Source organism: Rhodanobacter aciditrophus, assembly GCF_050026795.1.
In the GTDB taxonomy this organism is placed as follows: domain Bacteria; phylum Pseudomonadota; class Gammaproteobacteria; order Xanthomonadales; family Rhodanobacteraceae; genus Rhodanobacter_A.
Genome location: NZ_JALBWP010000012.1, coordinates 286427 through 340922 on the forward strand (window position 1 = coordinate 286427; position 54496 = coordinate 340922).

The 54496-nt window shown below is 70.9% G+C and carries 56 protein-coding genes (2 of these 56 cut by a window edge); 23 read left to right on the top strand and 33 right to left on the bottom strand.

All coding sequences use genetic code 11. The annotated features are described in order from the left end of the window. The 4 genes from ACQGNW_RS14305 to ACQGNW_RS14320 form a co-directional block, all read right to left on the bottom strand. On the bottom strand, positions 1 to 523 hold the 5' end (the start) of the coding sequence (locus ACQGNW_RS14305) for an erythromycin esterase family protein (protein ID WP_426663887.1). Its footprint begins 782 nt before the window's first position; only the first 523 of its 1305 coding nucleotides appear in the window; the start codon lies at positions 521 to 523; its stop codon lies off the left edge, out of view. Between the two features lie 206 nt (positions 524 to 729). Further along, positions 730 to 1185, bottom strand: a complete 456-nt coding sequence (locus ACQGNW_RS14310) for an Hsp20/alpha crystallin family protein (RefSeq protein ID WP_426663888.1) — start codon at positions 1183 to 1185, stop codon at positions 730 to 732. Positions 1186 to 1310: 125 nt separating this feature from the next. Then, complete coding sequence (locus ACQGNW_RS14315) at positions 1311 to 2639, bottom strand: phosphoribosyltransferase family protein (protein ID WP_426663889.1); 1329 nt, start codon at positions 2637 to 2639, stop codon at positions 1311 to 1313. A gap of 6 nt (positions 2640 to 2645) precedes the next feature. Continuing rightward, a complete protein-coding gene (locus tag ACQGNW_RS14320) occupies positions 2646 to 3242 on the bottom strand; it encodes an OmpA family protein (RefSeq protein WP_426663890.1) in 597 nt (198 codons plus the stop codon). A gap of 257 nt (positions 3243 to 3499) precedes the next feature. Here ACQGNW_RS14320 and ACQGNW_RS14325 point away from each other — a divergent pair, with 257 nt between their 5' ends. Further along, the gene (locus tag ACQGNW_RS14325; RefSeq protein WP_426663891.1) at positions 3500 to 3931 is read left to right on the top strand and encodes a host attachment protein; all 432 of its coding nucleotides are present in this window, start codon (positions 3500 to 3502) and stop codon (positions 3929 to 3931) included. An 8-nt stretch (positions 3932 to 3939) separates the two neighbouring features. Beyond that, a complete protein-coding gene (gene polX / locus ACQGNW_RS14330; protein ID WP_426663892.1) occupies positions 3940 to 5667 on the top strand; it encodes a DNA polymerase/3'-5' exonuclease PolX in 1728 nt (575 codons plus the stop codon). Between the two features lie 274 nt (positions 5668 to 5941). Here polX and ACQGNW_RS14335 read toward each other — a convergent pair whose 3' ends face one another. Together ACQGNW_RS14335 and ACQGNW_RS14340 are read right to left on the bottom strand one after the other, a co-directional pair. Next, complete coding sequence (locus ACQGNW_RS14335) at positions 5942 to 6493, bottom strand: DUF3175 domain-containing protein (protein WP_426663893.1); 552 nt, start codon at positions 6491 to 6493, stop codon at positions 5942 to 5944. Positions 6494 to 6584: 91 nt separating this feature from the next. Further along, positions 6585 to 9287, bottom strand: a complete 2703-nt coding sequence (locus ACQGNW_RS14340; protein ID WP_426663894.1) for a plasma-membrane proton-efflux P-type ATPase — start codon at positions 9285 to 9287, stop codon at positions 6585 to 6587. A 332-nt stretch (positions 9288 to 9619) separates the two neighbouring features. On the opposite strand from ACQGNW_RS14340, the gene ACQGNW_RS14345 reads away from it, so the two are divergent. After that, entirely contained in the window at positions 9620 to 10909 is a 1290-nt protein-coding gene (locus ACQGNW_RS14345) for an NAD(P)/FAD-dependent oxidoreductase (RefSeq protein ID WP_426663895.1), read from the top strand. A gap of 28 nt (positions 10910 to 10937) precedes the next feature. Further along, the gene (locus ACQGNW_RS14350) at positions 10938 to 11246 is read left to right on the top strand and encodes a YgaP family membrane protein (RefSeq protein WP_426663896.1); all 309 of its coding nucleotides are present in this window, start codon (positions 10938 to 10940) and stop codon (positions 11244 to 11246) included. Positions 11247 to 11267: 21 nt separating this feature from the next. Here ACQGNW_RS14350 and ACQGNW_RS14355 read toward each other — a convergent pair whose 3' ends face one another. After that, positions 11268 to 11459, bottom strand: coding sequence for a hypothetical protein (locus tag ACQGNW_RS14355; protein WP_426663898.1), 192 nt, complete (start codon positions 11457 to 11459; stop codon positions 11268 to 11270). A gap of 258 nt (positions 11460 to 11717) precedes the next feature. Between ACQGNW_RS14355 and ftsH the strand changes: the two genes are divergently transcribed. After that, positions 11718 to 13559 (top strand): ATP-dependent zinc metalloprotease FtsH, encoded by a 1842-nt coding sequence (gene ftsH, locus ACQGNW_RS14360; protein WP_426663900.1) that lies wholly within the window; start codon positions 11718 to 11720, stop codon positions 13557 to 13559. A 64-nt stretch (positions 13560 to 13623) separates the two neighbouring features. Here the strand turns inward: ftsH and ACQGNW_RS14365 are convergent, their stop codons facing one another. After that, positions 13624 to 14334, bottom strand: a complete 711-nt coding sequence (locus ACQGNW_RS14365; RefSeq protein ID WP_426663901.1) for a CBS domain-containing protein — start codon at positions 14332 to 14334, stop codon at positions 13624 to 13626. A 181-nt stretch (positions 14335 to 14515) separates the two neighbouring features. Here ACQGNW_RS14365 and ACQGNW_RS14370 point away from each other — a divergent pair, with 181 nt between their 5' ends. Genes ACQGNW_RS14370 through ACQGNW_RS14390 form a run of 5 tightly spaced genes read left to right on the top strand, consistent with a single transcriptional unit; the run spans position 14516 to position 18257 of the window. Further along, on the top strand, positions 14516 to 14722 hold the full coding sequence (locus tag ACQGNW_RS14370; RefSeq protein ID WP_426663902.1) for a dodecin family protein: 207 nt from the start codon (positions 14516 to 14518) through the stop codon (positions 14720 to 14722). A gap of 28 nt (positions 14723 to 14750) precedes the next feature. Continuing rightward, positions 14751 to 15587, top strand: coding sequence for a universal stress protein (locus ACQGNW_RS14375; RefSeq protein ID WP_426663903.1), 837 nt, complete (start codon positions 14751 to 14753; stop codon positions 15585 to 15587). Positions 15588 to 15627: 40 nt separating this feature from the next. After that, on the top strand, positions 15628 to 16389 hold the full coding sequence (locus ACQGNW_RS14380; RefSeq protein ID WP_426663905.1) for a glucose 1-dehydrogenase: 762 nt from the start codon (positions 15628 to 15630) through the stop codon (positions 16387 to 16389). Positions 16390 to 16413: 24 nt separating this feature from the next. Next, positions 16414 to 16851, top strand: coding sequence for a universal stress protein (locus ACQGNW_RS14385; RefSeq protein ID WP_426663906.1), 438 nt, complete (start codon positions 16414 to 16416; stop codon positions 16849 to 16851). 5 nt (positions 16852 to 16856) lie between these two features. Continuing rightward, entirely contained in the window at positions 16857 to 18257 is a 1401-nt protein-coding gene (locus ACQGNW_RS14390; protein WP_426663907.1) for an MBL fold metallo-hydrolase RNA specificity domain-containing protein, read from the top strand. Positions 18258 to 18347: 90 nt separating this feature from the next. Here the strand turns inward: ACQGNW_RS14390 and ACQGNW_RS14395 are convergent, their stop codons facing one another. After that, positions 18348 to 19238, bottom strand: coding sequence for a universal stress protein (locus tag ACQGNW_RS14395; RefSeq protein WP_426663908.1), 891 nt, complete (start codon positions 19236 to 19238; stop codon positions 18348 to 18350). 12 nt (positions 19239 to 19250) lie between these two features. Further along, a complete protein-coding gene (locus ACQGNW_RS14400) occupies positions 19251 to 19826 on the bottom strand; it encodes a GNAT family N-acetyltransferase (RefSeq protein ID WP_426663909.1) in 576 nt (191 codons plus the stop codon). Positions 19827 to 20042: 216 nt separating this feature from the next. On the opposite strand from ACQGNW_RS14400, the gene ACQGNW_RS14405 reads away from it, so the two are divergent. Next, positions 20043 to 20465: a universal stress protein gene (locus tag ACQGNW_RS14405; RefSeq protein ID WP_426663910.1), complete on the top strand. Its 423-nt coding sequence runs from the start codon at positions 20043 to 20045 to the stop codon at positions 20463 to 20465. Positions 20466 to 20522: 57 nt separating this feature from the next. Here the strand turns inward: ACQGNW_RS14405 and ACQGNW_RS14410 are convergent, their stop codons facing one another. From ACQGNW_RS14410 to ACQGNW_RS14430, 5 genes are all read right to left on the bottom strand, one after another. Then, positions 20523 to 21785, bottom strand: coding sequence for an NRAMP family divalent metal transporter (locus ACQGNW_RS14410; protein WP_426663912.1), 1263 nt, complete (start codon positions 21783 to 21785; stop codon positions 20523 to 20525). A gap of 178 nt (positions 21786 to 21963) precedes the next feature. Next, entirely contained in the window at positions 21964 to 22410 is a 447-nt protein-coding gene (locus tag ACQGNW_RS14415) for a CBS domain-containing protein (protein ID WP_426663913.1), read from the bottom strand. Positions 22411 to 22441: 31 nt separating this feature from the next. Next, positions 22442 to 23092 carry a BON domain-containing protein gene (locus ACQGNW_RS14420; protein WP_426663914.1) on the bottom strand — a complete coding sequence of 217 codons (651 nt, stop codon included), beginning with the start codon at positions 23090 to 23092 and terminating at the stop codon, positions 22442 to 22444. A gap of 100 nt (positions 23093 to 23192) precedes the next feature. Then, complete coding sequence (locus tag ACQGNW_RS14425) at positions 23193 to 24179, bottom strand: zinc-dependent alcohol dehydrogenase family protein (protein WP_426663915.1); 987 nt, start codon at positions 24177 to 24179, stop codon at positions 23193 to 23195. 77 nt (positions 24180 to 24256) lie between these two features. Next, the gene (locus tag ACQGNW_RS14430) at positions 24257 to 25081 is read right to left on the bottom strand and encodes a universal stress protein (RefSeq protein ID WP_426663916.1); all 825 of its coding nucleotides are present in this window, start codon (positions 25079 to 25081) and stop codon (positions 24257 to 24259) included. A gap of 208 nt (positions 25082 to 25289) precedes the next feature. Here ACQGNW_RS14430 and ACQGNW_RS14435 point away from each other — a divergent pair, with 208 nt between their 5' ends. Next, positions 25290 to 25640, top strand: a complete 351-nt coding sequence (locus ACQGNW_RS14435) for an HPF/RaiA family ribosome-associated protein (RefSeq protein WP_426663917.1) — start codon at positions 25290 to 25292, stop codon at positions 25638 to 25640. A gap of 134 nt (positions 25641 to 25774) precedes the next feature. Then, complete coding sequence (locus tag ACQGNW_RS14440; RefSeq protein WP_426663918.1) at positions 25775 to 26425, top strand: BON domain-containing protein; 651 nt, start codon at positions 25775 to 25777, stop codon at positions 26423 to 26425. Positions 26426 to 26497: 72 nt separating this feature from the next. Here the strand turns inward: ACQGNW_RS14440 and cydX are convergent, their stop codons facing one another. Further along, a complete protein-coding gene (cydX, locus tag ACQGNW_RS14445) occupies positions 26498 to 26623 on the bottom strand; it encodes a cytochrome bd-I oxidase subunit CydX (RefSeq protein WP_426663919.1) in 126 nt (41 codons plus the stop codon). A gap of 28 nt (positions 26624 to 26651) precedes the next feature. Next, positions 26652 to 28199, bottom strand: a complete 1548-nt coding sequence (locus ACQGNW_RS14450; RefSeq protein ID WP_426663920.1) for a cytochrome ubiquinol oxidase subunit I — start codon at positions 28197 to 28199, stop codon at positions 26652 to 26654. A 421-nt stretch (positions 28200 to 28620) separates the two neighbouring features. Here ACQGNW_RS14450 and ACQGNW_RS14455 point away from each other — a divergent pair, with 421 nt between their 5' ends. Both ACQGNW_RS14455 and ACQGNW_RS14460 read left to right on the top strand, forming a co-directional pair. Then, the gene (locus ACQGNW_RS14455; RefSeq protein ID WP_426664776.1) at positions 28621 to 29316 is read left to right on the top strand and encodes a winged helix-turn-helix domain-containing protein; all 696 of its coding nucleotides are present in this window, start codon (positions 28621 to 28623) and stop codon (positions 29314 to 29316) included. Further along, positions 29317 to 31368, top strand: coding sequence for a PAS domain S-box protein (locus ACQGNW_RS14460; RefSeq protein WP_426663921.1), 2052 nt, complete (start codon positions 29317 to 29319; stop codon positions 31366 to 31368). Positions 31369 to 31374: 6 nt separating this feature from the next. On the opposite strand, the gene ACQGNW_RS14465 is transcribed toward ACQGNW_RS14460, so the two are convergent. Continuing rightward, positions 31375 to 32097: a Crp/Fnr family transcriptional regulator gene (locus tag ACQGNW_RS14465; protein WP_426663922.1), complete on the bottom strand. Its 723-nt coding sequence runs from the start codon at positions 32095 to 32097 to the stop codon at positions 31375 to 31377. Positions 32098 to 32242: 145 nt separating this feature from the next. After that, entirely contained in the window at positions 32243 to 34639 is a 2397-nt protein-coding gene (locus tag ACQGNW_RS14470; protein ID WP_426663923.1) for a phosphoketolase family protein, read from the bottom strand. A 214-nt stretch (positions 34640 to 34853) separates the two neighbouring features. On the opposite strand from ACQGNW_RS14470, the gene ACQGNW_RS14475 reads away from it, so the two are divergent. From ACQGNW_RS14475 to ACQGNW_RS14505, 7 genes are all read left to right on the top strand, one after another. Beyond that, positions 34854 to 35801 (top strand): bifunctional enoyl-CoA hydratase/phosphate acetyltransferase, encoded by a 948-nt coding sequence (locus ACQGNW_RS14475; RefSeq protein WP_426663924.1) that lies wholly within the window; start codon positions 34854 to 34856, stop codon positions 35799 to 35801. Next, complete coding sequence (locus ACQGNW_RS14480; RefSeq protein WP_426663925.1) at positions 35798 to 36967, top strand: acetate/propionate family kinase; 1170 nt, start codon at positions 35798 to 35800, stop codon at positions 36965 to 36967. The genes ACQGNW_RS14475 and ACQGNW_RS14480 overlap by 4 nt, the downstream gene beginning before the upstream one ends. A 129-nt stretch (positions 36968 to 37096) precedes the next feature. Then, positions 37097 to 37543: an azurin gene (gene azu / locus ACQGNW_RS14485; RefSeq protein WP_426663926.1), complete on the top strand. Its 447-nt coding sequence runs from the start codon at positions 37097 to 37099 to the stop codon at positions 37541 to 37543. A 75-nt stretch (positions 37544 to 37618) separates the two neighbouring features. Beyond that, positions 37619 to 38728 carry a PLP-dependent cysteine synthase family protein gene (locus tag ACQGNW_RS14490; RefSeq protein WP_426663927.1) on the top strand — a complete coding sequence of 370 codons (1110 nt, stop codon included), beginning with the start codon at positions 37619 to 37621 and terminating at the stop codon, positions 38726 to 38728. Between the two features lie 64 nt (positions 38729 to 38792). Beyond that, a complete protein-coding gene (locus tag ACQGNW_RS14495; protein ID WP_426663929.1) occupies positions 38793 to 40298 on the top strand; it encodes a UbiD family decarboxylase in 1506 nt (501 codons plus the stop codon). Continuing rightward, positions 40295 to 41122: a prephenate dehydrogenase/arogenate dehydrogenase family protein gene (locus tag ACQGNW_RS14500; RefSeq protein WP_426663930.1), complete on the top strand. Its 828-nt coding sequence runs from the start codon at positions 40295 to 40297 to the stop codon at positions 41120 to 41122. Before ACQGNW_RS14495 ends, ACQGNW_RS14500 begins: the two co-directional genes overlap by 4 nt. A gap of 27 nt (positions 41123 to 41149) precedes the next feature. Further along, positions 41150 to 42199 carry a tellurite resistance/C4-dicarboxylate transporter family protein gene (locus tag ACQGNW_RS14505; protein WP_426663931.1) on the top strand — a complete coding sequence of 350 codons (1050 nt, stop codon included), beginning with the start codon at positions 41150 to 41152 and terminating at the stop codon, positions 42197 to 42199. Positions 42200 to 42211: 12 nt separating this feature from the next. On the opposite strand, the gene ACQGNW_RS14510 is transcribed toward ACQGNW_RS14505, so the two are convergent. The 7 genes from ACQGNW_RS14510 to ACQGNW_RS14540 all read right to left on the bottom strand — a co-directional run bounded on the left by ACQGNW_RS14510 (position 42212) and on the right by ACQGNW_RS14540 (position 47698). Then, complete coding sequence (locus tag ACQGNW_RS14510; protein ID WP_426663932.1) at positions 42212 to 43108, bottom strand: UbiA family prenyltransferase; 897 nt, start codon at positions 43106 to 43108, stop codon at positions 42212 to 42214. A 4-nt stretch (positions 43109 to 43112) separates the two neighbouring features. Continuing rightward, entirely contained in the window at positions 43113 to 43823 is a 711-nt protein-coding gene (gene ubiG, locus ACQGNW_RS14515) for a bifunctional 2-polyprenyl-6-hydroxyphenol methylase/3-demethylubiquinol 3-O-methyltransferase UbiG (protein WP_426663933.1), read from the bottom strand. Then, on the bottom strand, positions 43801 to 44946 hold the full coding sequence (locus ACQGNW_RS14520) for a sedoheptulose 7-phosphate cyclase (RefSeq protein ID WP_426663934.1): 1146 nt from the start codon (positions 44944 to 44946) through the stop codon (positions 43801 to 43803). The genes ubiG and ACQGNW_RS14520 overlap by 23 nt, the downstream gene beginning before the upstream one ends. Continuing rightward, positions 44943 to 45440: an S-ribosylhomocysteine lyase gene (locus ACQGNW_RS14525; RefSeq protein WP_426663935.1), complete on the bottom strand. Its 498-nt coding sequence runs from the start codon at positions 45438 to 45440 to the stop codon at positions 44943 to 44945. The genes ACQGNW_RS14520 and ACQGNW_RS14525 overlap by 4 nt, the downstream gene beginning before the upstream one ends. Positions 45441 to 45447: 7 nt before the next feature. Beyond that, entirely contained in the window at positions 45448 to 46695 is a 1248-nt protein-coding gene (locus ACQGNW_RS14530; protein ID WP_426663936.1) for a sugar phosphate isomerase/epimerase family protein, read from the bottom strand. Between the two features lie 117 nt (positions 46696 to 46812). Beyond that, complete coding sequence (locus ACQGNW_RS14535; protein ID WP_426663937.1) at positions 46813 to 47115, bottom strand: hypothetical protein; 303 nt, start codon at positions 47113 to 47115, stop codon at positions 46813 to 46815. A 106-nt stretch (positions 47116 to 47221) separates the two neighbouring features. Further along, positions 47222 to 47698 (bottom strand): DnrO protein, encoded by a 477-nt coding sequence (locus tag ACQGNW_RS14540; RefSeq protein ID WP_426663938.1) that lies wholly within the window; start codon positions 47696 to 47698, stop codon positions 47222 to 47224. A gap of 156 nt (positions 47699 to 47854) precedes the next feature. On the opposite strand from ACQGNW_RS14540, the gene ACQGNW_RS14545 reads away from it, so the two are divergent. Next, positions 47855 to 48736, top strand: coding sequence for a U32 family peptidase (locus tag ACQGNW_RS14545; protein WP_426663939.1), 882 nt, complete (start codon positions 47855 to 47857; stop codon positions 48734 to 48736). A gap of 21 nt (positions 48737 to 48757) precedes the next feature. On the opposite strand, the gene fabB is transcribed toward ACQGNW_RS14545, so the two are convergent. The 7 genes from fabB to ACQGNW_RS14580 form a co-directional block, all read right to left on the bottom strand. Continuing rightward, complete coding sequence (gene fabB / locus ACQGNW_RS14550) at positions 48758 to 49966, bottom strand: beta-ketoacyl-ACP synthase I (protein WP_426663940.1); 1209 nt, start codon at positions 49964 to 49966, stop codon at positions 48758 to 48760. Position 49967: 1 nt separating this feature from the next. Beyond that, on the bottom strand, positions 49968 to 50483 hold the full coding sequence (fabA, locus tag ACQGNW_RS14555; RefSeq protein ID WP_426663941.1) for a 3-hydroxyacyl-[acyl-carrier-protein] dehydratase FabA: 516 nt from the start codon (positions 50481 to 50483) through the stop codon (positions 49968 to 49970). A 162-nt stretch (positions 50484 to 50645) separates the two neighbouring features. Continuing rightward, entirely contained in the window at positions 50646 to 52091 is a 1446-nt protein-coding gene (locus ACQGNW_RS14560) for an L-aspartate oxidase (RefSeq protein WP_426663942.1), read from the bottom strand. Next, positions 52088 to 53113 (bottom strand): quinolinate synthase NadA, encoded by a 1026-nt coding sequence (gene nadA / locus ACQGNW_RS14565; protein WP_426663943.1) that lies wholly within the window; start codon positions 53111 to 53113, stop codon positions 52088 to 52090. The genes ACQGNW_RS14560 and nadA overlap by 4 nt, the downstream gene beginning before the upstream one ends. Positions 53114 to 53133: 20 nt before the next feature. Then, positions 53134 to 53646 (bottom strand): ubiquinone anaerobic biosynthesis accessory factor UbiT, encoded by a 513-nt coding sequence (ubiT, locus tag ACQGNW_RS14570; protein ID WP_426663944.1) that lies wholly within the window; start codon positions 53644 to 53646, stop codon positions 53134 to 53136. A gap of 197 nt (positions 53647 to 53843) precedes the next feature. Then, positions 53844 to 54233 carry a putative zinc-binding protein gene (locus ACQGNW_RS14575; protein WP_426663945.1) on the bottom strand — a complete coding sequence of 130 codons (390 nt, stop codon included), beginning with the start codon at positions 54231 to 54233 and terminating at the stop codon, positions 53844 to 53846. A 10-nt stretch (positions 54234 to 54243) separates the two neighbouring features. Further along, on the bottom strand, positions 54244 to 54496 hold the end of the coding sequence (locus ACQGNW_RS14580; RefSeq protein ID WP_426663946.1) for a hypothetical protein. The gene runs 992 nt beyond the window's last position; 253 of the gene's 1245 nt are visible here — the last part of the coding sequence; its start codon lies beyond the right edge, outside the window; it ends in the stop codon at positions 54244 to 54246.

Genomic DNA, 54496 nt, shown 5'->3' on the forward strand with positions numbered 1-54496 from the left:
GTGCCGCATATTGCCGCCGGGCGATGGCCGCCTGCTCCTCGTCGACGGTCGACAGGTAGTCCACCACCGCCTCCGCCGAGCGATACAGGCTGTACATGTCCAGGCCGTAGAAGCCGACGCGCCGCTCCGGCGGCCTTTCGAGATTGAGCGCGTGCAGGGCCTCGGCGAAGCGCAGCACCTCCTCGTTGCGCCACATCCAGCGCGGGAAGCGCCGGAAATCGTCGAAGGCGGAGGCCGCGTCGGCGTCCTGGCCCTCGCCGCGCACGAACAGGTTGATCCGGTAGGCGTCCGGCCAGTCCGCCTCCACCGCCACCGCATCGAAGCCGTGCTCGGCGATCAGGCGCAAGGTGATCTCGGCGCGCATGCGATAGAACTCCTGCGTGCCGTGGGTGGCTTCGCCGAGCAGCACCAGGCTGCGCCCGCCCACGCTTTCCAGCAGCGCGTCGTAGTCGTGCGGGCTGTCGCCCAGCCGCAGCGCTTCGCCGCGAAGCACTTCAAGCGTGCGGTGATGGAGGTTCGACATGGCTGTCCCTTCCTTGCCTGCCGGCCACTCCCTGGCCGGCAGGCAGCAGGCCTGCTCCCGGGCTTGCGAAGGATCCCGCATCCCGCGGAATCCTTCCTCCGTATGCCCGACGCGTGTCCGTACGCGCCCCCTCGACTCCGGCCTCCCTGCCCGACCCGCGGCCGGCCATCCGTGACCGGACCGGGAGCCTGAAAACCCGCCAGCCCTCAGCTGATCGTGATCTTGCGGGCGTTGCCGTTCCCCTTCTTCGGAAGCGTCAGCGTGAGCACGCCGTTGTCGTAGTGCGCATTGGCCTTGCCGCTGTCCACTTCGTTGGGCAGGCTGAACGAGCGATAGACCTGTCCGTAGTAGCGCTCCGTGTAGATGTCGCGCTCGTCTTCCTTCTTCTTGTTCTTGCTCTCGCGCTTGACCTCGGCGCTGATGGACACCTGGTTGCCGTCGATCGATATGTCGATGTCGTTCTTGTCGACGCCGGGAATTTCCGCCTTGACCACATAGGCCTGGTCGTTTTCCACCACGTCGATGCGCATGTCCGGCGCTTCCAGTTCCTGCTGCCAGCGCGGGCGCAGGCCGAAATCGCGGAAGAAGTCCTCGAACAGGGGCGAACGGGATTCGAGCCGGGTCAGCGGCTTGAAGGGGTTCCAGTGGGTAAGGTTGGCCATGGCATGGATCCTCATGGAAAAAGACAGGGGAGACTCACGCATCGTGCCTGAGTCATTGCCCAGCCTAGGCGCCGTGCGCCGCGCTCAGGTGATCCAGATCAACGTTGCACGTGATCCCTTCCCGCTCAGCGCGACGCGGCGCCTTCGCCCTGCGCATCGCCGCGCCGCAGCCACCGCGCGAACCAGTCGCCAGCCAGCTCCGCCACCGCTTCCAGCGCACCGGGTTCCTCGAATAAGTGGGTTGCATGGGGGACGAGCACCATTTTCGCGGGACAGGTCAATGCCGCCAGCGCCACGCGGTTGAGCGCGATCACCTCGATGTCGGCACCGCCCACGACCAGCAGCGTGGGGGCCTGCACGCGGGCGAGCACGCCATCGCCGGCCAGATCGGGCCGGCCACCGCGCGAGACCACCGCCTTGACCATCGCCGGGCGGCGCGCCGCCACCGCCAGGGCCGCCGCCGCGCCGGTGCTCGCCCCGAACAGGCCCACCGGCAGGGATGCCGTGCCGGCATGCCCGGCCGCCCATTGCAGGGCGCCATCGAGCCGCGTCGCCAGCCTTGGAATGTCGAAGCGCGCCGCGACATCGCTCGCCTCGTCCTCACTGAGCAGGTCGAACAGCAGCGTGGCAAGCCCCCGCGCATGCAGCGCACGGGCCACGCGGCGATTGCGCGCGCTCATGCGGCTGCTGCCGCTGCCGTGCGCGAAGACCACCAGGCCGGCAGCCTGCTCCGGCATCTCCAGGTCGCCGTCGAGCACCACGCCGTCGGCATCGATCCGCACCGCCTCGGCGCCGACGGCTGCCGGCCTGGGCTGGCGGTGCAGCAAGCGGATCACCTGCGCATCCTCGACGTCAGGGAACTCCAGGTAGAACTGGCCCACGGCGCGGAAATCCTCCGGTGCGGACAGGTACACCAGGTCGTCCGCGAGGTCGGCGATCTCCGGCAGGCTGTGCGGCGAAGCCACCGGCACCGCGCACACCAGCCGCGCCGGCCGCTGCGCACGTACCGCCAGCAGCGCCGCCCGCATGGTCGCGCCGGTGGCCAGGCCGTCGTCCACGACCACCACGACGCGCCCCGCGGGATCGATCGCCGCGTGGCGCGGGCTGTAGAGCTCGCGCCGCACCCGTATCGTCGCCAGTTGCCGGGCCGCCTCCCGCCTTATGTAGCGGTCGTCTGCGCCGACCAGCGCGGCATCCGGCGAAACCTGCATCGCGCCGCTCTCGTCGATGGCGCCGATGGCGAACTCGGCATGGCCGGGGGCGCCGATCTTGCGCACCAGCACCACATCGAGTTCGCCATCAAGGCGATCGGCCACGATCCGTCCGACCGGCACGCCGCCGCGGGGAATGGCCAGCACCAGTGGATGCTGGCCATGCAGGGACGACAGGGCCTCCGCGAGCTGCTTTCCCGCATCGACGCGGTCGCGGAAGCGGTCGATCTGCCGCAGCGTCATGGCCCGTCACCCGTTGCTCGGCGCCGCCTGCGTTCCGGCGAAGTCCACCACCAGCGTGACGCGGCGGTTCGCTTCCGCGCCGTCGCCCCACTTGCCCTTCAGCACCTGGCGGTTCTCCGCCTTGCCGTAGCTGACCACGCGCACGTGATCGGCAGCCAAGCCGCCCGTGTTGACGAGATAGTCGCGCACCGCCTGCGCGCGCGCGCGGCCGAGACGGAGGTTGTACGGCGAGCTGCCCGCCGCGTCGGCAAAGCCCTCCACCGTCACCATCGCCTGCGGATAGTTGCCGGCGATGACTTTCGCGAAGTCGTCCAGCAAGGGTTTGTCCTCGTCGCGCAAGTCGGCCTTGTCGAAGGCGAAATGGGAGATGGCATCGACGCGGACGCGCCCCTGCATCTGGGCGATCTTGGCGTCGTAGGCGGCGAAGCGCTGCTGCATCTGCTGCGAGAGGCTGTCGATCTGCTGCTGCTGCCGCTGGTCGCTGGCGCGCAGCTCGTTCACGGTCGAATCAAAGTCGGCCTTCTTGACGTATCCCTGGCAACCACCGATGGCGACCGCCAAGGCACCCAGTGAAACAACGGCGAAACGGCGATAGGAACGCATGGCTAATCCTCCTGAATGGTCCTCCTGATTGACCCGCGGCGACGGCTGCCCGGGCAGTCGCCTGCCGCGCGGTTTTTTCAATCTAGGTGGCCAGGACGGGGCGGCGTTGATCTATGTCACGCAAACCGTCCGCCCCGGGAGGCCCGGCCATGCAGGGAAACCGTGGCCTCTGTTGATCATCGTCAACAAGCGACTCCCCGCGCGGCGTCTACCCTGCAGGCCACCGTCCCCTCCACGGAATCGCCCCGGAGCCCGCCATGCCGAACACCTGGATTCTGGTTGCCGATGCCGCCAAGGCGCGCCTGTTCGAATTGCCCCGGAAAGGGGCCGATCCGGTCGAGATAGCCTGCTATGCCTATCCCGACGGCCGCACGCCGGGCCGCCATCCCCTGCACGGCAGGTTGCCGCGCACGCAGGAAAGCAACAGCCCCAGCCGCCACGCGATCGAGCCGAAGACCTCGCTGCGCGACAAGCACGCGCAGCGGTTCGCCGACACCCTGGGCGCCATCGTGCGGCAAGGGCGGCAGGAAGGCCGCTACGACAAGCTGATCCTGGTGGCGCCACCGCGTTTCCTCGGCGTGCTGCACGAGAGCCTGGACCAACAGACCGCGGCATGCGTGGTGGGCGAGGTGCGCCACGAGCTGCTGGCCCTCTCGCCGTCGGAACTGCGCACCCACCTGCCCGCCTGACGCCGCGCGTGGCCGCCACCAACGCCACCATCGGCGCGGTCTTCGACGAGATCGCCGACTGGCTCGAACTGGACCAGGCCAACCCCTTCCGCATCCGCGCCTATCGCAACGCAGCGCGCACCGTGGCGGCGTGGCCGAAGCCGCTGGGCGAATCCGGGCAGGACGCCGAGGCGTTCACTGCCCTGCCCGGCATCGGCGAGGACCTCGCGGAGAAGATCGAAGAGATCGTGCGCACCGGCTCCTGCCGGCAGCTGCGCAGCCTGCGCCGGGCGCATCCGCGCGGGCTGCGCGAGCTGCTGCGCATTCCCGGCATCGGCCCGCGACGTGCCGGGCGCCTGTTCCACGAGGCCGGCATCACCACGGCACGCCGCCTGGTCGGCGCGGCGCGCGCCGGCCGCATACGCTCGATGCGGGGATTCGGGGCGCGCAGCGAGTCGGGCCTCATGCGGGCCGCGGAGGCCTACCTGGCCAGCGACCGGCGCTGGAAGGTCTCCGAGGCCACCCAGCAGGCCAATGCCCTGGCTCGCCATCTCGGTGCATCGAAGGACGTCGCCGAACTCTGCGTGGCGGGCAGCTATCGCCGGCAGCGCGACACCGTGGGCGACCTCGACCTGCTCGTCGCCAGCCGCCGCGCCGCGGGCGTGAACCGCCTCTTCCTCGATCACCCCGAGGTGTCGCAGGTGCTCGCGCAGGGGCCGACGCGCACCAGCGTGGTGCTGAAGAGCGGCATGCAGGTCGACCTGCGCGTGGTGCAGCCCGCCTCGTTCGGCGCCGCCATGGTCTACTTCACCGGGTCCAAGGCGCACAACCTGGCCTTGCGGCGCATCGCGCAGAAGCGCGGCCTGAAGATCAACGAATACGGCGTCTACCGCGGCACGCGGCGCATCGCCGGCGACACCGAGGCCTCGGTGTACGCCACGCTCGACCTGCCCTGCATACCGCCCGAGCTGCGCGAGGACCGCGGCGAACTGGCGGCCGCCGCCCGGCACCAGCTGCCCACGCTGATCGAGCTGCGCGACCTGCGCGGCGACCTGCACGTGCACACCGACGCCTCGGACGGCCACGCCAGCCTCGCCGACATGGCCGCCGCGGCCCGCCGTGCCGGGCTGGACTACATCGCCATCACCGACCACTCCCGACACCTCACGGTGGCGCACGGGCTGGACGCCGACGCGCTGGTCCGGCAGATCGACGCGATCGACCGCTTCAACGCGGAGCACCCCGGCATCGTGGCGCTCAAGGGCATCGAGGTGGACATCCTGGAGGACGGCGAGCTCGACCTGCCGCTGTCCGTGCTGCGCCGGCTCGACCTCGTCGTCGGCGCCGTGCACAGCCAGTTCAAGCTGTCGCGCATGCGCCAGACCGAACGCATCCTGCGCGCGATGGACCACCCATGCTTCAGCGTGCTCGCCCACCCCACTGGCCGCCTGATCGGCGAACGCGAAGCCTATGACGTTGACCTCGACCGGCTGGCGCGCCACGCCCGCGAGCGCGGCTGCTTCCTGGAGATCAATGCGCAACCCGAGCGGCTGGACCTGGACGACACCGGCTGCCGCATGGCGATGGACGCGGGCGTGCGCCTGGCGATCTCCAGCGATGCGCACGATGTCCACGGCTTCGGCAACCTGCGCTTCGGCATCGGCCAGGCCCGGCGGGGCTGGCTGGAAGCGAAGGACGTGGTCAACACGCTGCCGCTGCCGCAGCTGAAGGAGACGCTCGCGAAGACCATGGGTTGAGGCGGCCGTGCCCGCCGCTTCGGAGTCCACTGCGAAACCGTCGATCCCCGCCAGCGGCCAAACTCGACCACCATAGCCATGGATCGCCCGCTTAAACGCACGTCATCCATGGTTGAACCATGCATGCATCCGAACATCAGGCATGTGAACCTGGAACCGTTATCGAAATTGCAGGGGAAGCGGCCTGTCGGACTGCCTTGAGCTCCCCAACCGGCACCGCCCTCCAAGCCTGCCCGCGAAGCTGGGACCGGACAAGGGCTTGAAGCCCCGAAGCCTAGACGCCGCGGCGCGGCCGGCCGTACAGCGCGCGCAGTTCGTCCTTGGCGGCCTCCAGGCACGCGCGCCGCTCTTCCGGCAGCGCGTCGCCGGCGCGATTGATGTAAAAGCAGAGCATGGACATCGCCGAGCGGAACGGCGTCGCCCTGCGCTGCCGGCTGGCATCGGCGGAGGCCTTCAGCGAGGCGGCGATCCGGTGGGGATCGTCCAGGGTGAACACACCCGCAGCGAGTTTCAGCGCATGGCTTTCCCGCGTCACCCGCTGCGACCAGCGCCCGGACTCGTTCTCCGGCTGACGTGGTTTGCGCGGACTCACGGTCGCCGCCGCCGCGGCGGCGTGCGCAACGTCTCGGCGCACCGCCGGAATGCCGCGCCACGGCAAGTGGCACGGCAGCCGCCAGGCCCAGCCTGCGATGCCGTCGACAAGCGACGCGGCGATGGAAAGGAACGGCTCCGGCGCCGCCTGCCATCCCTCGGCGAAGAGGCACGCCAGTTGCACAGCCGCGGGCGGAGCACACGGCGTTCCGGCCGTGACCACGTACAGGCGCATGGTGCCTGGAGCTCCGCAGATTCGGACATGAACCATCGGTGTGCATGCCTCCCGTGGCGGAGCAGCCGACAACCGCTGCCGGGACATGCCGTCACGCGCGCCGACGCCGCAGCAGCACGCATTTGAGCGCGTCGTTGATGCCGAGGCAGCTCGCCAGCGCGACACCGACGATCAGCGCGGTGTGCATCGGCGGCAGCGGCCGCAATTCGGCCAGCCCCGTCAGGCCAAGCAGGAGGCCCACCAGCGCATCGGCGAGCAGCGCCGCTGCCAGGATGGCACTCGGCCGCGACGCCCAGAAGCGTCGGCGTTCGCGGATGGACAGCATGGAAAACAGCGAGAAGAACAGCAGCGTCTGGAAAGCGAACGTGCGCAGCTGGCCTGGATGGCCGCCGAGGTCGAACCAGCGCCAGCCGAACGCGAGCAGGCCCAGCGCTTCCAGCAGCATCGCCACGCCCAGCGGCAGCGCCAACCCGACCAGCGCACCGATGTCCCAGGTCTCGGGCACGGCCGAGGCATGCACGCGGTCGGTGGCGAGCGCCACCTTGACGAAGTCCGTCATGAACACCAGCAGCAGCATGCCCAGGGCGGAGATCACGAGCTGCCCCGTCGCCAGCAGGGCGAACACGACGAAACCGGCCTTCAGGACGGCGCTGCTCACCTTGTTGATGATCCAGGTGAGCACCCGCTGGTAGATCGCGCGGCCGTTGCGCACGAGGTCGACGATGCCACCCAGGCCCTCCGTCGTCAGCACCACGCTGGCCGCGCCCTTGGCGACATCGGTGGCGCCGCTCACGGCGACGCCGACCTCGGCCTGGCGCAACGCGGGCGCATCGTTCACGCCGTCGCCGGTCATGCCGACGACGCGCCCGGCGGCCTGCAGCGCTTTCACCGCGAGGAACTTGTCCTCGGGAAACACCTCGGCGATGCCGCCCGAACGCTGCACCAGCTCCGCCGTGCCGCCCATGGCGGCGGCGTGCAGCTCGGCCGCGCCGACGATCCCGCCCAGGCCGAGCCGCGCCGCGAACACGCGCGCCACCGGCAAGGCATCGCCCGTCAGCATCTTCACGGCGACGCCCAGCGCGCGCAGTTCGTCGATGAGCCGGCGCGAATCGGGGCGCAGCGCATCGCGCAGCACGGCAAGGCCGACGAGTTGCCACGGGCTCTCGCCATCGGCCGTCGCCACGGCGAGGATGCGCGCGCCGCCCTGCACGTCCGTCGCCGCCTGCGCCTCGACGGCGGCGATCGCCGCGGCGTCGAGGCCCGCCATTTTCGCCACGGTGCGCAGCGCACCCTTCGTCACCCGCATCCTCGCACCGTTGCGGGCGACGACAGCTTCGGTGCGCCGCGTCGCGGGCGAGAACGGCATGAACGAGACCGGCACGGTGTCGCCGCCGAGCAGGCCGCACGCGCGGGCGCGGCGCAGGAAGGCCTGGTCGATGGGGTCCTGGTCGGCCTCCTGCGAGGCCAGCGCGCCGAGGCGCAGCACGTCGTCCCCGTCGAACCCCGGCTGCGGGAGCGCCCGCCGGAACGCGAGACGGTTGCGGGTGAGCGTGCCGGTCTTGTCCGCGCACACCACGTCCATGTTCGCGGCGTCCTCGGCGGCGCCGAGGCGCGTGACCAGCACGCCCTGCTTGGCCAGCTCCATCGATCCCACTGCCATGCTGACGGTGAACATCACCGGCAGCGCCACCGGGATCGCGCTCATCAGCAGCACCAGCGCAAGCGGCAGGATCTCGGCGAGGCTCAGCCCCTCGACAAGCGATGCCGCGATGGCGATCGCGACCAGCGTGCCGACGATGAGCAGCAGCCAGCGGACGACGCGCGTCACCATCTCTTCGACATGCAGCTTCGGATGCGCGCCCTGCACCAGCTGCGCGGCGTGGCCGAAATAGGTGCCGGGACCGGTCGCCACGACCACCGCCGTCGCCTCTCCTTCCCTGACGACGGAGCCGGAGTACAGCTCATCGTCGTGCTTCCTGGCCACCTCGCGGGATTCCCCGGTCAGCGCGGACTGGTCCACCCGCAGCGATCCCTCGATGACCTGTGCATCCGCCGGCACGAAATCGCCGGAGCGCAGGCGCACGACATCGCCAGGAACGAGCTCCCGTGCGGACACGACCTGCCACGCGCCGCCGCGCAGCACGCGCGCTTTCACCCGCAGCCGCCTGCGCAGCGCCGTCACCGCCGCGGTGGCGCGGTGCTCCTGCAGGAAGCCGAGCATCGCGTTGATGACGAGCAGCGCCAGGGCGACGTACAGGTCTGCCCATTTGTGGAGGAGCAGGGAGACGACGACGATCAGCTCGATCATCCAGGCCGACAGCCCCCAGAATTTCCGCGCCAGCGCGACCAGGGGATGCGCCCTGGCCACCTCCACCGCGTTCGGCCCCTGCTCGGCGAGCCGCCTTTGCGCCTCCTCGCCGGAAAGGCCCGCCGCGCTGGCGGAGAACGCGGCGAACGTTTCGGCAACCGTCTTGCCCACTGGACCGGTGCGTTCGCTCACCCGTATCTCCTCCGCGCTCCGCACCGGGATGGTCAGGACACAGGAACCTTGTCTGCCTGCAGGACCCGGTTCGCGAGTTCGGACAGGTTCGAACGCGCCGCGCCGTCGACCGTGCCCGTTTCCTGCATGCCGCGCGCGTCCAAGCGGGTACCGCACCGGGCGACACTGTCGCGGCGCGGCAGTTTGCCGGGCATGCGTTCGACGTCGTGGCAGCTCTCCGGCGCCCGTTGCCCGTCGCGGCCCGCCGTTGCACCGGCGAGGCGCCACGCGTCGTGGGCGCGCTCGCTGCTGCATGGTGCCGCATCGAGGATGAAGAGCGTGCCTGCCATCGCGTCATCTCCCGGAGTCTGCCCTGCCGCTTCCCGTGCGTGGGTCGACCACGGTTTCCGCGCCTCGTCGCCTTCCGTCCGTGGCACGGGGAAAGGTAACCAGGGCTGCCGTGGCGGCTGTTGATCTCCATCAAGCCGCGGCTGGCGGCGTGGAGCCCATGGCAACGGACCGGCTGCGGTCGATCGGGCAATGGCGTTTCGTTGATCGGCGTCAAGACGCCCGGCTCGTTCCCGCGCGAGCTTTCCGCGTGACATGGCGTGGATGCTCTCCCGTCGCGCCCCATCGAGGTGATGCCTATGACTCGCATCGTGATTCTTGGCGCCGGCCTGGGCGGCATGGCGGCGGCTTACGACCTGAAGGACGCACTGGGCGAGCAGGCCGACATCGTGGTCGTGGGCGACGGACCCTACTTCAATTTCACCCCGTCGAATCCCTGGGTTGCCGTGGGCTGGCGCAAGCCGGAGCAGATCCGCGTGAGCGTGGTCCCTCCGCTGGACAAGCACGGCATCCGCTACAGTGCGATACCGGCGGAGACGATCCTGCCTGGGGAAAACCAGGTCAGGCTGGTCGGCGGGGAAACCCTCGGCTACGACTACCTCGTCATCACCACGGGTCCCCGCCTGGCGTTCGACGAGATCCCCGGCCTGGGGCCGGAAGGCGGCTTCACGCAATCGGTATGCACCGGTCCGCACGCGGAGGCCGCCTGGCTCGCCTACCAGAAGTTCCTGGAGAACCCGGGCCCGGTCGTCGTGGGCGCGGTGCAAGGCGCCAGCTGCTACGGGCCGGCCTACGAGTTCGCCATGATCGTGGATGCCGACCTGCGCCGGCGCAAGCTGCGCGACCGCGTGCCGATGACCTTCGTGACCGCCGAGCCCTACGTCGGCCACATGGGCCTGGGCGGCGTCGGCGACTCGAAGGGGCTGCTGGAAACGGAACTGCGCCAGCGCGACATCCGCTGGATCGCCAACGCGAAGGTGACCTCGGCGGGGCCTGACCGCGTCCTGGTCGACGAGGTGGACGCCGACGGCCATCCGGTGCATTCGCACGACCTGCCCTACGCCTTCGCGATGCTGATTCCGGCGTTCACCGGCGTCGACGCGGTGCGCGGCGTGCCGGGGCTGGCCAACCCGCGCGGCTTCGTGCTGATCGACGCGCACCAGCGCCACCCCACCTTCCGCAACATCTTCGCCGCCGGGGTGTGCGTGGCCATTCCGCCGGTGGAGGCCACGCCGGTCCCGACGGGCGCTCCCAAGACCGGTTTCATGATCGAGTCGATGGTGGGCGCGATCGTCGAGAACATCCGGGCCGACGTCGAAGGCCGCCCCGCCGATGCGCGCGCCACCTGGAACGCGGTCTGCCTGGCGGACATGGGCGATACCGGCGCCGCGTTCGTGGCCTTGCCGCAGATCCCGCCGCGCAACGTCACCTGGGCCAGGAAGGGCAAGTGGGTACATGCGGCGAAGATCGCGTTCGAGAAGTACTACCTGCGCAAGGTGCGCAGCGGCCATACGCATCCGGTGTTCGAGCGCCACGTCCTCAAGCTGCTGGGCATCGAGATCTTGAAGAAGGACAAGGCGTCGCACTGATGCCTTGCCGCGCGGAAGGAGACCAGCGATGAACATCGACCGGATCGTCCTGGCCTTCGCCGGCGACGTGGTGCTGGCCGGCCTGGCGCTCGGCTATTTCGTGTCGCCGTGGTGGTTCCTGCTGGTGCTCGCCGCGGGCGTCGACCTGCTGCAGTCCGCATTCACCGGTTTCTGCCCGCTGGCCAGGCTGCTCGCCCGCCTCGGCGTGGAGCCGGGCTGCGCCTTCCCCACACACGGCGATGCCCGCACACCCGAGGCCCACGCGCACGGCATGCTTTCCGTGCCCCCGGACCCGCCGTACCGGCCGCGGCCTTCCGCACGCCACCGATTCCGCTGAGTCTGGCCGCGCGGGTCGCGATCACCGCGGTCCGCGCGCGTCGCGGACCAGGCTGGCGGCGAGCGCGATCACGCCGATGCCGCACGTCCAGTCGGCGATGAGCCGCACCAGGGGATGCCCCTGCACCAGGCCGAGCAGCGCGCCGGCCATCGCGACCAGCAACAGGCAGGTGGAGCGCGTGGAGATCGCCGGCTGGCTGGGGCGGGGCTTCATGGCGCTCGCTCCGGCGTGCTGCGGCACGCTTTCGCCGTGGCTCGTCCGGCTGCGTTCATGGCTGTACTCCCTCGTCGACGTGACCCGGCCAGCGATCCGCAGCCGCGCATCCGCGCAGCGGCCGACCCGACGGAACCCCCGTTCGTCGGCACAGGTGCGAAAAAGCATGCTGCGCCGGCACCCGGTGACGTTGACGTGCATCAAGATCGCCCTTGCCGCACTTGCCACGATGGGCCGACCGGCGGAAGGGAGACGGCCATGGCCAAGCGCGACGGCTGGCAGCAAACGGCGTACCGCTACGCGATGGTCGTACTGCTCGGCGTACTTGCGCTCCAGGCCTACCTCTGGAACCGCGGCGCGGCGGAGACCATACCCTACAGCGCATTCCTCCACGCGGTGCAGGCCGGGCAGATCGCCGACGTCACGATCACCGGCGATACGGTGCAAGGCAGCTTCAAGCAGCCCGACGCCGCGGGCCGTCCGCGCCGTTTCATGGCCGTGCGCGTGCCCGCCGACCTGGTGTCGACGCTCGCGCCGACGGGCGTGAGCTTCCACGCCGAGCCCGGCCCGAGCCCGTTCTGGCGCGTGCTGGCGTGGCTGTTCCCGCTGCTGGTGTTCGGCGTGGGCTGGCTGTACCTGGCCGGCCGGGGCGCCGGCGCGCGCGGCGACGGCCTGATGGCGATCGGCAAGAGCCGGGTCAAGGTCTACCTGGAGCGCGGCATCGGCACCACCTTCGCGGACGTGGCCGGCGTGGACGAGGCCAAGGACGAGCTGAAGGAGATCATCGCCTTCCTGCGCGACCCGAAGGGCTACGGCCGGCTGGGCGCGCATATCCCCAAGGGCGTGCTGCTGGTGGGTCCGCCCGGCACCGGCAAGACCCTGCTCGCGCGCGCCGTGGCGGGCGAGGCCGGCGTGCCGTTCCTGTCGATCAGCGGCTCGGAGTTCGTGGAGCTGTTCGTGGGCGTCGGTGCGGCGCGGGTGCGCGACCTGTTCGAGCGCGCCCGCTCCAACGCGCCCTGCATCATCTTCATCGACGAGCTGGATGCGCTCGGCCGCGCCCGCGGCATCTCACCGGTGAGCGGCGGGCAGGACGAGAAGGAGCAGACGCTCAACCAGTTGCTCACCGAACTGGACGGCTTCGACCCGAGCAGCGGCGTGGTGCTGCTGGCCGCCACCAATCGCCCGGAGATCCTCGACCCCGCCCTGCTCCGCGCGGGCCGCTTCGACCGGCAGATCCTGGTGGACCGGCCGGACAAGGCCGGGCGCGTGGCGATCCTGCGCGTGCACGTGCGCGGCGTGAAGCTCGACCCCGCGGTCTCGCTGGAGGAAATCGCCGCGCTCACCACCGGCTTCACCGGTGCGGACCTGGCCAACCTGATCAACGAGGCCGCCCTGCTCGCCACGCGCCGGCAGGTGGATGCCGTGCAGCAGCGCGATGTCACCGAGGCGATCGAGCGCATCGTCGCCGGCCTGGAGAAGAAGACGCGCATCCTCAGCCCGGCGGAGCGCCGCGTGGTCGCCTGTCACGAGCTCGGCCACGCACTGGTCTCGCTGAGCCTGCCCGGCGTGGACACCGTGCAGAAGGTGTCGATCATCCCGCGCGGGGTGGCGGCGCTGGGCTACACGATCCAGCGCCCCATCGAGGACCGCTTCCTGATGTCGCGCGGCGAGCTGGCCGACAAGATGGCCGTGCTGATGGGCGGCCGCGCCGCGGAGTCGCTGATGTCCGGCGATATTTCCACCGGCGCGGCGGACGACCTGGCCAAGGCCACCGACATCGCGCGCCACATGGTGCTCAGCTACGGCATGACCACCGAACTCGGTCAGGTGAGCTACCAGGCGGACACGCCCACCATGCTGGACATCAGCCGCGTCGAGCAGTGCCCCCGGCCCTACAGCGACCCGACCGCTGCCGCGGTCGACCGCGCCGTGCGCGACCTCGTCGATGGGGCCTATGTGCGGGCGCGGGCCATCCTTGCCGAGCGGCGCGCCGTGCTGGAGCGCGCCGTCGCGCAGCTGCTGGCGAAGGAATCGCTGTCCGGCGACGAGCTGCGCGCCCTGCTGGCCGAACGTGGCACGGCACCCGTACCGGTGAGCTAACGCCACGCACCTTCCCGAACGCCTGGTCCACGGCCCCGCATGATCATGCGCCGGATGGCCACCATCAGGGCTCCGGCGCACGCACCACCATGCCCATCATGGGCTCCACCGTGGTGAGCTGGTCCTCCACCCGCACGACGCCTGCCGTGTTCTCGGCCAGCACCACCAGCGCCGCGCGGACGGAATCGTCGACGAGCACGCCGCGCAGGGTCACCACACCGTCGTGCACGTCCACGCTCATGGTCTCCCGCGGCGTCCACGGCTTCGCGTCGAGCTCGCTGACGATGCGGCGGGCAATCGCCGCATCGGACAGGTCGTCCGGCGCGGCGTCGGCTGCGGTCGCGACGAACGCGCGCAGCAGGTCGGCGCGGCTGAGGATGCCTTCCAGCCCGCGCTCGCCAAGCACCGGAAGGCGCTTGACGCGATGCTGCTCCATGAGCCGCACGGCGTCGGCCAGCGGCGCATCGGCGCCGATGGCGACCACCTCGCGGGTCATCACTTCGCCGACATGGCGGGCGTGCGAGGCGGTGAACTCCCGCGCCATGCGGCCCGGCCCGAGCAGGAAGCGCAACCAGGCGGGATGCGTGGGCTCGGTGCCGGTTTCGGCGCGGCGCATCAGGTCGCCCTCGGTCAGCACGCCCGCCAGTGCGCCTTGCGCATCCACCACGGGCAAGCCGCTGATGCGTTCGCGCAGCATCGTGCGCATGGCATCGGCCAGCGGCGTGTCGGGCGTCACGGTGACGACGCGGGTGGACATGGCTTCGCGGACTTTCATGGCGGGCTCCCGGCGGCGGCGCATCGGCGCCGGCCTGCTGCATGCTCGCCCCGCCCATCCGGATATCCCTTGATGCATGTCAACAAGCCGGCAGCGGGCCACGCCTACGGTGGCAGCAGCTGCCGCACGGGCACGCGGGCCCGCGCGGAAAGCCGACTTGCCGCGTACCGGAGGGATGCCCATGAATACCATCGCCAAGACCATCGAGATCAACGCCGCTTCCGGCAAGAGCCTGGAGGATGCCGTGCAGTCCGGGCTGCGCAAGGTCGCCACCACCATCGACAAGATCCAGGGCGCCTGGGTCAGCGACATCAAGGTGCGCACGTCGGCGAACGGCGACATCACCGAATGGCGGGCCTGCCTGCGCGTGACCTTCATCGTGGACTGAATCCCCCCATCCTTCAGAAGTCACTCCCATGCGCGACATCCTGGTTTTCTCGGAAAGCTTCAAGCGCTGGGGCGGCAGCGTGGAATACGCCGCGCGTCTCGCCTGCGCCTTCGATGCGCACCTGACCGGCATCTGGGTGTGCGCCTCCCCCATGGCGGCGCTCCCTTCCTTCGAGGAACCGGAATTGTTCGCCGAGCTGCTGGACGCGACGCTCGACCTGGAGAAGGAGGCCGCCGCGTCCGCCGCTGCCTTCGAGGCTCATGTCCTGCAGCTCGGCCAGCGCAAGGCCTCCTGGCAGGTCGCCGAAGGCTACGTCCCCGAGGCGCTTGCCCTCGCCGGAAGCTGGCACGACCTGCTGGTGACCGGACGCTCGGACCATGCGGCGTGGGGTTCCCTGTCGTCGGTGGGCAACATCGTCCTCGGCGCCGGCGACCTGCCGTGCATCGTGGTGCCGGAGCACGCACCCACGCAGCTTCCCGCGCTCGATACCGTGGCGATCGCCTGGAACGGCTCGATCGAGGCGATGCGCGCCGTCCACGCCGCGCTGCCCCTGCTGCAGAGCGCGCGGCGCGTCGTGATCCTGCGCGGCGAGCAGCGGCCGCCCGTCAGGATGACGGCCTGGCTGCCGCCCTTCGATCTCGCCGGCTACCTGCTTCGCCACGGCATGACGGTGGAAAGCCGCACGCTCCGCGGCGGCAGCGAGGACGATGTCGGCGCCGCCCTGCTCGGAGCCGCCGGCGAGGTCGGCGCAGGCCTGCTGGTGATGGGCGCCTACGGCCACACCCGCTTTCGCGAATGGGTGCTCGGCGGGGTGACGCGGCATGTCCTCGCGCATGCCGCGCTGCCGGTGCTGCTGCGCCATTGAGCTTTTCCGACATTTCTTGGCACCGAACGGGAGACATCGCATGGGCAGGCTCGACGGCAAGGTCGCATTGGTCACCGGAGGCGCCCTGGGCATCGGCGCCGCCTGCGCGCGGCGCATGATGGAGGCCGGCGCGCGCGTCGCCATCGTCGACGTGCTCGACGAAGCGGGCCGCACGCTGGCAGACCAGCTGGGCGAGCACGCCTGCTATCTGCACGCCGACGTCTCGGTCGAGGCCGAGGTGGAACGGGCGGTGAAGGACACGGTCGCCCGCTTCGGCCACCTCGACGTGCTGGTCAACAACGCCGGCATCTCCGGCGCCAACAAGCCCACACACGAGCTCTCGGAAGCCGAATGGGACCGGGTGCAGGCGATCAACGTGAAGGGCGTGTTCTTCTGCACCAAGCACGCCATCGGCCCGATGCGCAACGCCGGTGGCGGCAGCATCATCAACCTGTCGTCCATCTATGGACTGGTCGGTGCGCCCGACGTGCCGCCCTACCATGCGTCCAAGGGCGCCGTGCGCCTGATGGCCAAGACCGACGCGCTGCTCTACGCCGCCGACCGCATCCGGGTGAACTCGATCCACCCCGGCTTCATCTGGACGCCGATGGTGGAGCACCACCTCGCCTCGCTCGGCGGCGACGCCGCGGCCCACCGCCACGAGATCGCGGCGCTGCACCCGCTCGGCCACATGGGCGAAGCGGACGACATCGCCTGGGGCGTGGTCTACCTCGCCTCGGACGAAGCGAAGTTCGTCACCGGCAGCGAGCTGGTGATCGACGGCGGCTACAGCTGCCGCTAACGCCACGCCAACGGGGAATCGCCCATGTTCAAGCACATCCTGCTACCCACCGACGGCTCCGAGCTCGCGCTGCATGGCGTGAAGCTGGGCATCGAGCTGGCCAAGTCGTGCGGCGCCAGCGTCTTCGCGCTGCACATCGTCCCGCCCTTCCACTCGATCAGCTACGTGGCGGAGATGATCACCGCCACCCAGGCCGTGTACCTGGAGGGCGCCGTGGAGCACGCCGAGCGCTATCTCGCTGACGTGCGCGACCTGGCGGCCAAGGCCGGCGTCCCGTGCGACAGCGGCCACCTCATCGGCGACACTCCCGGCGAATGGATCGTGCAGGAGGCGCAGCGCCGCCAGTGCGACCTGATCGTGATGGCGTCGCACGGCCGGCGCGGCTTCGACCGGCTGCTGCTGGGCAGCGAGACGCAGAAGGTGCTGCAGACGAGCCCCGTGCCGGTGCTGGTGTGCCACTAGCGGGCATGAACCCGCGCATCACCTACAGCGCCCACGGCGCCGCCAAGCAGGTTACCGGCTCGTGCCACCTGGTGACCTGCGGCGACACCCGCGTACTGGTCGACTGCGGGCTGTTCCAGGGCGGCGGCCTCGACGACCTGAACTTCGAGCCGTTCGGTTTCGAGCCGGCGTCCATCGACGTGCTGCTGCTCACCCATGCGCACCTCGACCACTGCGGCCGCATTCCGCGCCTGGTTCGCCAGGGCTTCCGCGGCCGCATCCTGGCCACCGCCGCCACCCGCGACCTCGCGCGCATCGTGCTGCTGGATGCAGCCGGACTGCAGGAAGAGGATGCCGCCCGCGCGGAACGCAGCGACCGCCGCCGCGGCGAGCGTCCGCGGCCGCCGCTGTTCACCCTCGACGACGCCTTCCACAGCCTGGACTTCTTCGACACGCCGGTGGCCTATGGCCAGACGGTGCCGGTCGCCCCGGGCGTCAGGGCACGGTTCCTCGACGCCGGTCACATCCTGGGCTCGGCCTCCATCCTGCTCACGCTGACGGACGCGGAGCAGGTCCGCACCATCCTGTTCTCCGGCGACCTCGGCAACCCCGGGCGGCCCATCCTGCGCGATCCCGCGCCCGCGCCGGAGGCGGACTACGTGGTGATGGAAACGACCTACGGCGACCGCCCGCACCGCGCCCTGCCCGACTCCGTGGACGAGCTGCATCGCGCCATCCGCGACACCTTCGCGCGCGGCGGCAACGTGATCGTTCCGACGTTCGCGCTCGAGCGCGCGCAGGAGATCCTGTACTACCTGCATGGCGGGGCGGCGGCGGGCAAGCTGCCGCCGCACATGTCGGTATTCCTCGACTCGCCCATGGCGATCTCCGCCACCGAGATCTTCCGGCGGCATCCGGAATGCTTCGACCGGCCGTTCCTCGACCAGCTGCGCGACAGCGATCCCTTTGCCATGCCGGGGCTGCGCTTCACCCGCGACGTCGCGCAGTCGATGGCGATCAACCGCATCGAGCGTGGCGCGGTGATCCTGGCCGGCTCGGGTATGTGCACCGGCGGCCGCGTCCGCCACCACCTCAAGCACAACCTGTGGCGCGAGCGCTGCAGCATCGTCTTCGTCGGCTACGCCGCGGAAGGCACGCTCGCAAGGCGCATCGTCGACGGCGCGAAGTCCGTGCGGCTGCTGGGCGAGGAGATCCAGGTGCGGGCGCAGGTGTGGACCATCAACGGCTTCTCCGCCCATGCCGGCCAGGGCGCGCTGCTGGATTGGCTGGGCACGACGCCCCGGCGCAAGGTGTTCCTGGTGCACGGCGAGTACGAGCGCGGCATGACGGCGATGGCCAGGGTGCTGGAGCAGCGGGGCATCGCCAGCCAGATGCCGGGCATGCACGAGCCGATCCTGCTGGCCTGACCCCGATTTCCCGGGAACGTGCCGCCGACCGCCCGCGGCATGTCCATGCACGCCTGCGCACCGCTCCGCGGCCGCAGACGCACCGTGCTCTCAATGCTGCATCAGCAGCGGCAGTGTCGCCTGCTGCAGGACCCGGCGCGTGGCCCCGCCCAGCACGCGTTCGCGCAGGCGCGAGCGGCCGTAGGCCCCCATCACCAGCAGATCCGCATCCATCCGCTTCGCTTCGTGCAGCAGGGCGTCGCCCGCCTCGTGCGGAGGAACGTGGATGCGTCGCCGCCGGGCGACGATGTCGTGCTGTGTCAGGTAATCGATCGGCTGGAAGTACGACTGGGCCTCGCCTTCGTCCACCGCCGCGGGAGTCGATCCGTCCACCACCACCACCTCGCGCGCACGCGCGAGGAAAGGCAGCGCGACGTGGATCGCGCGCGTGGCCTCCAGGCTGCCGTTCCAGGCCAGCGCCACGCGCTCGAACGCCAGCAGCGCGCCGTCCCATCGCGGCGGCAGCATCAGGCACGGCTTGCGGCAGCCGAGCAGGGCTTCGCCGAGCAGCGCGGAACTGCCGTCGCCCTGCACGATGTCGCGCTCCAGCACGATGAGATCGTGCCAGGCGCCCAGCTGGTGCATCGTGTGCGCCAGCCCGGTTTGCGCGCGCATCCAGGCGGCGCCCTGCACGCCGCTGCGGCGCGCGAGCCTGCCGAAATCCTCGGCGACGCCCTCCGACTCCGGCGGCAGCTCCAGCAACAGCGACAGCACCGAGGGCTCTTCGTCGAGTCCGCGCAGCACGAGCAGCGCCGAATCGATGAAGCACCCGGTGACGTGGCTGTCCCACGGGGCGGCGAGCGCGAACGCGGCCGCGACCGAGGGGCTCCATGGGTTGGTCGAGGTGACGAGCGCGAGGATGTCGGACGGCGCGTGGCCCGCTCCGCGGGCTGCGCTGGCGAACGGGGACGCTTCGCCGGATCGGTGCGGGCGCAAGGCCATGGCGGGCTCCGCTCACAGCTCCAGGATGTGCATCACGCGTGCCGGGTCGTCGGGGACGGGCTCGCGGCGGAAGCCCAGGAAGGCGGCCAGTTCGCGCATCGGCTGGTTCGACGCATCGTCGAGCGACACCATGCGCTTGTAGCCGTTGCTGCGCGCCACGTCGATCAGGTGCCGCATCAGCAGCACGCCGAGGCCGCGATGCTGCCATTCGTCGGCCACCGTCACCGCGCACTCGCATTGCTTCTCGTCGGTTGCGGCGGCGAACCGGCTCACGCCGATCTCGCGCAGCTTCCCGTTGTCGTGCAGCAGCGCCACGAACGCCACCCGGCGTGGGAAATCGACCTCCATCAGCTGGTCGACCAGGGCGGGGCTCGCTTCGCGGAAGCTGCCGAGGAAACGGTACCGGCGCGCCGCGGGCGACAGGCGGCGGATGAACTCCTCCTCCCGCTCGCGGTCTTCGGCGCGCAGCGGGCGGATCAGCACGGCGGTGCCGTCCAGCAGATGGTCGATCCAGTGGGTGCCTGCAAGGAGCTGGGGGTAGTCGCTGAATGCGCCCTTGGCGGGCTGCTGCGATGCGTTGGTCGTCATGGGCTTGCCCTGGTGGTCGGGAGGACGCCGTTGCCGGCGCCGTGGTTCCGGTGGCTTCCTGTGTAAGCCACTCGCGCCCCCCCCGAGTTGATGCTGGTCAACTCCCGTGCGCGGGCGCTGGCGCGGGCCGCCGTGCGGCCGCGGCGCTTGACCGGCATCAACAAGCGCCGGCCGCCGCCGCGCGACGCTGTGGCCGTCGCCCCACCGGTACCGGCCGTGTACACACACATCCTCCTGGCCACCGACGGCTCCATCGCCGCGCGCCATGCGACCGACATGGCCATCGCGCTCGCCGCGCGGCTGGGCGCCCGCGTGCACGCCCTGTACGTGCTGGCGCCGCAGCCGGCGGTGGGTTTCGTGGCGGACGCGATCCAGGGCAGCCCTCATGCGCGCCGCGCCATCCGGCAGGCCGAGCGCGAGCTGGCCGAGGTGCGCCGGAAGGCCGCACGCGCGGGCGTGCCCTGCGAGGTGGAGCACGTGTTCGACCGCCGCCCGCATGCCGCGATCGCAAGCACCGCCACCGGGCTGCATTGCGACCTCGTGGCGATGGGTGCGCACGGCCACGACGGCCCGCCGCCGGGCGACGTCACGCGCCAAGTCATGCTCAACTGCGACGTGCCGGTGTTGGTCTGCCGCTGAGGCGCCGTGCTCCGCGCCGATCCTGTCGGCGACGCCCGCCGCGGCCGTGCCCGACGGTCAAAGCAGCATCCCCAGCACGACGGCCGCCATCACCAGCGTCGAGGCCCAGCCCAGCCAGCGCAGCGATCCGCCGACGCGGAACGCGCCCATGACGGACTCCTGCGTGGCGATCAGCATGATGCCAGCCATCAGCGGCACCGAGATCACGCCGTTGATCACCGCCGCCCAGAACAGCATGTGGATCGGATCGAGCCGCGACACGCTCAGCAGCGCCCCCAGCAGGGTCGAGCCGGCGATGATCAGGTAGAACACGCGCGCATCGCGGGGCTTGTTGCCCAAGCCGGCCCTGACGTCGAACGCCTCGGCCACCGCGTAGGCGGCGGAACCGGCCAGCACCGGCACCGCCAGCAGTCCGGTGCCGACGATGCCCGCCGCGAACAGCGCGGCGGCATACGGCCCCGCCAGCGGCTGCAGCGCGCTGGCCGCATCGGCGGCGTTGCGGATGTCGGTGACGCCATGCGCGTGCAGCACCGCGCCGGCGGTGAGCATGATGAAGAACGCGACGACGTTCGAGTAGACCATCCCCACCCCGGTATCGAAGCGGATGCGCGCGAAGGCCTCCTCCGCCTGCTCCGGCGCCGCCGTCAACGGCGACAGCGTCGTGTCGACCTCTTCCTCCTCCGCTTCCTCGGCGGCCTGCCAGAAGAACAGGTAGGGGCTGATCGTGGTGCCGAACACCGCCACCACCATCACCAGGTAGTCGCGCCACGCCAGCCCCCGCGGCACCAGCGAACGCCACACCTCGCCCCACGGCACGTCGATCACGAACACCGTCGCCACGTAGGCGAGCAGGCTCATCGTCATCGCCTTCAGCAGCGGCGCGTAGCGCGGGAACGGGATCACCACCTCCAGCAGCAGCGAGATCACGGCGAAGCCCAGCGCATACAGCACCGAGGGACCGCCCAGCAGCAGGCGCAGCGCCTCGCCCATGGCCCCGATGTCGGCGGCCAGGTTGATCACGTTGGCCACCAGCAGCAGCGACACCAGTGCGACCAGCACGGGGCGCGGAAAGTGCCGCCGCATGTTCGCCGCCAGGCCGCGCCCGGTGACGCGCCCCACGTGCGCGCTCACCATCTGGATGCCGATCATCAGCGGCAGCGTGAACAGCGTTGTCCACAGCGTGCCGTAGCCGAACTGCGCACCGGCCTGCGAGTAGGTGGCGATGCCGCTGGGGTCGTCGTCCGCCGCGCCGGTGATGAGGCCCGCGCCGAGGCGCCGCGCCCAGCCGCCGCGCGCCGTAGCGCGGCCCGTGAAGCTCATGACCATGGAAGACCTGCCTGCAAGTGTGCAGGCACCGATCTACATGGCGCGGGCGCCTGCCGTGTTGACGCCGGTCAAGCCGCCGGAGCCGGCGACCCCGGCGCCACATCGGCACACCGCCTCCCTCCGCCACCGAACACGCGGCCGTGCAGGCTTCCGGCGGAGGCCCGGCGCATCCTCAGCTGCCGGCGCAACCGGGCGGCGGGTCGAATACCAGCGCGTCGGCGAGGTCTTCCCTCGACTCGGCCATCGCGGCGACCAGATCGTCCGCGGTGACGATGCCGACCAGCGCCCCGGCGGCATCCACCACCGGCAGACGGCACCGCCCGCTGTCGCGCATGATCGCGATCAGCTCCGCGGACGTGTTGTCCTCGCGGCACAACACGGGTGGCTGCGACATGGCGCTGGCGATGGTGGTGGTGTCGGCGTCGCAGCCTTGCAGCCGCGTTGCCGCCGACAGGTCGCCGGCGGTGAGCATGCCGACCGGCACGTGCCGGCCGGCCCGGCTGTCGGTCACCACCAGGCAACGCACCTGGTGGCGGTACATGATCAGGGCTGCCTCGCGCAGGCTCTGCGCGGCATCGGCCTCGATCGCCCGTGTGGTGGCGATATCCCTGGCAAGCATGACGATCTCCTCCGGATGGCCCGGCCCCGCATCAATGCACCTGAAGGTGATCCACGACCGTCTGCACGCCCGGCGCGTTCCACACCGCCTGCTCCACCGCATCGCGCTCGTCCAGCGACCTGACCTCGCCGGACAGGGTCACCGTGCCACGGTCGACGCCGACCGTCACCGCCTTGCTGCGCAGATGGGCCTGGCGCTGCAGGGCCGCCTCGATCTTTCCCTTGATGTCCTGCACCGTGACCGGCGACTTGATCGCGATAAGGTTGACCACGTCCTTGACGCCGAGCAGGCCGCGCACGCACGACGCGGCGGCGGTGCGCGCATAGGCCCAGGGCACTTCCCCGCTGAGCGTGACGCGGCCGTCCTCGACCATCACTTTCACGTGCCCCTTGGGAACGGACGCGTTCCATTCGATGGCGCGGGTGGCCGCGTCCGCGATGTCCGCATCGGTGCGGTGGCTGTCGCCGGGAAGCACCACGTCCAGCTGCACGGCGACGCCGCGCACGCCGGCGACACGCTGCGCCGCACGCTCGGCCGCGTACTTTTCCATGTAGCTGCCGACCGTGCCGTCCAGCGTGACGATGCCGTTGCGCACCTCCACCCCTATGCGGTCGGCCTGGATGGCCGAATCCCAGTGGAGTTCCTCGATGACGTCCTTCTGCAGCTGCCTGTCGGTACGCATGGCTGATCCTCCGTGCTTCGGTGCCCCACGATGGACCGACGGCAAGGCGGGATGTTGATGCAGGTCAATCGTCCCGTGCGCTGCGGCATCCGCCCGGACATCACGCCGGCGGCACCAGCACCGCCGCGCCCTGCACGCGACCCGCACGCAGGTCCGCCAGCGCGCGATTGGCGTCGGCCAGCGGATAGCGGTGCACGTGCGTGCGCACGCCGGCCCGTGCGGCGGCGGCAAGGAAGGCGTGGCCGTCCGCGCGGGTGAGGTTGGCGACCGACAGCAGCCGGCGCTCCCCCCACAGCAGGCGGTACGGAAAACCGGGGATGTCGCTCATGTGGATGCCGCCGCACACCACGGTGCCGCCCTTGCGCACGGCGGCCAGCGCGGTGGGCACCAGCGCGCCGACGGGAGCGAAGATGATCGCGGCATCCAGCGGCCCGGGCGGCGGCTCGTCGGAACCGCCGGCCCAGACGGCTCCCAGCGAGTACGCGAGCGCCTGCGACTCGACGTCGCCCGCGCGGGTGAAGGCATGCACGCGGCGCCCCTCGGCATGCGCCACCTGCGCCAGGATGTGCGCCGCCGCCCCGAAGCCGTACAAGCCCAGCGCCGCGCCCTTCCCTGCCAGCCGCAGCGCGCGGCCGCCGATCAGTCCCGCGCACAGCAGCGGCGCGGCAAGCGCCGCGTCGGGGTAGTCGTGCGCGGGCAGCGGCAGGCAGAACGCGGCATTCGCCAGCACGTGGGTGGCGTAGCCGCCGTCCCGGGTGCAGCCGGTGAACTCCGGCGCGTCGCACAGGTTCTCGCGCCCGTGCACGCAGTAGTCGCAGCTGCCGCAGGTGCCGCCCAGCCACGGCACGCCGACGCGGTCGCCGACCTGCCACATCGAGGTTCCCGCACCGACGGCATCCACCGTGCCCACCACTTCGTGCCCCGGCACGACCGGCAGCCGCGCCTGCGGCAACTCGCCGTCGAGCAGGTGCAGGTCGGTACGGCACACGCCGCACGCCTCCACGCGGATGCGCACCTCGCCCGCGCCGGGCCGGGGGTCGGGCCGCTCCTCCGGCACCAGCGGCGTCATCAGGGAACGAAGGACCATCGCGAACATGCGCAGAATGCCTCTCTGGGTTTCCGGCAACGCCGCGGCAGGGATCGCCGCCTCCGGCCGCGCCGGCGTCAATGCCGGAACAGCACCGGAATATCCGCCCACGTCAGCACGTGCCGCGTGGCGCCGCCCAGCCACCATTCACTGAAACGGTTGCGGCCGTAGGCGCCCATCACGAGCAGGTCGGCGCCGAACTTCGTCGACGCATCCAGCAATACCGTGCCCACGTCGTCGTGCCTCGCGGCGACCATGTGTTCCTCGACCTCGATGCCGTGGCTCTGCAGGTATTGCAGGATGTGGAAGGGCGGATCCCATTCCACCCCGTGGTCGACATCGCGCTCCACCGCTCCCCACAGCAGCAGGACCTGCTTGCCCTGCAGCAGCGGGCGCGCCGCATGGATGGCCCGCATCGCTTCCGGCGACCCGTTCCAGGCCAGTGCGACGCGCTGGATCTGCCGCTCGGGCAGCGTTTCCTCCTGCGGCAGGACGATGCACGGCACGCCGGTGCGGAGGATCAGGCCGGGAATGTCCCACGGCGGCCCCTGGTTGTTCGCCGGATGATCGAGCACCAGCAGATCGTGCCGTGTCGCCGCCTGCATCAGCGCGTCGGAGGCGGCTCCCTGCGCGACCATCCAGTCGGCGTTCGGCACGCCCAGCGATGCCGCCCACGCCTTGAACGACTGCCTGGCCTGGACGGCGTCCTTGACCAGCTCCAGCGCGTTTTCCATGAAGGCGGTCATCAGCGAAGGATCGAAACCGGGCGCGAAATGCATCGGGTGCGGGCAGGCATAGACGGCGGTCACCGAGGCTTGCAGCGTCGCCGCAAGCCGTACGCCGAAGATGGTCGCCGGCGTGCGGTCCTGGAAATCCCTGGCGTGGATGAGGATGTCTTTCATGGCCTTGTTCCCCCCGTGGCATGCGATCCGGGCGCGGACTCCCCGGGCCAGCCACAGGTTGCCGCTGCCTACCGGACCGGTGTTGACGCGGGTCAACAGAACCGCGCCAAAGAAGGTCCGCGCGCGGTTGATCCAGATCACCCCTCGCCGGCGGCACCGCGGCAGCATGCGGTGCGCATGACGCATGCATCGCACGAGGAGTTGCCGCATGGACATTTCCACCTCCATAACCTTCGACGGGATGCCTCCCTCCGAAGCGCTGCGCGAGATGATCCTGGAGCGGGCCCGGCGCCTGAGCCGCTTCGCCGACGACATCATCAGCTGCGACGTCGTGGTCAGCGTCGACGAACGGCGGCACCGGCACGGCAACCGCTACAGCGTGCGCGCCCGGGCCACCCTGCGCGACGACGTGGTGGAGGTCGGCCACGCGCACGAACCCGATGCCGGGAACGAGGATCCCTACGTCGCGGCGAACCAGGCCTTCGACGCCTTGCGCCGCCGCATCGAGGACCACGTGCGCCGTCGCCGCGGCAGCGTCAAGACCCACGCGGACAGGTAGGCAGCGCGCCTGTGCGCGGCGTCCGCCGATTTCGCCCGGCGCGGCCGGAGCGCCGCCTCGATGGTTGTTGACGCGGATCAACCCCGCGGCCGGCGCCTGTTGTGGAATGGTTTCCCCCCTCACGGAGAACACCCATGAGCGACAAAGAACTGCGCCAGCTCGTCATCGACGAACTGGAATACGAACCGAGCATCGACGCCGCCGATATCGGCGTGGCGGCGGAGAACGGCGTCGTCACCCTGAGCGGCCATGTCTCCGACTACGCCCAGAAGACGGCAGCGGAACGCGCGGCGTGGCGGGTCAAGGGCGTCCGCGGCATCGCCCAGGAAATCGAGGTGCGCCTGTCGGGCGACAAGAAGCGCAACGACGACGAGATCGCGCAACGGGCGCTGAGCATCCTCGCGTGGAACACCACGATTCCCAGCGCCGGCATTCGCGTCCAGGTGTCCGGCGGATGGGTCACCCTGTCCGGCAACGTGAGCTGGAACTACCAGCGCCGCGCCGCCGAGAACGAGATCCGCAAGCTCGGCGGCGTCACCGGCGTCACGAACGACATCCGGCTCACCACCGAAGTGCAGGCAAGCGACCTGAAGCGGCGCATCCAGGAGGCGCTGAAGCGGCACGCGGAGATCGAGGCCGGCGCCGTGCACGTGGACGTGCGGGCCGACGGCACGGTCCGCCTCGACGGACACGTCGACAACTGGAGCGAGATGCAGGCCGTGGAGCGTGCTGTCTGGGCGGCTCCGGGCGTCCGCGTCATCGAGGACAACCTGATCTTCAACTGAGGCGCCTTCCGGCGCGCGGTACCCCGCCGCCGGAATGCCGCACCGCGCGCCCGGCCCCGGGGCAGGCGTTCCTCAGTCGTCGTTGGCGACTGCCGCCCAGTCGCGCTCGTCGTCCGCATGCAGCTCGAACCACATCGCGTTCAGGATGCCGAAGGCGCAGGCGAGACCCGTGCCGAGGAACCATGCGAAATACCACATCGTCGTTCTCCATCCCGCTGGGGCGGGATCAGTATTTTTTCGCCGGATTGGAGTCCGCCGGCCAGATCCTCAGCCCGTCCGGGCCACGGCGGACCAGGCGCACCACCAGCGCCGCGCCGGTCGCGAAGAGGCCGGCGATCGCCGTGCAGGCGATCGCGGCGACGATCGTTTCCGATTCCGTCGCCCTGGTCGCGGTGACCGGCAGCAGCCCGTCGACCAACCACGGGCCGCGGCCCGCTTCGCCCACCAGCCAGCCCAGCGCGCCGGCCACCCACGGCAACGGCAGGCTCCAGACCGCGATGCGCAGGAACCCGCGCCGCTCGAACCGGCGTCGCGACGCCAGCCAGAATGCGCAGGCGAACAGGAGGATGCCGCAGGCACCCAGCAACGCCATGCCGCGGAAGGCCCAGAACAGCAGCGGCACATTGGGGATCGTGTCGCGGGCCGCGGCGGCTGTCGCGTCACCACTCCGCTGCGTCGGAGCCCGCACGTGGCGCAAGGTCAGCAACCCGTACCCCAGGTCCGGATTGGCTGCGGCCGAACCGGCATAGGGTCCATCCCCCTGCGGAAAAGCGTCCCTGGCGTCCAGCGCCATGAATTCCGTGAGGCCGCGCCGGATGCGCGACGCGTTCGCCGCCTCCAGATCGTCCAGCCCCGCGACCGGCTTGCGCCACGAGTGCGTCGCGCCCAGTCCCAGCGCCCACGGGATGCGCAGCGCGAACCGCGTCGCGCGCCGTCCCTGGTCGGGCAGCCCGACGATCGCGAGCGACGCCGGCGCCGGCTGCGTGTGCCATTCGGCCGCGATCGCGGCGATCCGCATCTGCTGGCCCGGCGAGCCGGCGTAACCCTCGTGGTCGCCCAGCACGGCAAGCGACAGCGCCGCCGCCAGGCCGAAGGCGGCGGCCACGGTCATCGAGCGGCGCGCGATCTGCACGTTGCGTCCGCGCAGCAGGTACCACGCCGACACCGAGAGCACCAGCGTCGCCGCCGTGAGATAGCAGGAGCCGATGAGGTGCAGGAACCAGGCCTGCGCGGCGGGATTGAGCAGCGCCGACGGCACGTCGCCGATCCGCACCCGCATGCTGGCGGGATCGAGGAAGGCGCCGGCCGGGTTGTCCATCAGGCCGTACCCCAGCGCGATCTTCAGTACCGCCAGCGCCGACAGCGGCATCCAGAGCCAGGTGACCAGCAGATGCGGCAGCCGGCCCAGGTTCCGCCAGTCGCTGAACAGGCGCCAGAGATATAGCCCGCCGGCGAGGACGACCGGCGTGAGGAGCAGGATCGGCGCCACCCCCGGGATGCCCTGGAAATACCTGCCGAACCTGCCGGGGTCCACGGCGTACAGGACGATCAGCACCATCGCGCCGATCGCCCACATCAGCAGCGCGATGCCGAACAGCTTGCCCCAGAAGCGGGCGATCCCCCTCCATATCTCCCGCCCGGTCATCACGTGGACGCTTTCGGCAATCGCGATGACGGGCGGCAGGCCGGCGACCAGCGGCAACAGGGTCGCGCAGTAGAAGGCGACGATGTGCGGCCACGATGCCGAGGCATGGAATGAGGAGAGATCGATCATGATGGCCTCCTTCGCCCCGTGGCCACGCTTGCGCCCGTTTCGCCAAGGCGCCCCGGTTCCGCTGCGCGCCGGAGCCCGCCGCACCCGATGGCTGGCGCGCATACGTCGCGCCGCGCGACGCCAACTTACGGCGCACGGCCCGTGTCGCGTATTGACTGAAATCAACCCCGCCGGACCGCCGGCATCGCCCGGCGCCTCGCCGCCGGACGCCTGCAACCGCCGCCCCGGCCCCGCGCCGGGGCGGCGGAGGTTCCGGGATCGCCGAAGGCGAGCGGCGGAATGCCCTGACGCCGGTCAGCTGCGCCGCATGTCCGGTCCGGACCATGGTCGTGCTGCCGCGGCATCCGGCTTGATATAAGATCAGGCAACCACCCCCGCATAGTGCTCGAACGCCATGCCGGATCCCGCACACTTGCTGGTCGTGGATGACGATACCGGTGTGCAGGAACTGCTGCACCGCTATTTCACCGGCCACGGCTTCAAGGTCAGCATCGTCGCCAACGGCGCCGGCATGCGCAGCGTGCTGGCGCGCGAATCCGTCGACCTGGTGCTGCTGGACCTCGGCCTGCCGGGCGAAGACGGCCTCGAACTGACCCGCGTGCTGCGCACGGACTGGGACGGCGCGCTCATCATCATCACCGGGCGCGGCGAGTCGGTGGATCGCGTGGTCGGCCTGGAGCTGGGCGCCGACGACTACGTCACCAAGCCGTTCGAATTGCGGGAACTGCTTGCGCGCGTGCGCAGCGTGCTGCGCCGCAGCCTGCCGGCCAACGCGACCACCGGCAATTCCGGCGAGGCGGCGTTCCATTTCGCCGACTACTCCCTCGACCCGCTGGGGCGCGCGCTGCGCAACGCCCGCGGCGAGGCGATCCCGCTGACCACCGGTGAATACGAGCTGCTGCACGTGCTGGTCGAACACCCGAATCGGGTGCTGTCGCGCGACGACCTGATGGAGCACATACACGGCCGCGACGCCGGCCCGTTCGATCGGGCCATCGACGTGCAGATTGCGCGGCTGCGCCGCAAGATCGAGCCCGATGCGGCGAACCCCGAACTGATCAAGTCGGTGCGGGGCGTCGGCTACATCTTCACTGCCCGCGTGCAGAGGGAGCGGTAGATGGACACGCCGTTGCCCGCTTCCACCAGCCTCGCCATGCTGCGCACCTGGTTCGACATCTCCCCCGACGCGATGATCGCCGTGAACCAGGACGGCGCCATCGTGCTTTCCAACGAGCAGGCCGAGCGCATGTTCGGCTACGAAGACGAGACCCTGCTCGGGCTGCCCCTCGAATCGCTGCTGCCGGAGCCCCTGCGCAACGCCCATCGCACGCACCGCCGCAATTTCATGACCAACCCGCGCGTGCGCCCGATGGGAATCGGCTACGAGCTGATGGGCGTGAGGCGCGACGGCAAATCGTTCCCGGTCGAGATCGGCCTGAGCCCGATCGCCACCGAGGTCGGCGACATCGCGATCGCCTCGGTGCGCGACATCTCCGAGACCCGCAGGGTGCGGCAGGCGCTCGCGCGCTCGCGGCGCGACAACTTCCTCGCGCAGATCGGCCGGCTCGCGCTGGAATCGCCGGACTACGAGCTCGCGATCCGCCGGATTCCCGAGCTCGTCGCGACGGCCCTGGAGGTGCAGGCCGTCGCCATCCTCTCCACCGAATGGCACGGCAGCGACCTTCATGTCCGCGCCGCCACGGGGCTGCACGCGGACGCCGCGAAGACGATCGCGACCGTTTTCAGCCAGGCCGACATCGTCCGCAGCGCGTTCGGAACCGGGAGCCGCCACGCCGTCACTACCCACATGCTGCACGAAGGGGGCTTTGCCGGGATTCTCGCCGGGCTGGCCAAGGCCGGCTTCCCCGATGTCGCGATCGTCCCGCTGTTCGGACGCTACGGCTACGAGTCGCTGGGCGTCCTGGTGGCGCTGGCCACGACGGAGGCCGGTTTCGACCGCGACAGGCTCGGCTTCCTGCAGTCGGTCGCCAACCTGCTGACGGCAGCCGTGCAGCGCAGCCGCAGCGAGGAACAGCTGGCGCACGTGCAGCGGCTCGACGCGATCGGCCAGCTCACCGGCGGCGTCGCGCACGACTTCAACAATCTGTTGACGGTGATTTCGGGCAACCTCCAGCTGCTCGAATCCAGGCTGCCCGAGAACCCGGAGCTGTCGGAAATCATCGGCAGCGCCTTGCGCGCGGTGGACCGGGGAGCCGACCTGACCCGGAGGCTGCTGACGTTCGCGCGCAAGCAGCCGCTGCAACCCCGCCCGGTGGTGCCCAAGCCGCTGCTGGAGGAACTCGGGCACATGCTCAGGCGCACGCTGGGCGAGGCCATCACGGTCGAGGTCGAGTGCGGCGGCGACGTGCCGGACGTATACGCGGACGCCAACGAGCTGGATACGGCGCTGGTCAATCTCGCGCTGAATGCGCGGGACGCCATGCCGCGCGGCGGCCTGCTGCGCATCGCCGCATGCGAGATCGCGATCCAGGATGCGACCAACCGGTGGAAGCTCCCGCCGGGCCGCTACGTGGCATTCGGCGTCAACGACACCGGCACCGGGATGACGCCGGACGTGCTGGCGCACGCGCTCGAACCCTTCTTCACCACCAAGGGCACCGGCAAGGGCAGCGGCCTCGGCCTCAGCATGGTGTACGGCTTCGTGACCCAGTCCGGTGGCGGCATGTCGATCGACAGCCGGCCCGGTTACGGTACCAGCGTGGATTTCCTGCTGCCGATCGCACACGCATCGACCGCCCGGGCGGCCGAGACGGAAAAGACCCATCGCGCCAGTCCCGGACGGCAACGGACCATCCTGGTCGTCGAGGACGAGGTCGACGTCCGCACCGTGGCGGCCCGCTTCCTCGGCGCGAATGGCTACGAGGTCGTCGCCGTGGGATGCGCGCAGGATGCGCTGGACCTGCTCGCCGGGGATTCGGCGGTGGACCTGCTTTTTTCCGACCTGGTGCTGGGCAGCGGCATGAATGGCGTGGAGCTTGCGCACGAGGCTCGCCGCGTCAGGCCGGGGCTCGCGGTGCTCCTCACTTCCGGCTATCAGGGCAAACACACCGGCGTGGGCGGCCCGACCGCCCCCTTCAAACTGCTGCGCAAGCCCTACAAGCGGGAGCAGCTGATGGATGCGGTACGGCGGGTGCTGGAGACCGGCTGAACCCGCTCACGGGCTCGTGCAGGGCGTGCCGACGCAGGCGCGCAGCTTCGCGACATCCAGCAGCTTCACTTCGCGGCGAAGCACCGAGATGTAGTGCAGCCGCTCCAGGTGCGACAGCGCCCGGCTCACGGTCTCGTGCTTGAGCGCGAGGAAACTGGCGATGTCCGCACGCCCCATCCGCAGGATGAAGTGGCGGGCGCTGAAGCCGAGGCGCGCCAGGCGGGCGGCGATGTCCAGCAGGAAGGCAGCCACGCGCTGCTCGGCCGGCAAGGTGCCGATGGCCAGCATCCAGACGCGGTCGCGCCGGATCTCCTCGGCCAGCGCGGTCGCCAGCCGCATCTGCAGTTCGGGGATATGGCGCAGGGCATCGAGCACCGGCGGATAGGGAAGCTCCCACACCTCGGCATCGTCCAGCGCGACGGCATCGCAGGTGTGCACCGCGAGGCCGATGGATTCGACGCCGAGCAGGTCGCCGCGCATCCGGAACCCCGTCACCTGTTCGCGCCCGTCCTCGGACAGCTCGCAGGTCTTCAGGAACCCCGCATGCACGAAATGCAACGCGCGGAACGGTTGGCCGTTGCGGTACAGGTACTGGCCAGCCCGCACCTTCCGGCGCGTCACGACCATGTGCTTCTGCAGCTGCTCGATGTCCAGCCCGGACAGCGTCTCGCCCTGGAACTGTTGCGGACGCGGCTCTTCCAGCGCGAATGGTGCGAACGCGGTGTCCATGTCGTACTCCCGATGGTGGTGGCGTCGTTGCAACGCTAGGACGCCACCGCCACACCAGCATGTCGGAGCCGCAACGTTCCGTAACAGTGCGTAACAGCGGCGCCGTCGCGGCGCGCCGGCTTGACGCAGGTCAAGCGGACGGCCCTCAGCGCAGCATGCCGGCCCCCGGGGACATCCAGGTCCACTCGCGCACCTCCGGCATGTCCACCCCGTGCTCGCAGATGTAGCGACGATGTTCGACCAGCTTGTCCAGCAGCCGCTGCCTGAGGTAGGCGGCCCGCGAGGCGAGTCCGGGCAGCCGCTCGATCACGTCGATCGCCAGGTGGTAGCGGTCCAGCCCGTTCAGCACCGCCATGTCGAAGGGCGTGGTGATCGTCCCCTCTTCCTTGTAGCCGTGCACGTGCAGGTTGTCGTGGTTGCGGCGCCGGTAGGTCAGGCGATGGATCAGCGCGGGATAGCCGTGGTACGCGAACACCACCGGCTTGTCCGTGGTGAACAGCCGGTCGAAATCATCGTCGCCGAGGCCATGGGGATGCATGCCCGGCGACTCCAGTTTCATCAGGTCCACCACGTTGACGACGCGCAGCCTGAGATCGGGAAGATGGCGGCGGAGGATGGCCACCGCGGCCAGCGTTTCCAGCGTGGGCACGTCGCCCGCGCAGGCCATCACCGCGTCCGGTTCGCCGTCCTGGTCGTTGCTGGCCCACGGCCAGATGCCGATGCCGCGGCTGCAGTGCTCGACCGCCGCCTCCATGTCCAGCCATTGCGGCGCGGGATGCTTGCCGGCGACCACCACGTTCACGTAGTGGCGGCTGCGCAGGCAGTGGTCCATCACCGACAGCAGGCAATTGGCGTCGGGCGGCAGGTAGACGCGCACGATGCCGGCCTTCTTGTTGACCACGTGGTCGATGAAGCCGGGGTCCTGGTGGGTGAAGCCGTTGTGGTCCTGCCGCCAGACGTGCGAGGCGAGCAGGTAGTTGAGCGAGGCGATCGGGCGCCGCCAGGGGATCTGCGCGCTCATCTTCAGCCACTTGGCGTGCTGGTTGAACATCGAATCCACGATGTGGACGAACGCCTCGTAGCAGTTGAACACGCCGTGGCGCCCGGCCAGCAGGTAGCCCTCCAGCCAGCCCTGGCACTGATGCTCGCTCAGCATCTCCAGCACCCGCCCCTCGCGGGCCAGGAACTCGTCGGTCGGCAGGGTCGCGGCCTCCCATTGGCGGCTGGTGGCCTCGAACGCCGCCGCCAGGCCGTTCGAGACCGTCTCGTCGGGGCCGAAGATGCGGAAGTTGCGCTGGTCCCGGTTGGCCCGGACCACCTCGCGCAGGAACGGGCCCAGCACGCGGGTGTCGCCGACGCCGGGCGCGCCCGGCTCGGCCACGGGCGCCGCATGGGCGCGGAAATCCGGCATGCGCAGGTCGCGCAGCAGCAAGCCGCCGTTGGCATGCGGGTTGGCGCTCATGCGCCGCAACCCCTCCGGGGCGAGCAGGCGCCACTCGGCGCGCAGGCGGCCGCGTCCGTCGAACAGCTCCTCCGGCCGGTAGCTGCGCAGCCACGCTTCCAGCAGCGGGAGATGCCGGGGTTCGGCGGCGGACACCTGCAGCGGCACCTGGTGCGCGCGGAAGGTGCCCTCTATGGGCTTGCCGTCGACGATCCTGGGGCCGGTCCAGCCCTTCGGCGACTCCAGCACGATCACGGGCCATGCCGGTCGCGCGCGGGCGCGCCCCTCGCGCGCGTCGTGGCGTATCCGCCCGATGTCGGCGACAACCGCGTCGAGCGCCGCGGCCATCTGGCGGTGCATCGAGGAAGGCTGGTGGCCGCGCACGTAGTACGGCTTCCAGCCGCAGCCACGCAGGAACTGCGACAGCTCGCGACGCGGAATCCGCGCCAGCACCGTGGGGTTGGCGATCTTGTAGCCGTTGAGGTGCAGGATCGGCAGCACCGCGCCATCGCTGGCCGGGTTGAGGAACTTGTTGCCGTGCCACGCCGTGGCCAACGGACCGGTCTCGGCTTCGCCGTCGCCGATCACGCAGGCCGCGATCAGCTCCGGGTTGTCGAACACCGCGCCGAAGGCATGGCTCAATGAATAGCCGAGCTCGCCGCCCTCGTGGATCGAGCCCGGGCATTCGGGCGACGCGTGGCTGGCGATGCCGCCCGGAAACGAGAACTGCTTGAACAGCCGCTGCAGGCCGGCCTCGTCCTGGCCGACCTCCGGATAGAGCTCGCTGTACGTGCCTTCCAGATAGGCGTTGGCGACCACCGCCGGCCCGCCGTGCCCCGGGCCGGAGAGGTAGATCATGTCGAGCCCGTGCTGCCGGATCGCCCGGTTCAGGTGCGCGTAGATGAAGTTCTGCCCGGGCGTCGTGCCCCAGTGGCCCACCAGCGTGTGCTTGACGTGCTCCAGTTGCAGCGGCTCGCGCAGCAGCGGGTTGGCGCGCAGGTAGATCTGGCCCACCGAGAGGTAATTTGCCGCGCGCCACCAGGCATCGATGCCCTGCAGCAGCTGTGGATCGGTCAGGCCGCGACGGACTGCGGTTTTCATTGGGCGACTCGCATCGACAAGGTTGAAGGGGCGACCCGCCGCACCGCCGCCGGCCCGGCTGCGGCTGCGCGGTCTCCGGGATGTCCGTGCCTGCTCCCCGTCCATCCGGTCGGACCGATCTCAGCACCTGCCGTTTTTCCTCCCGTTGATCTCGATCAAAACCGGCGCAGCCGGAAGCCGCAGGCTGGTCGCAGCCCGAACGAGGAAGCCGCCCTTGCCCGCCGATGCCAGCAACGAGATCCACCGCTCGCCATTCGATCCGCTGCTGGAGGCGGCCGCGGCACTCGGGCCGATGCCGACCGCCGTGGTGCATCCCTGCGATGCGCTGTCGCTGCGCGGCGCGCTGGAGTCCGCGCGGAGCGGCCTCATCCGCCCCGTCCTGGTCGGGCCGCGGGCAAAGATCCTGCGCGCCGCGGAAGAAGCGTCGCTCGACCTGGGCGACTGCCTGGTCGAGGACGTGCCGCACAGCCACGCGGCCGCCGCACGCGCCGTGGCACTGGTGCGCGCCGGCACGGTGGCGGCTCTCCTGAAGGGGGCGCTGCACACCGACGAGCTGATGGCCGAAGTGGTCGACCGCGAGCGCGGCCTGCGTACCGAGCGCCGCATCAGCCACGTCTTCGCGCTGGACGTGCCGAGCTACCCGAAGCTGCTGTTCCTCACCGATGGCGCCATCAACATCGCGCCGACCCTCGAGGACAAGCGCGACATCGTGCAGAACGCGATCGACCTCGCGCATGCCGCGGGGGTGGCGCTGCCGCTGGTGGCCATCCTGTCGGCGACGGAAACGGTGAACCCGCGCATCGGCTCCACCGTCGACGCCGCGGCGCTGTGCAAGATGCGGGATCGCGGGCAGATCGTCGGCGCGGTGCTCGAAGGACCGCTGGCGTTCGACAACGCGGTGTCCATCGCGGCCGCCGCGATCAAGGACATCCGCTCGCCGGTCGCCGGGCACGCCGACATCCTGGTGGTGCCCGACCTGATGACCGGCAACATGCTCGCCAAGCAGATGGTCTACCTGGCGGGCGCGGTTTCCGCGGGAATCGTGCTGGGCGCGCGCGTGCCGATCGCGCTGACGAGCCGTTCCGACACGGCTCGTTCGCGCGCGGTTTCCTGCGCGCTGGCGCGGTTGTCCGTGTCCGATGCCGGGCGCGCGGCTCGATGAGGGAGGTCGTCCTCGCGCTGAACATCGGCTCGTCCAGCATCAAGCTGGCGGCGTTCGACGCCAGCTCGCTCGACCCCGTCCTGCGATGCGGCGTGGCGGACATCGGCCGCGACGCGCACGCAAGCTTCGAGATGGCCGGCGGCGCCCGCCTGGATGCGCCCGCGATGCCCGATGCCATGGACGTCCAGACCGCCGTGCACTGGCTGCTCGACGTCATGCACCTGCGCTGCCCGCGCCTGCGCATCGTCGCGATCGGCCATCGCGTGGTACACGGCGGCGCACGGCTCGACCGCCCGGTACGCATCGACGAAGCCGTGCTGGCCGAACTGGAGGCGCTGGTGCCGCTGGCGCCCGCGCACCAGCCGGCGGCGATCGCCGTGATCCGCAGCCTGGGCACGCTGCTGCCCGGCATGCCGCAGATCGCCTGCTTCGACACCGCCTTCCATCGCACCCAGCCGAAGCTGTCGCAGTGGTTCGCGCTGCCGCGCGCGCTGAGCGAATCCGGCATCGTGCGCGCCGGCTTCCACGGCCTCTCGTACGAATACATCGCCAGCGCGCTGCCGGCGGTCGCCGGCGCCGCCGCGCACGACAAGGTGGTGGCGGCGCACCTCGGCCACGGCGCCAGCGTGTGCGCCATGCGCGGCCTGCGCAGCGTCGCGACCAGCATGGGCCTCACTCCGTTCGACGGGCTGATGATGGGCACGCGCTGCGGCGCCATCGACCCCGGCGTGCTGCTCTACCTGCTGCAGGAGCACGAGATGGGCACGCACGAGCTGGCGGACCTGCTGGGGAACCGCTCCGGCCTGCTGGGCGTGTCCGGCATCAGCGACGACGTGCGCACGCTGGAAGCCAGCGCCGACCCGCGTGCAGGCGAGGCGCTCGACATGTTCGCCGGGCGCGCCGCCAGCGCCATCGCGGCGCTGGGCACCCAGCTCGACGGCCTGGAGGCGCTGGTGTTCACCGGCGGCATCGGCGAACACGCGTCGGCCATGCGCCGGCGCATCTGCGACCGGCTGGGATGGCTCGGCGTCTCCCTCGACCACGAGGCCAACCTCCGCCATGCGCGCCGCATCGACGGGGAACACGCTTCCGTCCGCGTGTTCGTGATCCCGACGGACGAGGAGGTCGTGATCGCGCGTGCGGCGCGGCGGTTGCTGCTCTGCTGACGGTGGCCCGCACGGGCCTGCGACAAACCGTCCCGATGCCCGGTGGCCGGGCCTGACGCAAATCAGGGCTGCCCCGGTGCGGGCAGCGCAGAATCCGTCCAGCCCCCTCTTTCACCAGGAGCAACACCCATGCGCAAGCTGATAGCCCTCGCCCTGTTCGGTCTCGCCTGCAGCCCGCTGATGGCGGCCGAATGCAGCACCACCGTCGAAGCGAACGACGCGATGCAGTACAACGTCAAGTCCATCACCGTGCCCAAGACCTGCAAGACCTTCAAGGTCACGCTCAAGCACACCGGCAAGCTGCCGGTGACCGCGATGGGCCACAACTGGGTGCTGGCGCGCGACTCCGACAAGTCCGGCGTGCTCGCCGACGGCGCGCAGGCCGGCGCCGCCAACAGCTACGAGAAGCCCGGCGACCCGCGCATCATCGCCCACACCAAGCTGATCGGCGGCGGTCAGTCCGATACCGCAACGATCAACGTGGCCAAGCTCAAGGCTGGCGAGCAGTACGCCTACTTCTGTACGTTCCCCGGCCATGCCGCGCTGATGAAGGGCACGCTGAGCCTGGGCAAGTAGGCCGGTCTCCCGCGACCGCCACCCGAACGCCCCGCCCGGCGCACGCGCGCCGGCCGGGGCCTTGCCGGAGCCACCATGGACAGCGCCTCGCCGGCGATTTTCCCACCATGCGACACCGAGCGCCGCTGGGTGCACGGCGCGCTGGACATGCTGGCGCAGGAAACCGCGCGCTCGGCCGACACCCACCTGCTCAAGCTCAATTTCGCCGGCTTCGACGGCATCGACTTCTACTTCAAGGACGAGTCGGTGCACCCCAGCGGCAGCCTCAAGCACCGCCTCGCCCGCTCGCTCTACCTCTACGCACTCTGCAACGGCCGCCTGCGCCAGGGCCAGGCCGTGGTCGACGCCTCCTCGGGCAGCACCGCGATCTCCGAGGCCTGGTTCGCGCGCCTGCTGGGCATCTCCTTCACCGCGGTGATGCCGGCCTGCACCGCGCCGCGCAAGATCCGCGACGTGCAGGCACTGGGCGGCCGCTGCGACCTGGTCGACGATCCGGGCCAGGTGCATGCGCGTGCCGCCGAACACGCCGCGCGCGGTGCCTGCCATCTTGACCAGTTCGGCCTCGCCGAGCGCGCCACCGACTGGCGCGGCAACAACAATATCGCCGAATCGATCCTGCGCCAGATGGCGCACGAGCCGCAGCCGGTGCCGACGTGGATCGTGTGCGGCGCGGGTACCGGCGGCACCTCGGCCACCATCGGCCGCTACCTGCGCTACCGGCGCCTCGACACCCGCCTGTGCGTGGCCGAACCCGCCGGCTGCGGCTTCGCCGAGGGCTGGCACACGCATGACCGCGAGGCCGTGGCGCGCCGGCCCACGCTGATCGAGGGCATCGGCCGACCGCGCGTGGAACCGGGCTTCCTGTTCGACGTGGTCGACCACGTGATCGAGGTGCCCGATGCCGCCTCGATCGCCGCCGCCTGGCTGCTCGACGACCTGCTCGGCCGCCGCTACGGCGGCTCCTCCGGCACCAACCTGGTGGCCTGCCTGCAGCTGGCTTCGGCCATGCGTACGCGCGGCGAGCGCGGCAGCATCGTGAGCCTGCTGTGCGACCCGGGCGTGCGCTATGCGGAGACGCTGTTCGATCCGGCGTGGCTGGCCGCCCGCCGCATCGACCTTGCCCCTTCGCGCGAGGCGATGCAGCGATGCCTCGCGCGCGGCTGCTGGGAACCGCCGCGCGACTGAGCGGACAGCTCGGCGACTGACCGGGATCATGGCGCGCCAGCCTGTGCACGGCGAGCCTTGCGCCATGAGCCACCACGACCTGCGTTCCTTCCTCGACCAGCTCGAACGCCGGCAGCAGCTGCTGCGCGTGCGGGCGCCGGTCGATCCCCGTCTGGAAACCACGGCACTGTGCCATCGCGCCCTGCGCGAGGGCGGCCCCGCGCTGCTGATGGAGCGACCGGTCGGATCCGGCCACGCCTTCCTCGGCAACCTGTTCGGCCACCGCCGCCGCATCGAGCTGGCGCTGGCCGGGCGGCCGCTGGCGAGCCTGCGCGAGCTGGGCCAGTTGCTGGCTGCGGTCAAGGAGCCGCGCTGGCCGGCCAGCCTGCGCCAGGCGCTGGCCAGCTGGCCCGAGCTGGCGCAGCTCGCCCACGTGGCGCCGCGCTATGTGGACGACGCCGCGTTCCTGCACGACACCGTGGAAGGCGACGACATCGACCTCGCGCGGCTGCCGATCCAGCACTGCTGGCCCGGCGATGCGGGCCGGCTGGTCACGCTGGGCCTGGTGATCACCCGCGGCACCGGCAAGCGCCGGCAGAACGTGGCGATCTACCGCCAGCAGCTGATCGGTCCGAACCGCGTCATCATGCGCTGGCTGCCGCACCGCGGCGGCGCGCTGGACTACGCCGACTGGCGCATCGATCGCCCGCACCAGCCGTTTCCGGTACTGGTGGCGATCGGCGCGGACCCCGCCACCCTGCTCGCCGCGGTGGCACCGGTGCCCGACACGCTCAGCGAATACGAATTCGCAGGCCTGCTGCGCGGCGAACGCACGCGGCTGTGGCGCAGCGAGCTGACCGGGCTGGACGCGCCGGCCGGCGCCGAGATCCTGCTGGAAGGCTTCATCCATCCCGGCGACACCGCGCTGGAAGGCCCGTTCGGCGACCACACCGGCTACTACAACGCGCGGGACCGCTTCCCCGTGCTCACCGTGGAGCGCATGCGCCTGCGCAAGGATGCGATCTACCAGGGCAGCTACATGGGTCGCGCGCCGTTCGACGAGCCCTCGGTGCTGGCGATGGCGCTGAACGAGGTGTTCGTGCCGATCCTGCAGAAGGGGTTCCCCGAGATCACCGACTTCCACCTGCCGCCGGAGGCCTGCTCCTACCGCGTCGCGGTGGTGGCGATCCGCAAGCAGTACGCCGGCCATGCGCGACGCGTGATGATGGGCGTGTGGTCCTACCTGCGCCAGTTCACCTACACCAAGTTCGTGATCGTGGTGGATGCCGAGATCGACGCACGCGACTGGAAGCAGGTGATCTGGGCCATCGCCACCCGCGTCGATCCCGCACGCGACACGATGCTGGTGGAGAACACGCCGATTGACTACCTCGACTTCGCCAGCCCGGTCGCGGGGCTGGGCTCCAAGCTCGGCATCGATGCCACCAACAAGTGGCCGGGCGAAACCAGCCGCGAATGGGGCATACCGATCGCGCCGGACAGCGCGGTGGAGGCGCGCATGGATGCGCTGTGGCGTTCGCTGCGAGAATCGGCGGCAGACTCCCCGCCCGACCGCCGGAATCCTCGATGATCTTCGCCCTGTTCGGCCATGGCCGTTTCGGCCGCGCCTTCGCCGAGCTGCTGCAACGCGCCGGCCACGCCGTGCGCATCCACGATCCGCAGGCCGAGGTGCCTGCCGCGCTCGCCTGCGCCACGCCGGCCGCCGCGCTCGCCGGTGCCGACTGGGTGGTGCTGGCGATGCCGGTGCCGCACATGGAGGCGGCGCTGCGCGGGCTGCGCCCGCTGCTCGACGCGCGGCACACCGTGATCGACGTGGGCAGCGTGAAGGAGCTTCCCTGCGCGATGCTGGACCGGCACCTCGGCGACGCGGTACCGCACGCCGGCACCCATCCGCTGTTCGGCCCGCTCAGCCTCGCCCGCGGCGAGCCGCTGCGCACCGTGCTGTGCGCCAGCGCGCGCCACCCGGAAGCCGCCGAACGGACGCGGGTGCTGTTCGAATCGCTGGGCAGCGCGGTGATCGCGCAGGATGCGGCCACGCACGACCGCGCGATGGCGAAGACCCACGCGCTGGCCTTCTTCATCGCCCGCGCACTGGTGGAGATGGGCGTCGGCGACGACCTGTCGATGGCACCGCCGTCCTTCCTGGGCCTCGCCAACATGCTCGCCGCGGTGCGCGGCGACGCCGGCCACCTGTTCGCCGCGATCCAGCGCGAGAATCCCTACGCCGATGCCGCGCGCGAGGAGTTGCTGCAGCACCTGCAGCGGATCCAGCGCCGCCTGCGCGCCAGCGACGAGGCGATGCCGATACCGCCGCCGGACGCGGCCGCCACGCCGGTTTCACCGCGGCCGCGCCAAGCTGGCGACCCTGCCTCGCCCCGCGACACCTCCGGCTGACCCGTCCAGCCATCCACGGAGCCACGCATGACCGCCCTGTTGCGCCACGCGCGCGCCTCGCTGGAAACCATGTCGCCGGGCTACTTCAGCATGGTGATGGCCACCGGCATCCTGTCGCTGGCCGCACACCTGCTGGCGGTGCCGTTCCTGCCCACCGCCCTGTTCGCGCTGAACTGGCTGCTGTTCGCCGTCATCGGCGCGCTGGCGCTGCTGCGGGTGTGGTGGCATCCGCGGCGCGTGCTGCGCGACCTGTTCGACCATTCGCAGGCGCCGGGCTTCTTCACGTTCGTGGCGGCCTGCTCGATCCTGGGTTGCCAGAGCCTGCTGATCGGCCACAACCTGCGCCTGGCGGCCCTGCTGGGCGGCGTCGGCCTCGCCGCGTGGGTCGGCTCCACCTACACCATCTTCGCCGTGCTCACGGTGAAGGCGCGCAAGCCCACGCTCGACCAGGGCATCAACGGCGGCTGGCTGCTCGCCGTGGTGGCTACCCAGTCGATGAGCGTGCTGGCCGCGCTCCTCGCGCCCGACGTGGCGCAACCGCTGCGGCTGGAGCTCAACTTCTTCGCGCTGTCGATGTGGCTGTGGGGCGGCATGCTCTACATCTGGATGATGTCGCTGATCTTCTACCGCTACACCTTCTTCGCCTTCTCGCCGGCGGACCTGTCGCCGCCGTACTGGATCAACATGGGCGCCATGGCGATCTCCACCCTGGCCGGCTCGCTGCTCATCATCAACACGCCGCACGCGCCCTACCTGCTTTCCATGCTGCCCTTCATCAAGGGCTTCACCGTGCTGTACTGGGCCACCGGCACCTGGTGGATACCGATGCTGGCGGTGCTGGCGGTATGGCGCCACGGGGTGCGCCACTTCCCGTTCGCCTACGACCCGATGTACTGGGGTGCGGTGTTCCCGCTGGGCATGTACGCCACCAGCACGCTGCGCATGATGCAGGCGATGGACCTGGGCTTCCTCGGCCTGTTGCCGCACGCGATGTTCGCCGTGGGGCTGCTCGCGTGGCTGCTGCTGTTCGTCGGCCAGCTGCGCGCGCTGCCGCGGCACTGGCGGGCGACGGCGTAGCAGGACGCGCCGTCAGCGCAGCAGCACGAACGCCAGGATCAGCGCGAGCTGCGCCACCGGATAGAGGCTGGCGCGGTCGAACAGCCGCGCCGCACTGCTTCCCTCGCGCGACAGGCAGAGCGCGAGTCCCGGCCACAGCAGCAGGTACAGGCCGATCGCCAGGCTGGCGGCGAGATAGGGCATGCCCAGCGGCAGCGGCGACATCGCCGGCAGGCCCAGGCTGAGCACCACGCAGGCCAGCAGCGCCGCCAGCACCGCGGCGCCCGCCGTGCGCGGGCCGAACACCACCGGGATGGTGCGCGCGCCCACGCGGCGGTCCTCCTCCACGTCGTTCCAGTCGGCAGGGATGTTCTGCCCGCCGATCTCCCACGCCACCAGCCACGCCACCATCAGCGCGAGCAGCGCCGGATCGGGGCGCGGCACCACCACCAGCACGGCGGCGACCGGGCCCAGCGACTTCACCAGGCCACTCACCAGGGTGCGCCACCAGGTGACCTTGAGCAGCAGGCAGTAGGCGGTCTCCAGCACCGGCGCGGCCAGCACCACGACGACGAGGAACGGGTTCAGCCACCATGCACCGGCCAGCGCCACCAGGTACCAGACGGCAAACCAGGCGATGCCGCCCCTGAGACTCAGCTTGCCCTGCGCGATCGGATAGCGCAGCTCGGACGCCTCCACCGCGTAGCCGGGCTTGATGCCGCCGCCGGCGAATTTCTCGCGGTCCACCTTGACCCCGACGAGGTCGTTCAGCGCGTACAGCGCGGTGTAGCCCGCGGCGGCGGTGACTATGGCCACGGCGAGCACCGGCCAGGCGGGAAAATGGCCCAGCCACAGCAGGGCGGCGAAGCCGGTCATGGCGAGGTCGAGCACGCCGTGGCTGGAGCGCGAGAGGGCGAGGAACTTCTTCATCGGCTCAGCCCTGCCTGACGAAGCTCGCCATGTAGTTGACGTCTTCCCTGCCGTCGGCGACGCGAAAACGCCTGCCGAGCGGGTTGTACATCAGGCTGGCCACGCCGATGTAGTCCAGTCCGCTCCGCGCCGCCCAGCCGCGCAGCTCGGCGGGGCGGATCAGCCTGGCGTACTGGTGCGTGCCGCGCGGCAGGATGCGCAGGACGTACTCGCCGCCCACGATGGCGAACAGCCACGCCTTCAGGCTGCGGTCGATGGTGGAGAAGAACGCGCGGCCGCCAGGCTTGAGCAGTCGTGCGCAGGCGTCCACCACGGCGGCCGGGTCGGGCACGTGTTCGAGCATCTCCATGCAGGTCACCACGTCGTAGCGGCCGGCCTCGCGCGCGGCCAGCTCCTCCACGGTCTGCAGCCGGTAGTCGATGGCGAGGCCGGACTGCGCCGCGTGCTGGCGGGCGATCTCCAGCGTGAACGGCGACTGGTCGATGCCCACCACCCGCGCGCCGGCCCGGGCCAGCGCCTCGGCGAAGATGCCGCCGCCGCAGCCGATGTCCACGGTCTTCGCATCGCGCAGGTCGGCGCGGTCGGTCACGAAGCGCGTGCGCAGCGGGTTGATGACGTGCAGCATGCCCATCTTGCCGGCAGGATCCCACCACAGCCGGGCGACGCGGTCGAATTTCTCGATTTCCCGTGGATCAACGTTCGTGGGCAGGTTCATGGCGGGCCTCGAGTCGGTCGCGTAGCGCAAGGAGCGCGGCATCGAGTTCGCCGCGGGTGATGTCGTGGTGGAAGCTGCAGCTGCCGATGCCCGTGGGCAGCGGCACGCGCTGCAGGCCGTTGCGGTGCTCGACGCGATCCTGCAGCGACTGCCACATCGCGCCGGCATCGAGCGCGCCGTGGTCCGGCACGATGCCCAGCCGCTCGACCAGCGCGAACACGCGCGCGGCGGCGGTTTCGTCGAGCAGGCCGCGCCGCCGCGCGATCAGCACCGAGACGAGGACGTCCAGCAGCACCGCCTCGCCGTGCAGCAGGCGCTGCGGGTGGCGCGCCTCGAGGCCGTAGCTGAAGGTGTGGCCGAAGTCGACCCGGCGCGAGAGCTCCTCCTCGTGGAGGTTCGGCGCGAGCTCGTCCAGCATGCCGCCGATGGCGCGATCGAGGATGGCCCCGCCCGCGGCGTCGGCGAACGCGGTGGCGATGCCGTGCGCGCCGTCGGCCTCCAGCGCGGCGAACAGCGCGGCGTCGCAGACCACCGCGAGCTTGACGATCTCGCACACGCCGTTGACGAGGTGCCTTCGCGGCAGCGTGCCGAGGAAGCCCGGGTCGAGCAGCACCGCCAGCGGCGGCGTGAAGCTGCCCAGCCGGTTCTTGTGCCCGTTGAAGTTGATCCCCGCCTTGATGCCCAGCGCGGCGTCGATGTAGCCCATCAGCGTGGTGGGCACCTTGAGGTGCGGCAGGCCGCGCCGGTAGCTGGCGGCGAGGAAGGCCACCACGTCGGTGAGCACGCCGCCGCCGATGGCGATGACGGGCTCGTCGCGGCGATGGACGGGAAAGGCATCGAGCCGGCGCGCGAGGTCCTGCCAGGTGTCGATGGTCTTGTGCTCCTCGCCGCCCGGCACCGCCACGATGCGCGCCTCGATGTCGTGGGCGGCGAACCAGGCGCGGATCGCCGCGCCATGGAAGCGCATCACGTTGGCGTCGAGCACCACGAAGCGGCGTCCGCCCGGACGACCGAAGCCGAGCAGCACGTCGCTGTGCGGCGCGAACAGCGCCGGCGCCTTCACCACGTCGTAGGCCACCGGTCGCGTGGCACGTACCTGCCAGCGCTGCGTCGCGCCGCTCATGCGGCGTCCAGCCAGTGCGCGCGGCGGGCGAGGATCTCGCGCGCCACGCGCTGTGCGTCGGCAAGGCTGTGGTCGCGGAAGTTGCCGCACTGGCCGATGCTGGCGTAGGGCACCGCCTCGGCCTGCCGCATGTCGCGCAGGACGCGTTCGAGGGTGTCGCACAGCACCTGCGCCCGGCCCTCGCCCACGAAGCCCAGGTAGAAGCCGGTGCGGCAGCCCATCAGGCCGACGGAAAGGAAGTGCTCGGGCAGCAGGCGGGTGAAACCCTCGAGCAGGAAATGCTCGACCGAATGCAGCTCGGTGCTGGTGAGCACCTCGCCGCAGTTCGGCAGCCGCACGCGCAGGTCCACCGCATAGACCACGTCGCCCGCCGCGCCTCGCCGCGCCGAACGCAGCTTGACGGCGGGCGCCTTGAGCCGGCGATGGTCGAGTTCGCCGGCAAGGCCTGCCGGCCAGCCGAGCGCGACCTCGTCGAACCAGGCGTTGCCGTTCATGGGCGCCTCACGCCGCCGCGGCGAGCGGCGCGAGATGGCGGTAGCTGGCCTCCAGCGCCGCCTGCCAGCCATCGACATGGTGGTAGAGCTCCACCGCGCCGTAGCCGGCGAAGCCGTGCGCGGCGAGTGCCTGGAAGCTCGCTGCGAAATCCAGCGTGCCCTGCCCCGGGATCTCGTGGAAATGCGCGATGCCGGTGCGCGTGTTCGCCATCATGCGCCCGACCAGCGGCGCACGCTTCGCGCCACGCAGGTACGCCGCCACCGGGCGCGCGCGCTCCAGCACGTCATGGCTCAGCCCGGGGATCGAGATCAGCCAGGTGAACAGCTCTTCGTCCAGCGGCGAGCGGCCGGCGTAGAGGCTGGCGTAATCCACCACCTGGAGCGGTGTGGCGACGCCGGCGCGGGCCAGCAGCGCGTCGATGCGCGCCTGTCGCGCGCGGGTGGGTGCGGCCTCGCGGAAGTGGATCGGGTGCGCGCGATCCACCAGCAGGAAGTCGCAGGTGTCGGCGAAATGCACCAGCGTGCTGGCGTGGGCGAGATCGAAGGCGGGATCGTCCGCGTCCTGCGCGATCTTCAGGTTGTAGCCCGCACGTGCGTCGGAGATGTGCAGATACCGCGCGTGCGGCGCCGCCTCGGCGAGCGCGGCGACGTAATCGGGCTCGGAGCAGTAGGCGTGGCAGATGTCGATGTGCAGCTTGAACTTCGGCGAGCCGACCGCTCGCATCAGCGCGAGGCCGTCGGCCAGCGTCTCGACGCGCATGCCGGGCTCCGGCTCGATCAGCAGCGTGATGTCCTCGTCGTCGCGGATCGCGGCAAGGCATTCGCGGATCGAGTCGACCAGGAGTTCGTCGGGATCGACCTCGGGATGGGCCACGTGTTCGTCGCGCAGGAAGCCGCTGCCGAAGCTCACCAGCCTGACGCCGAGCTTGCGCGCCACGTGTACACCGCGCCTGACCAGGTCGATGCGGCGCCTGCGCGCGGCGCGCTCCAGTGCCATCAGCGAGGGTTCGTGCGGGCGCTGCGGATCGAAGAAGTGCGAGGCGGTGGCCACGCAGGCCGGCTCGACGCGCAACGCATCGAGCCGGCGCCGCACCCGGGCGAGGTCGTCGTCGTCGAGGTCGAAAGGGTTGAACTGCTCGCGGTGGAAGGCGATCTCCACGCCCGCGTAGCCGGCGCGATCCACCGCGTCGATGGCGTCCAGGAAATCGAGATTGGTCAAACCGAACGTGCTGTAGCCGAGCTTGATCGCGCCCATGGTGGAATTCCGGCCGGGACTGGCGCCCTCGATGGCGCGCCATGGTGCGGCACGCGCGGGCGTGGGGGTTTGACGCGCGTCAGCCCGGGGGCAGGTGCCGCGCGCCGCGTGGAAATGTCAGCCCGTGGCGGGCGGCTTGCCGGCGTCGAGCAGTGCCAGCGCTTCGCGCAGTTCGGCCTGCAGCGCCGTCCACGAGCGCTCCCACTGGCCGGGATTCGGCTTGGCCAGCGTGAAACGCTGCAGCTTCGCCTGCGCCTTGGCCAGCTGCTCGCGCAAGGCGGCGGCATCGGCCAGTGCGCGCTCGTGCTCGTCGCGCCCGATGAAGAACACCTTGCGGTCCTTGCAGACACCGATGCACGGCTGCGGCGCCTCGATCCGGCCGCAGCCGATGCATTGCCATGCCTGGATGTATTCGGTCATGTGCGTCGCACCGCCTGTGTCGATGGAAGCATCGTGCGCCATGTGCGCGGCGGGGCTCTTGATCCGGATCAGCGCCGCACCCGACCCGACGGGAAATCCTTGGCGCTCAATGCGCATGCCCCGCAGCCGTCGTCCAGCCCGGCGCCTCGAAATAGCGCGGATACCCGGCCACCGCCTCGCGCATCGCGGCGAGCTGGCCCATGTCCCGGGGATTGGCCTTGAACTTCTGCGCGGCGGCGAGCAGCGGCACCAGCATGCCATGCAGCACTGCATCCCGCTCGGGAGGGAGCTTGCACTTGGCGAAGATGCCGGCAGCCGATTCCTCGATCGCGTCCACGCGATCCAGCGCCAGCGTGGCGTCCATGTGGCCCATCTCGTAATGGCGCAACTGCTCCAGCGCGGTGTGGATCTGCTCCATGCCGGTGCGCAGCGTGGCGTCGGGCTGCCATGGATGCGCCGGCGGCGGCATCGGCGCGGCGACGTGCGTGTGCGCGGCGTGGTCGTGCTGGGCCAGTGCTGCGCCGGGCGCCAGCACGAGCAACGCGGCGGCAGCGAACAGGCTGGCGTGGAAGGTCGTCGTCATCGGAGAACTCCTGCCTGCAGGCGGATGCCGCGGCCGTTCCGATGCTAGGCGACGCCCGTCGCGCGGCCTTGATCCACGGCAAGCTGACCCACGTCAACGCCGCGGCGGCTTGTCGCAGCCACGATGCACGCACCTTTCCCGCGCGGAGCGCCGTCCATGCGACTGGCCTGCTCCGCCGGCAATCCGCCGGCGCCGAACGCGCCGGTCGCCGCGGATGACGACATGCAGGACACCATGAAGCTCAGCCTCGGCCCGCTGCCGCCCTGCTGGCCACGCGAACGCACGCACGCCTTCTATCGCGAGGCGGCAGACTGGCCGGTGGAGATCATCCATCTCGGCGAAGCGGCGCCCGGCAACGGCGGTGAACCCCCGGTGGTCGACTGGATCGAGCTCGCCGCGGAACTGGCCGACAAGGGCAAGCAGGTGGTGCTCTCCGCGCTCGCCCTGCCCGCAGCCGCATCGGCATCGGGCGTGCTGGAGCGCCTCGTCGCCGAACGCCGGGGCCTGATCGAGGCCAACGACCTCGCCGCGGTGCAGTTGTGCCGCGAACGCGGCGTACCCTTCGTGGCCGGCCCCGCGCTCAAGATCCGCAGCCACGCGGAGCTCAGGCGGCTGATGGACGACGGCCTGGTGCGCTGGGTGCCCGGCGTGGAACAGGGCCGCGAGCCGCTCCGCGCGCTGCGCGATGCCGTGCTCGCCGCGGGCCTGCCGATGCCCGAACTGGAAGTGATCGCCTACGGCCGCCTGCCGCCGATCGCCCGCGAGGGCAGCTCCTCCCCGCGCCTTGATGGCATCCGGCCCCATGGCGGCGAGATCGTCGACCTCGGCCCCGAGCTGCCGCAGCTGCGCGAACTGGGCGTGGACGTGCTGCGCCTGTGCCCGCGCGCCGAGGGCATGGCCGCGATCGTCGCCCACTACCACCTTGCCCGCCGCTCGCCGCAACCGCCGCCGCGTATCGCCGCACGCAACAGCTGTTGGCACGGCGAGGCGGGGATGCGGACGGCGGACGCATCCCGACGCCTGTCGCAGGGATGTTGACCAGCCCGGCCCGCGCCAACCCTACACCCGCGCGAACACCAGGCTGGCGTTGGTGCCGCCGAAGCCGAAGCTGTTCGACATCACGGCGTCGAGTCGCGCCTCGCGGCTCCCGCGCAGGATGGGGAAGCCCTCGGCGCGCGGGTCCAGCGTGTCGATGTTGGCCGAGCCGGCCATGAAGCCGCCCTGCATCATCAGCAGGCTGTAGATCGCCTCGTGCACGCTGGCGGCGCCCAACGAGTGGCCGGTGAGCGCCTTGGTCGAGGACAGCGGCGGCATCGCCTGGCCGAACACCTCGCGCACGGCCTGCAGTTCCACGATGTCGCCCAGCGGCGTGGCGGTGCCGTGGGTGTTGAGGTAGTCGACCGGGCGCGCGAGGTTCGCCAGTGCCATCCGCATGCAGCGCACCGCGCCCTCGCCCGAGGGCGCCACCATGTCGGCGCCGTCGGAGGTGACGCCGTAGCCGACGAGCTCCGCATGGATGCGCGCACCGCGCGCCTTGGCGTGCTCGTAATCCTCCAGCACCAGCATGCCGCCGCCACCGGCGATCACGAAACCGTCGCGGTTGGCGTCGTAGGGGCGCGAGGCGGCCTGCGGCGTGTCGTTCCAGCCGCTGGACAGTGCGCCCATCGCGTCGAACTGCGCGGTCATGCCCCAGTGCACTTCCTCGCCGCCGCCGGCGAACACCACGTCCTGCGCCCCGTGGCGGATCAGGTCGGCCGCCGCGCCGATGCAGTGCGCCGAGGTGGCGCAGGCCGCGGCGATGGAATAGCTGAGACCGAGGATGCCGAACGCGGTGGCCAGCGTGGCCGACACGGTGGAGCACATCGTGCGCGGCACCATGAACGGCCCCACCTTGCGCACGCCCTTGCCGCGCAGCAGGTCGGCCGCCTCGATCTGCCACTGCGCCGAGCCGCCACCGGAGCCGGCCACCACGCCAGTGCGCGGGTGGCTCACTTCGTCGCGGCCGAGGCCCGCGTCGGCGATCGCCGAGCGCATCGCGAGATAGGCGTAGGCGGCCGCGTCGCCCATGAAGCGGCGCAGCTTGCGGTCGATGGCGGCGTCGAGGTCCACCTGCGGCGCGCCCGCCACCTGGCTGCGCAGGCCGCGCGCGGCGTAGTCGGGAATCTGGCGGATGCCGCTCTTCAGGTCCTGCAGCGCACGCGACACCGTGTCCGCCACGTCGCCGAGGCAGGAGACGATGCCCATGCCGGTCACCACCACGCGGCGCATGTCAGAAGCCCTCGGTGGACTGGAACAGGCCCACGCGCATGTCGCTGGCCGTGTAGATCGGACGGTCGTCGACATAGGTCTTGCCATCGGCGATCACCAGTGCCAGCTTGCCGCGCATCACGCGCCGGATGTCGATCTCGTAGCGCACCCGTTTCGCGCTGGGCAGCACCTGGCCGGTGAACTTCACCTGGCCCACGCCCAGCGCGCGGCCGCGGCCTGGCTCGCCCAGCCACGGCAGGAAGAAGCCGGAGAGCTGCCACATCGCGTCCAGCCCCAGGCAGCCCGGCATCACCGGGTCGCCCTGGAAGTGGCAATCGAAGAACCACAGCCGCGGCGTGATGTCGAGCTCGGCGTGGATCACGCCCTTGCCGTAGGCGCCGCCTTCTTCCGCGATCTTCGTGATGCGGTCGAACATCAGCATCGGCGGCGCGGGCAGCCGCGCGTTGCCCTCGCCGAACAGTTCGCCGCGGCTGCAGGCCAGCAGGGCCTGGAAATCGTAGGAGGACGGCCGGGTCATGGATCGCTCGCAAGTCAGGGATTCGAGAGTGTGCGGGGCGCCGCGGCCGCACCTCTTGACCCACGTCAGCGCAACGCGGGCGTATGGAGCCTGTCGCCCGGGACACGAGGTCGCAGGCACGGCGCGCATCGATGTCGCGGAATCAGGCCCGCAGAGCGCGGCCTACATGGGGCAGCCCCGGTCCTCGCGACAGTGCGCGCCCAGGCTGCGCCGACGCAGGCGCATCGCGCGCAGCAGCGCCTTGGCGAGGCGCATCTGCCAGCCGGCGTCGGCGGCGGCCGCGCAGACACGCCAGGCATCGCGCAGCGCCACGGCCTCGCGCACCGGGCCGGCCGCGCGCCACAGCAGTCCGCGCAGCGCGGACAGGCTTTCCGGCGACAGCGAGACACCGCGCTCGGCCCAGCGGTGCACGCCCTGCCCGGCCGCCGGCGCCGCGGCGGCCAGCACCGCACCGAGCCGGCGCCCGCCGGCCACCGCCTCCAGCAGCGAATTGCTGGCCAGCCGGTTGGCGCCGTGCACGCCGTTGCAAGCCGCCTCACCCACCGCGTACAGGCCGGGCAGCGAGCTGCGGCCGTCGAGGTCGGTGGCCACGCCGCCCATGTGGAAATGCGCCACCGGGGTGATCGGCAGCCGTTCGCGGCGCGGGTCCAGCCCGTGTGCGCGGCAGGCCGCGAGCACGGTGGGGAAGCGGACACGCCAGTCGCCCTCGATGGACGTGGCGTCCAGCCACGCGCCGCCGCCCTGTCGGCATGCCTGCCACACCCGCCGCGCCACCACGTCGCGCGGGGCGAGGTCGCCCAGCGGATGCAGGTCGCGCATCAGGGGTTCGCCCGTGCTGTCGACGAGGCGCGCGCCAGCGCCGCGCAGCGCCTCGGTGAGCAGCGGCAGGCTGTGGCCTTCCACCGCGAGCGCCGTGGGATGGAACTGCACGAACTCCAGGTCGCGCGCCGCCGCCCCCGCCGCCAGCGCCAGCGCGAGGCCCGCTCCGTCCGCCCCCGGCGGATTGCTGGTATGCGCCCACAATGCGCCGATGCCGCCGGTGGCGAGCACCACCGCGGCCGCCTCGATTTCCTCGTGGCGGCCTTGCCCGTCGCGCACGCGCACGCCGGCCACGCGGCCGTCGCGCAGCAGCAACGCCTCCGCATCGACGCCGCCGCGCCATTGCACGTGCGCCGCGGTCTGCACCTGCGCGCGCAGCGCACGCACCAGCGCCGCGCCGGTGGCGTCGCCGCCCGCGTGCGCGATGCGGTGCGCGCCATGGCCACCTTCGCGGCCCAGTTGCAGGCGACCGTCGGGGCCGCGATCGAAGGCCACGCCCTGCGCCGCCAGCCACGCCACCGTGTCGGGCGCCGCCGCGCACAGCCAGCGCACCGCGGCTACGTCGTTGTGGTTGGCGCCCGCTTCCAGCGTGTCGCGCGCATGCGCCCCGCTGCCGTCGCCGTCGCCCAGCGCGGCGGCGATGCCGCCCTGGGCCAGCGCGCTGGCGCTGCCGCTGCCGTCGGCCGCGCGGCACAGCAGGCGCACCGGCGCCGGCGCGGCGGCCAGCGCCGTGGCCATGCCGGCCACGCCGCTGCCGATCACCACCACGGGCCGCCGCGCGCGCCTCACACGGATTCGCGCCGGCCCACCGCCAGCATGCGTTCCAGCGCACGGCGCGCGCCGGCGATGACATCGGCAGGGATCTCGATGACGTGCTTCAGGTCGCGCAGCGCGGCATGGATGTTGGGCAAGGTGATGCGCTGCATGTGCGGACACAGGTTGCAGGGCTTGATGAACTCGGTGGCGGGGAACTGCGACTTCAGGTTGTCGGCCATCGAGCACTCGGTGATCATCGCCACCCGCGCCGGCCTCTCGCGCGCCAGCCACTTGCCCATGGCGGTGGTGGAGCCGACGAAGTCGGCCTCGGCCAGTACTTCGGGCGAGCACTCCGGATGCGCCACCACCATGCTGCCGAACTGCTCGCGCACGTGCCGCACTTCCTGCGCGGTAAAGCGCTCGTGCACCTCGCAGCGGCCATGCCACAGGACGATTTCCACGTTCGTCTGCCTGGCGATGTGGCGGCCGAGGAACTCGTCGGGCAGGAAGATCACCTTCGGCGCGCCCATCGCCTCCACCACCTGCACCGCGTTGGCCGAGGTGCAGATCGCGTCGGACTCGGCCTTCACCGCGGCGGAGGTGTTCGCGTAGCTCACCACCGGCACGCCGGGGTGGCGCGCCTTCAGCGCGCGCACGTCGTCGGCGGTGATCGAGGAAGCCAGCGAGCAGCCGGCCTCGAGGTCGGGCAGCAGCACGGTCTTCTGCGGCGCGAGGATCTTGGCGCTCTCGGCCATGAAGTGCACGCCGCACATCACGATCAGATCGGCGTCGCAATTGCGCGCGGCCTGCGCCAGCCCCAGCGAATCGCCGGTGACGTCGGCCACACCGTGGAAGATCTCCGGCGACTGGTAGCTGTGCGCCATGATCACCGCGCCGCGCTGCCGCTTCAGCTCGTTGATGGCGGCTATCCACGGCAGGTGCAGCGGAATTTCCAGGCAGGGCACCAGCGGTTCGAGGCGCGCGGCCAGCGCGGCGTACTCGTGTTCGAGGTCGTCGCGCCAGGCGGGCACGGACAGGTCGGCAAGTTCGGGCATGGCGGTCGGTGATGGGAGGTTCAGTGCTTCCGGTACGCCTCGCGCGCGGCACGGGCAAGGCGGGCGCCGCGGTTCAGCGCGATGCGCAGGCCCAGCGGCACCGATTCCCACGGCAGGCGGTCGAGCAGGCTGCGCGCGGCGAGGCGCAGTTCGGTGTCGCCGGTGAGCGCCAGGCGACCCTCGGAGTACAGCGTATCGGCATCCTCCAGCCGGCTGGCGAGCAGCAGCAGGTCGGTGGCGCTGCCGCGCACGCCGGCTTCGGGCGCTTCGTCGACCGCCACCAGCCATCCGTCGCGCAGGGTCAGCACCCAGTGCAGGCCAAGGTCGCTCACTTCGATGCCGAACCGGCGACCGATCAGGAAATCGAGCGCGCCGCCGGCAAGCGGCGAGGCCAGCATGCGCGCCATCGCGCGTTCCAGCACGGTGCGTTGCCAGCGCAACGGCAGAACGCGCAACAGCGGCGCGAGCCGCTGCGGCGGCGGCAGCAGGCGCAGCATCGCGGTGGCGCGGGGATGGTCGGATGGTGGATTCATGCCATCAAGCATGACCGGTGCCATGCCCTGCCTGCCTTGATCCGCGTCAGCCGGCAGGCCTTGTCGCCGGCCGGCAGCGGCAGCCGCGCTTCCGGACAGTCGCGCGGCCCGCTGGACCACGCGGTGGCGAGTGGCAGCAGCGGACCGCTGCCACCTATCCGGCGGACGCGCAGCGGCGGCACGACGGCGCCATGCACTCAGGCGGCGCCGTCATCGGCTCCCGCCTGCAGCGCCACGGCGGCCGGCAGCACCTCTTCCGCGTATACCTGCGCCGCCTCGGCCGGATCGAAATCGGCGTGCTTGCGCTTCTTCACGCCGTAGTCGGACAGCACCAGATGGGTGTCGGCCACCACTCCCGCGTTGGCGAGACAGGCGGCAGCGCATTTCAGCACGCAGCCGTCCAGCGCAAGGATGCGCCGTCCGCTCTGCGCGGTGCGCACCAGGCCGGTGACGCCGCCACCCACGCCGGCGATGCAGGACATCTCGGCCGCGCCGGCGCGGTCCAGCCGCAACGCGAGGTGGTTGGCCATCTGCGCCGCGCTGGAACAGCCGGAGCAGGAATACACCAGGGGAAGATCGTGGCTCATCGGGACATCCTCAGGCAGGCCGTTCCACGCAGCGGACGAAGGCGCGTGCGCCGCGCAACGCGCCCAGCAAGGCGTGGCCGTGCACGGCCCAGGCGCCCAGTTGCGCCAGTCCGGCCAGCCGCGCCAGCCAGGACTGCGGCCACACCACCGCAAGCACCAGGCATGGCGCGGCTACCGCCTGCGCCAGCAGCGCGCGCCGTTTGCTCGCATCCGGCAGCAGGCGCTGCACGCCGGGAATCTGCACGCCGCGCGGAACCCGATGG

What these genes read in the sequence shown, in the direction of transcription:
- ACQGNW_RS14310 (WP_426663888.1), bottom strand. Translation starts at nt 1,185, where the DNA reads ATGGCCAACCTTACCCACTGGAACCCCTTCAAGCCGCTGACCCGGCTC.
- ACQGNW_RS14315 (WP_426663889.1), bottom strand. Translation starts at nt 2,639, where the DNA reads ATGACGCTGCGGCAGATCGACCGCTTCCGCGACCGCGTCGATGCGGGA.
- ACQGNW_RS14320 (WP_426663890.1), bottom strand. Translation starts at nt 3,242, where the DNA reads ATGCGTTCCTATCGCCGTTTCGCCGTTGTTTCACTGGGTGCCTTGGCG.
- ACQGNW_RS14325 (WP_426663891.1), top strand. Translation starts at nt 3,500, where the DNA reads ATGCCGAACACCTGGATTCTGGTTGCCGATGCCGCCAAGGCGCGCCTG.
- ACQGNW_RS14335 (WP_426663893.1), bottom strand. Translation starts at nt 6,493, where the DNA reads ATGCGCCTGTACGTGGTCACGGCCGGAACGCCGTGTGCTCCGCCCGCG.
- ACQGNW_RS14340 (WP_426663894.1), bottom strand. Translation starts at nt 9,287, where the DNA reads ATGCAGCAGCGAGCGCGCCCACGACGCGTGGCGCCTCGCCGGTGCAAC.
- ACQGNW_RS14345 (WP_426663895.1), top strand. Translation starts at nt 9,620, where the DNA reads ATGACTCGCATCGTGATTCTTGGCGCCGGCCTGGGCGGCATGGCGGCG.
- ACQGNW_RS14350 (WP_426663896.1), top strand. Translation starts at nt 10,938, where the DNA reads ATGAACATCGACCGGATCGTCCTGGCCTTCGCCGGCGACGTGGTGCTG.
- ACQGNW_RS14355 (WP_426663898.1), bottom strand. Translation starts at nt 11,459, where the DNA reads ATGAAGCCCCGCCCCAGCCAGCCGGCGATCTCCACGCGCTCCACCTGC.
- ftsH (WP_426663900.1), top strand. Translation starts at nt 11,718, where the DNA reads ATGGCCAAGCGCGACGGCTGGCAGCAAACGGCGTACCGCTACGCGATG.
- ACQGNW_RS14365 (WP_426663901.1), bottom strand. Translation starts at nt 14,334, where the DNA reads ATGAAAGTCCGCGAAGCCATGTCCACCCGCGTCGTCACCGTGACGCCC.
- ACQGNW_RS14370 (WP_426663902.1), top strand. Translation starts at nt 14,516, where the DNA reads ATGAATACCATCGCCAAGACCATCGAGATCAACGCCGCTTCCGGCAAG.
- ACQGNW_RS14375 (WP_426663903.1), top strand. Translation starts at nt 14,751, where the DNA reads ATGCGCGACATCCTGGTTTTCTCGGAAAGCTTCAAGCGCTGGGGCGGC.
- ACQGNW_RS14380 (WP_426663905.1), top strand. Translation starts at nt 15,628, where the DNA reads ATGGGCAGGCTCGACGGCAAGGTCGCATTGGTCACCGGAGGCGCCCTG.
- ACQGNW_RS14385 (WP_426663906.1), top strand. Translation starts at nt 16,414, where the DNA reads ATGTTCAAGCACATCCTGCTACCCACCGACGGCTCCGAGCTCGCGCTG.
- ACQGNW_RS14390 (WP_426663907.1), top strand. Translation starts at nt 16,857, where the DNA reads ATGAACCCGCGCATCACCTACAGCGCCCACGGCGCCGCCAAGCAGGTT.
- ACQGNW_RS14395 (WP_426663908.1), bottom strand. Translation starts at nt 19,238, where the DNA reads ATGGCCTTGCGCCCGCACCGATCCGGCGAAGCGTCCCCGTTCGCCAGC.
- ACQGNW_RS14400 (WP_426663909.1), bottom strand. Translation starts at nt 19,826, where the DNA reads ATGACGACCAACGCATCGCAGCAGCCCGCCAAGGGCGCATTCAGCGAC.
- ACQGNW_RS14410 (WP_426663912.1), bottom strand. Translation starts at nt 21,785, where the DNA reads ATGAGCTTCACGGGCCGCGCTACGGCGCGCGGCGGCTGGGCGCGGCGC.
- ACQGNW_RS14415 (WP_426663913.1), bottom strand. Translation starts at nt 22,410, where the DNA reads ATGCTTGCCAGGGATATCGCCACCACACGGGCGATCGAGGCCGATGCC.
- ACQGNW_RS14420 (WP_426663914.1), bottom strand. Translation starts at nt 23,092, where the DNA reads ATGCGTACCGACAGGCAGCTGCAGAAGGACGTCATCGAGGAACTCCAC.
- ACQGNW_RS14425 (WP_426663915.1), bottom strand. Translation starts at nt 24,179, where the DNA reads ATGGTCCTTCGTTCCCTGATGACGCCGCTGGTGCCGGAGGAGCGGCCC.
- ACQGNW_RS14430 (WP_426663916.1), bottom strand. Translation starts at nt 25,081, where the DNA reads ATGAAAGACATCCTCATCCACGCCAGGGATTTCCAGGACCGCACGCCG.
- ACQGNW_RS14435 (WP_426663917.1), top strand. Translation starts at nt 25,290, where the DNA reads ATGGACATTTCCACCTCCATAACCTTCGACGGGATGCCTCCCTCCGAA.
- ACQGNW_RS14440 (WP_426663918.1), top strand. Translation starts at nt 25,775, where the DNA reads ATGAGCGACAAAGAACTGCGCCAGCTCGTCATCGACGAACTGGAATAC.
- cydX (WP_426663919.1), bottom strand. Translation starts at nt 26,623, where the DNA reads ATGTGGTATTTCGCATGGTTCCTCGGCACGGGTCTCGCCTGCGCCTTC.
- ACQGNW_RS14450 (WP_426663920.1), bottom strand. Translation starts at nt 28,199, where the DNA reads ATGATCGATCTCTCCTCATTCCATGCCTCGGCATCGTGGCCGCACATC.
- ACQGNW_RS14460 (WP_426663921.1), top strand. Translation starts at nt 29,317, where the DNA reads ATGGACACGCCGTTGCCCGCTTCCACCAGCCTCGCCATGCTGCGCACC.
- ACQGNW_RS14465 (WP_426663922.1), bottom strand. Translation starts at nt 32,097, where the DNA reads ATGGACACCGCGTTCGCACCATTCGCGCTGGAAGAGCCGCGTCCGCAA.
- ACQGNW_RS14470 (WP_426663923.1), bottom strand. Translation starts at nt 34,639, where the DNA reads ATGAAAACCGCAGTCCGTCGCGGCCTGACCGATCCACAGCTGCTGCAG.
- ACQGNW_RS14480 (WP_426663925.1), top strand. Translation starts at nt 35,798, where the DNA reads ATGAGGGAGGTCGTCCTCGCGCTGAACATCGGCTCGTCCAGCATCAAG.
- azu (WP_426663926.1), top strand. Translation starts at nt 37,097, where the DNA reads ATGCGCAAGCTGATAGCCCTCGCCCTGTTCGGTCTCGCCTGCAGCCCG.
- ACQGNW_RS14490 (WP_426663927.1), top strand. Translation starts at nt 37,619, where the DNA reads ATGGACAGCGCCTCGCCGGCGATTTTCCCACCATGCGACACCGAGCGC.
- ACQGNW_RS14495 (WP_426663929.1), top strand. Translation starts at nt 38,793, where the DNA reads ATGAGCCACCACGACCTGCGTTCCTTCCTCGACCAGCTCGAACGCCGG.
- ACQGNW_RS14500 (WP_426663930.1), top strand. Translation starts at nt 40,295, where the DNA reads ATGATCTTCGCCCTGTTCGGCCATGGCCGTTTCGGCCGCGCCTTCGCC.
- ACQGNW_RS14505 (WP_426663931.1), top strand. Translation starts at nt 41,150, where the DNA reads ATGACCGCCCTGTTGCGCCACGCGCGCGCCTCGCTGGAAACCATGTCG.
- ACQGNW_RS14510 (WP_426663932.1), bottom strand. Translation starts at nt 43,108, where the DNA reads ATGAAGAAGTTCCTCGCCCTCTCGCGCTCCAGCCACGGCGTGCTCGAC.
- ubiG (WP_426663933.1), bottom strand. Translation starts at nt 43,823, where the DNA reads ATGAACCTGCCCACGAACGTTGATCCACGGGAAATCGAGAAATTCGAC.
- ACQGNW_RS14520 (WP_426663934.1), bottom strand. Translation starts at nt 44,946, where the DNA reads ATGAGCGGCGCGACGCAGCGCTGGCAGGTACGTGCCACGCGACCGGTG.
- ACQGNW_RS14525 (WP_426663935.1), bottom strand. Translation starts at nt 45,440, where the DNA reads ATGAACGGCAACGCCTGGTTCGACGAGGTCGCGCTCGGCTGGCCGGCA.
- ACQGNW_RS14530 (WP_426663936.1), bottom strand. Translation starts at nt 46,695, where the DNA reads ATGGGCGCGATCAAGCTCGGCTACAGCACGTTCGGTTTGACCAATCTC.
- ACQGNW_RS14535 (WP_426663937.1), bottom strand. Translation starts at nt 47,115, where the DNA reads ATGACCGAATACATCCAGGCATGGCAATGCATCGGCTGCGGCCGGATC.
- ACQGNW_RS14540 (WP_426663938.1), bottom strand. Translation starts at nt 47,698, where the DNA reads ATGACGACGACCTTCCACGCCAGCCTGTTCGCTGCCGCCGCGTTGCTC.
- ACQGNW_RS14545 (WP_426663939.1), top strand. Translation starts at nt 47,855, where the DNA reads ATGCGACTGGCCTGCTCCGCCGGCAATCCGCCGGCGCCGAACGCGCCG.
- fabB (WP_426663940.1), bottom strand. Translation starts at nt 49,966, where the DNA reads ATGCGCCGCGTGGTGGTGACCGGCATGGGCATCGTCTCCTGCCTCGGC.
- fabA (WP_426663941.1), bottom strand. Translation starts at nt 50,483, where the DNA reads ATGACCCGGCCGTCCTCCTACGATTTCCAGGCCCTGCTGGCCTGCAGC.
- nadA (WP_426663943.1), bottom strand. Translation starts at nt 53,113, where the DNA reads ATGCCCGAACTTGCCGACCTGTCCGTGCCCGCCTGGCGCGACGACCTC.
- ubiT (WP_426663944.1), bottom strand. Translation starts at nt 53,646, where the DNA reads ATGAATCCACCATCCGACCATCCCCGCGCCACCGCGATGCTGCGCCTG.
- ACQGNW_RS14575 (WP_426663945.1), bottom strand. Translation starts at nt 54,233, where the DNA reads ATGAGCCACGATCTTCCCCTGGTGTATTCCTGCTCCGGCTGTTCCAGC.